This window comes from Variovorax sp. TBS-050B (assembly GCF_029893635.1).
In the GTDB taxonomy this organism is placed as follows: domain Bacteria; phylum Pseudomonadota; class Gammaproteobacteria; order Burkholderiales; family Burkholderiaceae_C; genus Variovorax.
The window spans coordinates 1235188-1291575 of sequence record NZ_JARXYR010000002.1 but is presented as its reverse complement, the minus strand read 5'-3'; the positions used below and the strand labels follow the sequence as shown (position 1 = coordinate 1291575).

Here is a 56388-nt window from a genome sequence, read left to right as displayed (position 1 = left end):
CCTGCCCTCGCGCGACGGGCACCGCTGGCGCGTGGGCATGAGCGTGTGCTACGACCTGCGCTTTCCCGAGCTCTACCGCGCGCTCGCGAAGCAGGGCGCCGAGCTGCTGCTGGTGCCCAGCGCCTTCACGCGCACCACGGGCGCCGCGCACTGGGAGGTGCTGCTGCGTGCCCGCGCGATCGAGAACCTGGCCTGGGTGGTCGCGCCCGCGCAGGGCGGCAGCCACGAGAACGGGCGCCAGACCTGGGGCCAGTCGATGGTGGTCGATCCCTGGGGCACGGTGGTGGCGCAGCAGGCCCGCGAGGAAGGCGTGGTGCTGTTCGACATCGACGCCGGGCAGACCGGGCGCATGCGCGCGCAGTTGCCCGCGCTGTCGCACTGCGTCCTCTAGATGCAGGCCTTGAGCGTCGCGCCGCCGCGCTGGGCGATCTCCGCCTACGTGCGGCTGCGCTCGCTGTGGCAGCGCTGGTTCCTCTGGCTGATCCTCGCGGTGCTGGTGTCGGCGCTGCTGGTCACGGTGGTGTGGCTCGCGGGCCGGCACGAGGTCGAGCAGGTGCAGGCCGCACTCGACCGCGACACCATCGACGCGGTGGCCGACCTGCGCATCGGCCTGCAGCGCAATGCGCAGAGCCTGCGTGCCACGCAGGCCCTCGGCCTCGACCGCACGCACTGGCCCGAGGCCGCCGCCGCGCTGCTGCGCGAGCACCGCGAGTGGCTGCGGCTCGAATGGCGCGATGCCGCGCTCCGGCCGCTGGCGGCGGTCAACACGCCCTACCGCGCGCGGCTGATCGCCGACGACAGCCGCGGTGCCGACCAGTCCGACGTGGCGCTGGCCTGCACCGCCGCACGCAAGCTCGGAGCGCCCGCCTATTCGCCGAGCCACTACGTGCCGGTGCTCGGCGGCGCCGGCATCGAGGTGATGGAGCTCTGCGTGCCGATGGACGCCGGCGGCTTCCTGGTGGCGAGCTATTCGCTGCGCGACACGCTGATCGAGCTCGTCGGCCCCGCGCTCACGCGCGGCCAGGAGGTGGCCTTCACCGAGGCCGACGGCACCCGGCTCGCGGCGCTCGGCACCTCGCGCCGCACCGGCACGCGCGTCTTCACCTCGCAGCAGCTGATCGACCTGCCCGGCAACGCGCTGATGCTGCGCGTGGACGGCTGGCGCGCCGCGCCCGACCTGTTTCCGAACGTGCTCACGGCGCTGGTCACCGCGATCTCGATCGCGCTCGTCTCGGTGCTGGTGCTGCTCGCGCGCGACACGCGCCGGCGCCTGCGCGCCGAGCGCGACCTGGCCGACGCGCTGGCCTTCCGCAAGGCGATGGAGGACTCGGTCATCACCGGCCTGCGCGCGCGCGACCTGCAGGGGCGCATCACCTACGTCAATCCCGCCTTCTGCGAGATGGTCGGCTTCACGCCCGAGGAGCTCATGGCGGGCAGCGGCGCCTCGATCGAGGCGCCCTATTGGCCGACCGAGCTCGCGCACGAATACCAGCAGCGCCAGGCGCGGCGGCTCGCGGGCGGCATGCCGCCGCGCGAGGGCTTCGAGTCGGTCTTCATGCGCAAGGACGGCACGCGCTTTCCGGTGCTGATCTTCGAGGCGCCGCTGATCAATGCGCAGCGCGTGCAGACCGGCTGGATGAGCGCCTTCATCGACATCAGCGAGCAGCGCCGCATCGAGGAACTCTCGCGTGCGAGCCAGGAGCGGCTGCAGGCCAGCGCGCGGCTCGCCACCGTCGGCGAGATGGCGTCGCTGCTGAGCCACGAACTCACGCAGCCGCTGGCCGCGATCGCGAGCTACGCCACCGGCTCGCTCAACATGCTCGGGCCGCAGGCGAGCGGCCCGCAGGCCGAGGTCGCGCATGCGGTGCGCCGCATCGCCGAGCAGGCCGACCGCGCGGGACAGGTGATCCGCAGCGTGCACGACTTCGTGCGACGGCGCGACCGCACGCGCGAGGCCGTGGCGCCGCAGGCGCTGATCGATGCGGTGCTGCCGCTGGTGCGGCTGCAGGCGCGCAAGCTCGGCGTCAACATCCAGGTCGTGCTCGAGGAGCAGCTGCCGCCGGCGATGTGCGACCGCACGCTGGTCGAACAGGTGCTGCTCAACCTGGCGCGCAATGCCATGCAGGCCATGGACACGCCCGAAAGCCATGAGCGCCTGCTGCGGCTGCGCGTGGCGCGCGCCGTGGCCGTGGGCGGTTCGGGCGCGGAAGACGTGCGGCGCTGGCTCGAATTCTCGGTGGCCGATTTCGGCAGCGGCATCAGCGAGGAAGTCGCGGGCCGCCTCTTCACCCCCTTCTTCACCACCCGGGCCGACGGCATGGGGCTGGGCCTCAGCCTGTGCCGCACCGTGGTCGAGCAGCATGGCGGCGTGCTGGTGTTCGAGCCGAACCAGCCCCGCGGCACCGTGTTCCGGTTCACGCTGCCGAGCGCATGAACCGGCGACCACCGTTTCTGGAACGACTATGCAACCGCTGATCGATGGACTGATCTTTATCGTGGACGACGACGCCAGCGTGCGCGAGGCGCTCGCCTGGCTGCTGCGTTCGCGCCGCCTCGAAAGCGAGCACTTCGCGAGCGCCGAAGCCTTCGAGCAGCGCCTTGCCGAGGGCCCGCTGCCCCTGCAGCCGCTGTGCCTGCTGCTCGACGTGCGCATGCCCGGCACCAGCGGGCTGGTGCTGTTCGACCGCCTGGCCGAACGCGGCCTGCTCGAGGCCATGCCGGTGATCTTCCTCACCGGTCATGCCGACGTGCCCACCGCGGTCGATGCGGTGAAGCGCGGCGCCTTCGACTTCTGCGAGAAGCCCTTCTCCGACAACGCGCTGGTCGACCGCATCGAGCAGGCGCTCGGCGCCTCGCTGCGCGCGCTCGAAGTGCAGCGCGTGCGGCGCGGCCTCGCGGAGCGCATCGCCGAGCTGACCGAGCGCGAGCGCGACGTGATGCGGCTCGTGGTCGAGGGGCTGCCGAACAAGCTGATCGCGGATCAGCTCGCGATCAGCGTGCGCACGGTGGAGGTCCACCGCGCGCGCGTGTTCGACAAGATGGAAGTGAAGTCGGCGGTCGAGCTGGCCAACCGCCTCCGGGACCTGCAGTAGCGCGGGTCAGCTCTTCTCGGCGACGAAGATCTCGACGCGGCGGTTCTGGGCGCGTCCCGCGGGCGTCGCGTTGTCGGCCAGGGGCTCGCGCGAGCCGCGGCCGTCGGTCGTCACGGCCGTGGTCGAGACGCCGCGCGCCACCAGGTGGTTGCGCACGCTGTCGGCGCGGCTCACGGACAGGCGCTCGTTGCCTTCCTCGCTGCCGGTGTTGTCGGTGTGGCCCACCACGCGCACGCTGGCGGCCGTGGCGCTGCGCAGGCCCTCGGCCACCTTGTCGAGCACCTGGGCGAGGTTGCGCTTCACGTTGGCGCGGCCCACGTCGAAGGACATTTCGTTGGGAATCACGAGATGGAGCTGGTTGTCCGTGGTCTGCTCGATCACCACGCCCGTGCCCTTGGTCGAGCTCTCGAGCTCGGTCTTGAGCGCTTGCAGGCGCGCGGTCCAGCTGTTGGCCGGTGCGGCCGTGGCGGGCTGCCCGCCTGCCGACGCGGTGCCCTGGTCCGGCGCCGCCGACTGCTGCGAAGCGCAGCCCGCAACGAACAATGCGGCCGCAGCCGCACTCGCAACAACAAACTTCCTCATGAGTTTTCCCTCTGGTGATTGAAACAACGGCAATGGTCGCCGGCCGCTCCCGCACGGCCGGCTTTCTTATTGGAATGACTGCGGTTCTTTTTTCTTCTTCTTGGTAGATCGGTTCGGTCAGCCGCGCGGCGCGCGCTCGCCGACGTAGATCTCGACGCGGCGGTTCTGCGCCCGGCCGGCTTCGCTGTTGTTGTCGGCCACCGGCTCGTGCGAACCGCGGCCCTCGATGCGGAACGCCGCGGCATTCACGCCGCGCGCCACGAGGTAGTCGCGCGTGCTCGCGGCACGGTCGACCGACAGCGGGTTGTTGATCGCGTCCGAGCCGGTGCTGTCGGTGTGGCCGATGATGCGCACCTCGGCGTTCGGGTTGCCGCGCAGACCGCTCGCGAACTGGTCGAGCACCGGCGCGAAGTTCGGCTTGATGTTCGAGCGGCCCACGTCGAAGGACACGTCGCTCGGGATGGCGAGCTTGAGTTCGTTGTTCGCGGTCTGCGTCACGGCGACGCCGGTGCCCTGCGTGGCGGCTTCCATCTGGCGCTTCTGGTTCTCCATGCGCTGCGACCACAGGTAGCCGCCGAGCGCGCCCGCCGCGGCACCCACGACCGCGCCCGTGCCGATGGCGCCGCGGTTGCCGCCCGTGGCGGAACCGATGGCCGCGCCGCCGAGCGCCCCGATGCCGGCGCCGATCCCGGTGTTGCGCTGGGTGTCGGTCATGCCCGCGCATCCGGACAGGACGAGCGCGGCGGCGGAGGTGGCGAGGACGAATTTTTTCATGGCGATCCCTTTCAAGGTTGAATCAGGCGGCCACAGCTTAGCTTCGGCGAGCACGGGATGGTACGGTCTTCCGTCGCCGCGGCAAAGTGTAAATCCTTTGCAAACAGCCCGTCATTGCTCGCCGGATTGCTACGAAAGTAATAGCTATCGAGCCATTCTCCGACATGCCTCGACGGCCTCGGGCTACGGAGGCTTTCACTGTTCGGGCGGGCGCCGGGCTCCGGTGTCGTCGTCGGCGGGTCGGTCCTCGTCGTGCAGTTCGCCCTTGTTCCGGCCCGAGAACATGGTCCACCAGACGATCAGGATGAGCAAAAGCCCGGCCCCGAGGGCTTCGAGCAAAATCAGACCCATGAGAAATGGACTCCAGTGGCTGCTTGGGCTCGTGATCGTAGCAACGATGGCGGGCTGTTCGACCGGCCCGCGCGCACCGGACACGCCCCCCCGCCCCGTCGTCGTCACGCCGCCGCGCGACCTCGGCCCCCTCACCGGCTCGATGGCGCATCCCAAGAGCCGGTGGGTGCCGGTCGGCTGGTCGGAGCTGCCGGGCTTCGGCGACGATCCGCTGCACGAGGCGTGGATCGCGCTGCTCGCCAACTGCGCCCGGCCCAATGCCGCCTTCGCGCCGCTGTGCCGCGACGTGCGCCAGCTCGCCATCGCCACGCCCGAGGAGCAGCGGCAGTGGATGACCGAGCGGCTCCAGCCCTACCGCGTGGAGTCGCTCGCGGGTGCGAGCGAGGGCAAGCTCACGAGCTACTACGAGCCGGTGTACGAGGCCTCGCGCGTCCCCACCGCCACCTTCAACGTGCCGATCTACCAGGCGCCCGACGGCCTGGTGCCGCGCCGGCCCTGGTACACGCGCCAGGAGATCGAGACCCTGCCCGAGGCGCAGGCCGCGCTGCGCGGCCGCGAGATCGCGTGGATGGCCGATCCCATCGATGCGCTGATGCTGCACATCCAGGGCTCCGGCCGCTTGCGCATCACGGAGGCCAACGGCGTGCAGCGCACCGTGCGCGTGGCCTTCTCGGCCACCAACGAGCAGCCCTACCGCAGCGTGCAGCAATGGCTGATCTCGCAGGGCGTGACCAAGGTCGGCCGCTGGCCCGACGACACCAAGGCCTGGGCGGCGCAGAACCCGCAGCGGCTCTCGCAGCTCCTGTGGAGCAATCCGCGCTACGTGTTCTTCCGCGAGGAAGCGCTGAACGAGGTCGATGCCGCCTTCGGCCCGCGCGGCGCGCAGGGCGTGCCGCTGACCGCGGGGCGCTCGATCGCGGTCGACCGCGAGAGCATTCCCTACGGCACGCCGGTGTGGCTGGCCTCCAGCGGCCCCACGGCACAGCTGCAGAAGCTCGTGGTGGCGCAGGACACGGGCAGCGCCATCGTCGGCGCGGTGCGCGCGGACTACTTCGCGGGCACCGGGCCCGAGGCGGGCCGGCTCGCCGCGAGCATGAACCAGCCGCTGCGCCTCTGGGCGCTGTGGCCGAAGCAGTAAGACGAAGGGTGCAATGAAAGGGTGCAGTATTCACGGAAGTGTCATTGGGGCTTTCTAGCATCGGGTGGTCTTTCCTCTACCCCCCCCCACGAGATCCCCCCATGTCAGACCGCAACGATTTCAACGACGAAGATTCCAACCGCTCTCCCAACCCGACGTTCGACAGCGTGCTGACCAGCCGGCTCAATCGGCGTGGTCTGCTGCTGGGCGGCGTAGGGTCTGCCGTGCTGACAGCCTGCGGTGGCGGGGGCGGTGGCGGACCGGCCTTTCCGATCATTCCGCCGGCGCCGACCCCGGCACCCGCGCCCGGACCGGCACCGGCACCCGCACCCGCACCCGCACCGACCGAGAAGCTGCTGGGCTTCGGCGCCGTGCCCAAGAGCCTGGCCGACAGCGTGCTGATTCCCGCCGGTTACAGCGCAACGGTCATTTATGCCCTCGGTGATCCCCTGACCGGCACCACCCCTGCCTATGCCAACGACGGCACCGACGCCGATTTCGAAAACCGAGGCGGCGACCACCACGACGGCATGGAGTGGTTCGGGCTGGGCGCTGACGGCAAGCGCTCCGACGCGAGCATCGACCGCGGCCTGCTGGCGATCAACCATGAGGCGACCACCGACGAGACGCTTTCGTCTTTCTTTCTGCACGCCGACGGCGGCACCAAGACGCTGCCCCGCCCGGCGGCCGAGGTCGACAAGGAGGTTGCCGTGCATGGCATTGCGGTGCTCGAGGTGCGCAAGGACGGTGCCGGCAAGTGGAGCTACGTCCGGAACTCGGCCTTCAACCACCGCGTCACGCCCCTGACCGAGATCGACATCGCCGGACCCGCGAAGGGCGATGCGCTGATGAAGACGAAGTACTCGGCGACCGGGGTCAAGACGCGCGGCACCCTGAACAACTGCGGTACGGGCAAGACGCCATGGGGCACCTTTCTCACCGGAGAAGAGAACTGGGTGAACTACTTCACCCGCGCCGCTGGCGATGACGCCGCACGCGGAAACGACAAAAGCGTGACCTCGCTCAAGCGCTATGGGCGGGCCGCGGGCGCGACGAGCCGCCATGGCTGGGAAACCGCCGGTGCGGACGACAAGTACCAGCGCTGGAACATCAGCAAGACCGGCGCATCGACCGATGGCTCGGACGACTACCGCAATGAGATGAACGGCATGGGCTTCGTCGTCGAGTTCAACCCGTACGACAAGTCCAAGCTGGGTGTGAAGCGTTCCGCCCTGGGCCGTTACGCGCACGAGAGCGTTGCGTTCAGCAAGCCGGTGGCGGGCCAGAAGGTGGCCTGCTACATGGGCGACGACGCGCGCAACGAATACTTCTACAAGTTCGTATCCGACGAGGTCTGGTCCGACGCCGATGCCAATCCGGCCGACCCGCTCGCCACGGGTGCCAAGTACCTCGACAAGGGCACGCTCTACGTGGCGCGCTTCGATGCCGATGGCGCCGGCACCTGGCTGGAATTGTCGATGGCGAATCCGGCTGTGGCGGGCTATGCCGGCTATCCGTTCGCGAACCTCGCCGACGTGGTGGTCAATGCCCGCCTCGCCGCCGACGCTGCAGGTGCCACCAAGATGGACCGCCCCGAATGGTGCGCGACGAATCCGGCCAACGGCGAGGTCTACCTCACGCTGACGAACAACAGCAACCGGCGCATCGAACCGGCCTCGTCGTCGCAACTGGTGCCCGATCCCGCCAACCCGCGCGTCTACACCGACATGAAGGGCGCGACCGCGCAGTCGGGCAACCCGAACGGGCACATCCTGCGCATGGCCGAGAACGGCGGCAATCCCGCGAGCACGGGCTTCCGCTGGGACGTGTACGCCTTCGGCGCCGAGTCCGGCGCGAATGCCGACACGGTGAACCTCTCGAAGCTCACCGGTGATCAGGATTTCTCCAGCCCCGACGGTCTGGTGTTCAGCCGTTCGACCGGCATCTGCTGGATTCAGACCGACGACGGCGCCTATACCGACGTGACCAACTGCATGATGTTGGCCGCGTTGCCCGGCCAGGTCGGCGATGGCGCAAAGAAGACCCTGACCTACCAGCGTGCGGACTCCACGCAGTACACGGTCGACACCATGATCGGCAAACAGCCGACGGCGGACACGCTCAAGCGCTTCCTGGTCGGCCCCTCGGCGTGCGAGATCACCGGCCTCTGCGAAACGCCGGACGGCAAGGCCATCTTCGTCAACATCCAGCACCCCGGCGAAAACACCAAGCATGCCGACATTGCCGATCCCTCGAAGTACACCAGCCAGTGGCCTTCGAATGCGGGCTACGGTGCCGGCAAGCGTCCGCGCTCGGCCACCATCGTCATCACCAAGGACGACGGCGGCCGCATCGGCAGCTGATGCCGTCCAGGGGCCAGCTGTCCCATCGGGAGGGCTGGCCCATGCCTTGAACTAGAACGGCGCTACCGGCAACGGCAGCGCCGTTTTGTATCTGACCTGCTTCAAGGCGAAGCTCGAGCGGATCTTCTCGATCCCCGGAATCGGCGTGAGCTGTTCGAGGATGAACTTCTCGAGCGCCGCCATGTCGGCCACCGCGATGCGGATCAGGTAGTCGCTGTCGCCGGTCATCAGGTAGCACTCCATCACCTCGTCGTGCTCGGCGATGCGCTGCTCGAAGTCGGCCAGCGACTGCTTGCTCTGCGTGGTGAGGCTGATCGAGATGAACACGTTGAGCCCCAGGCCCAGTGCATGGGCGTTGGCGAGCGCCACGTAGCGGTCGATCACGCCGCTGGCTTCGAGCACCTTCACGCGGGCGAGGCAGGGCGAGGGCGACAGGTGCACCCGTCGCGCCAGTTCCACGTTCGAGAGCGCGCCGTCGCGCTGCAGTTCGTCCAGGATGCGCAGGTCGATGGCGTCGAGTTGCATGAAATGCCGCTAACAGCTGAGTTGGCAGAATTTTATGCTGCGAAGGCGGCATGGAATTGCTGCCACCGGTAGCCAATGCTTTGCGCCGCGGCCTAAAGTGCCGGCATGAACGCCCCGATTTCCGCCGACCAGATGCGCGCGCAGCGCATCGATGCGCCGCTCTCGCACGACCCCGACCCGGCCGAGACGGCGGAATGGCGCGAGTCCTTCCTCGCGCTCGCGCAGGTGCACGGGCCCGGGCGCGCGCGGCAGATGCTCGACGAGCTCGCGCGGCTCGCACGCCGGCAGCGCATCGGCTGGCAGCCCGAACTCGCCACGCCCTACGTCAACACGATCGCGGTGGAAGACCAGCCGCCCTTTCCCGGCGACCTGGCGATCGAGGAAAAGCTCGCCTCGCTGATGCGCTGGAATGCGCTCGCGATGGTGGCCAAGGCCAACCAGGCCTACGGCGAACTCGGCGGCCACATCGCGAGCTATGCGAGCGCGGCCGACCTGTTCGAGACCGGCTTCAACCACTTCTTCCATGCGCGCAGCGCCACGCATGGGGGCGACCTCGTATTCTTCCAGCCGCACAGCGCCCCGGGCGTCTATGCGCGCGCCTTCCTCGAAGGCCGCCTCGGTGAAGAGGACCTGAAGCACTACCGCCAGGAACTCACCGCGCCCGCCTTCACCACCGGCAGCGGCGCACGCGGCCTGAGCAGCTATCCGCATCCCTACCTGATGCCGGACTTCTGGCAGTTCCCGACCGGCTCGATGGGCATCGGTCCGATCAGCTCGATCTACCACGCGCGCTTCATGCGCTATCTCACGCACCGCCATCTGCTCGACTGCGGAGGGCGCAAGGTGTGGGGCGTGTTCGGCGACGGCGAGATGGACGAGCCCGAATCGATGAGCGCATTGACCCTGGCCGCGCGCGAGAAGCTCGACAACCTCGTGTGGGTGGTCAACTGCAACCTGCAGCGGCTCGACGGGCCGGTGCGCGGCAACGGCCGCATCATCGACGAGCTCGAGAAGCTGTTCGCCGGCGCCGGCTGGAACGTCATCAAGCTGATCTGGGGCAGCGACTGGGACGGCCTGTTCGCACAGGACGTGAGCGGCGCGCTGGCACGCGTGTTCGCCGACACGGTGGACGGCCAGATGCAGACCTTCGCGGCCAAGGACGGGCGCTTCAACCGCGACAACTTCTTCGGCCAGAACCCCGAGCTCGCACGCCTCGCCGAAGGCATGACCGACGAGCAGATCGACCGCCTCAAGCGCGGCGGCCACGACCTTGTGAAGATCCATGCCGCCTATGCCGCGGCGGCCGCGCACAAGGGCCGGCCCACCGTGATCCTCGCCCACACCAAGAAGGGCTACGGCATGGGCAGCGCCGCGCAGGGCAAGATGACCACGCATTCGCACAAGAAGATGGGCGAGGTCGACCTGCTCGAATTCCGCGACCGCTTCAGCCTGCCGCTGAGCGATGCGCAGGCCATCGCGATGGACTTCTACCGCCCCGCCGAGGACAGCCCCGAGATGCGCTACCTGCGCCAGCGCCGCGAAGCGCTCGGCGGCGCCATGCCGCGCCGCGAGACCGCCTGCGAGGTGGTGCCCAAGCCCGACATCGCGGCCTATGCACAGTTCGCCACCGCCGCGGCCGGCAAGGAGATGAGCACCACCATGGCCTTCGTGCGGCTGCTCGGCAACCTGCTCAAGGACAAGGCGCTCGGCCCGCGCATCGTGCCCATCGTGGCCGACGAGGCGCGCACCCTTCGGCATGGCGAACCTGTTCAAGCAGGTCGGCATCTACTCGAGCGTGGGCCAGCGCTACGCGCCCGAGGACATCGGCTCGGTGCTGAGCTACCGCGAAGCCACCGACGGCCAGATCCTCGAGGAAGGCATCAGCGAGGCCGGCGCCATCGCGAGCTGGACCGCGGCCGCCACCAGCTACAGCGTGCACGGCTTGGCGATGCTGCCGTTCTACATCTACTACTCGATGTTCGGCTTCCAGCGCGTGGGCGATGCCATCTGGGCCGCGGCCGACCAGCGCGCGCGCGGCTTCCTGCTCGGCGCCACCTCGGGCCGCACCACGCTCGGCGGCGAGGGCCTGCAGCACCAGGACGGCAGCAGCCACCTCGTGGCCGCGACCATTCCCAACTGCAAGGCCTACGACCCCGCCTTCGCGGGCGAGATGGCGGTGATCGTCGATGCGGGCATCCGCGAGATGATGGTCGAGCAGCAGGACGTGTTCTATTACGTCACGCTCATGAACGAGAACTACGCGCAGCCCGACGTGCCCGCTGGCGTGGAGGGCGACATCCTGCGCGGCTGCTACCGCTTCGGCACGTATGCGCCGGCGGCGGGCGCGGCGACGGAAAAGAGGGTCACGCTGATGGGCTCGGGCGCGATCCTCACCGAGGTCGTCAAGGCCGCGCAGTTGCTGGCCGCAGAGGGCATCGAGGCCGAGGTGTTCAGCGTCACGAGCTGGAGCGAACTCGCGCGCGACGGCCTCGCCTGCGAGCAGCGCGCGCTCGCGGGCGCGCAGGCGCCGGGCACGCCCTTCATCGCGCAGCAGCTCGGCGCGGGCGGCAGCCAGGCGCCGATCGTCGCCGCCACCGACTACGTGCGCGCCGTGCCCGAGAGCGTGCGGGCCTTCCTGCCCGAGGGGCGGCGCTATCTCACGCTCGGCACCGACGGCTTCGGGCGCAGCGATACGCGCGCGGCGCTGCGCGGGTTCTTCGGGGTGGATGCGGCAAGCATCGCGAGGGCGGCACGCTACGCGTTGGGCTGAGCCAGGCCGCCGGTCGTCGGTGGGCGAGGGCCTGCGTTAGAGTCGCAGGCCCCAGCACGACCGCGCCATGACCGCCCGCTTTCAATCCATCGCACCCGGTGCCCGTCTGGCCGACCAGGTGGCCGACGCCCTGGCCGCCGAGGTGCGCAGCGGCCGCCTGTCCGAAGGCGACCGGCTGCCGACCGAGACCGCGCTTGCCGAGCAGTTCGGCGTGAGCCGCACCGTGGTGCGCGAGGCCGTGTCGCGGCTCAAGTCGCTCGGCCTGCTCGACTCGCGCCAGGGCAGCGGCGTCTACGTGCGTGCCGCGGGGGTCGAGCCGCTGCGCTTCGAGATGCCGCACGTGGCATCGCGCGAAGCCGTGATCCAGATGGTCGAACTGCGCCGCGCGCTCGAAGCCGAGGTGGCCGCGCTGGCGGCCGAGCGCCGCACGCCCGACGACGTGCAGCGCATCCGCGCCGCCATCGAAGCGCTGCACGCCGCGGTGGCAGCCGGCGGCAACGGCGCCGAGGAAGACCTGCGCTTCCACCGCGCGATCGCCGAGGCGGCGCGCAACCCGTTCCTGATCGGCACGCTGCAGTACCTGCGGCAGTTCCTGCACGGCGCGACCCGCGTCACCCGCGCGAACGAGGCCCGTCGCGCCGACTTTGCGCGCGAGGTGGCCGAGGAGCATGCGCACATCGTCCAGGCCATCGAGGCTGGCGACGTGCCTGGTGCGCGCGCGGCCGCCAGGAACCACATGGACAACGCCATCCGCCGCATCGAGCAGGCCGATCCGGCGTTCTGGCAGCAGGAAGGCGAGGCGCTGGCGCGTCCGCTGACGGCGGGCCTACCCGGCCGCTGAGAAAGGGCAATCCCTGATCGCGCCTGACCCGATGATTTGTATGATGACCCGACAAATCTGGAACTCGTCCATGTCCCGCAGACACTTTCTTGCCGCTACCGCCGGCACCTTGGGCGGCCTTTTCGCCAGCACCATCGCCCTGCCGCTTCGCGCCCAATCCGCTTGGCCCACCCGCCCCGTCCGGCTGGTCGTGCCCTTCCCGCCCGGCGGGCTGATCGACAACATGGCGCGGCTGCTCTCGCCCCGGCTCGCGCAGGCGCTCGGGCAGCCGGTGGTGGTCGACAACAAGCCCGGCGCGGGCGGCAACATCGGCGCCGCCGAAGTGGCGCGTGCCGCGCCGGACGGCCACACGCTGCTGATGGCCTCGCCGCCGCTGACCATCAGCCCCGCCCTGTACCGGGCGCTGCCCTACCAGCCGGCGCAGATCGTGCCTATCGCGGTGCTCGGCCGCGTGCCCAACGTGCTGCTGGTCAACCCGGCCGCGGGCATCGACACGGTGGCCGCGCTCACCGCACGTGCCAAGGCGCAGCCGGGCAAGCTCAACTACGCCTCGAACGGCAACGGCACCACGCTGCACCTGAGCGCCGAACTCTTCAAGAGCAGCACCGGCACCTTCCTCACCCACATTCCGTACCGCGGCGCGGCGGCCGCGCTCACGGGGCTGATGGCGGGCGAGGTGGACATGATGTTCGACAACCTTCCCTCGGCCATCGGCCAGATCCAGGCCGGGCGCCTCAAGCCACTGGCCGTCACGACCACCGAGCGCAGCCCCGCGCTGCCGAACGTGCCGACCATGGTGCAGGCCGGCGTGCCCGGATTCAACGTGGGTTCGTGGTTCGGCCTGGCCGCACCGGCCGGCACGCCGGCGCCGGTGCTGGCGCTCCTGGCGCAGCAGCTCGAACGGCTGTCGGGCGATGCCGAGGTGCAGGCCGCGATGCAGCGCCAGGGCGTGGCGCCGGGTTACCTCGATTCGCGTGCCGCCGCGGCCTTCATGGCCACGGACGCGGCGCGCTGGAAGAAGGTGGCGGAGTTCGCGAACATCCGCCTCGACTGAGCACGCGCTTGTGCATCCGGCCGCGGCACTGCGGCGGCCGCGGTTTTTTTGTTTTTCTGAACTTCATTCCACGGATGACCTCATGACCCCCACCATCGGATTGATCGGCCTCGGCGCCATGGGCGCCGGCATGGCGCAGTCGCTGCGCCGCGCAGGCCATGCGCCCCACGTGTTCGACGTGCGCCGCGAAGCGGCCGAAGCCTTCGCGCGCGAAGGCGGCACGGCGAGCCCATCGCTCGAAGCGCTCGGCGCCGCCTGCGACATCGTGATCTCCGTCGTCGTGAATGCGCAGCAGACCGAGGCGGTGCTGTTCGGCGACGGCACCACGCCCGGCTGCGCAGCGTCGATGAAGCCCGGCAGCCTGTTCGTGATGTGCTCCACCGTCGATCCGGACGGGTCGGTGGCGCTCGAGGCGCGCCTCGAAAAGCTCGGCATCCTGTACCTCGACGCACCGATCTCCGGCGGCGCCGCCAAGGCCGCGAGCGGCCAGATGACGATGATGACCGCGGGCACCCCCGCCGCCTACGAACGCGCCGGCACCGTGCTCGATGCGATGGCCGCCAAGGTCTACCGCCTCGGCGACAGGGCCGGCGCCGGCAGCAAGGTGAAGATCATCAACCAGCTGCTGGCCGGCGTGCACATCGCGGTGGCGGCCGAGGCCATGGCGCTGGGCCTGCGCGAAGGCGTGGACCCGGCCGCGCTCTACGAGGTCATCACCCACAGCGCGGGCAACAGCTGGATGTTCGAGAACCGCATGGCGCACGTGCTCGCGGGCGACTACACGCCGCTGTCGGCGGTCGACATCTTCGTGAAGGACCTGGGGCTGGTGCTCGACACGGCGCGCGCCAGCAAGTTTCCGCTGCCCCTGGCCTCCACCGCGCACCAGATGTTCATGCAGGCCTCGACCGCGGGCCATGGGCGGGAGGACGACAGCGCCGTCATCAAGATTTACCCGGGCATCGAGGTGCCGGCGCCGAAGGGGAAGGCGCCGTGAGCGAGCGGACGCTCAAGTTCGTCGACACGCCGCTGCTGCGCATCGGCTACGAGGAACGGAACCCATCGGGCACGGCCACCGCGGTGCTGGTGCACGGCTGGCCAGACAGCCCGCGCTGCTGGCACGGCGTGGCCGCGCGGCTCGCCGAGGCCGGCTGGCGCGTGCTGCTGCCCGCCCTGCGCGGGTTCGCGCCGACGACCTTCCTGCATGCCGATACGCCGCGCAGCGGCCAGCTCTCGGCGCTGGGGCGCGACCTGCTCGATTTCGTCGATGCGCTCGGCCTGCGGCAGCCCGCGCTCGTCGGCCACGACTGGGGTGCGCGCGCCGTGGCCAATGCCTGCGGGCTGCGGCCCGGCGTGGCGAGCGCGCTCGCGCTGCTGTCGGTCGGCTACGGCACCAACGCGCCCGACCAGCCGATGCCGCTCGCGCAGGCGCGCAACTACTGGTACCACTGGTACATGGCCACGCCGCGCGGCGAACGCACCGTGCATGACGACCGCACCGCCTTCACGCGGATGATGTGGGACACCTGGGCGCCGGCCGGCTGGTACGAACCCGCCGAGTTCGATGCCACCGCCGCCGCCTTCGAGGGCGACGACTGGGCGCGCGTGGTGGTGCATTCGTACCGCCATCGCTGGGGCCATGCGCCCGGCGACCCGCACTATGCGGCCGACGATGCCGCGCTCAACCCCGCGCCGGTGCTGTCGGTGCCCACGCTGGTGCTGCACGGCACGGCCGATTTCTGCAATCATCCCGACACCTCGGCGGGCAAGGAACGCTTCTTCGGCGGCCCTTACCGCCGCGAGCTGCTCGAGGGCGTGGGCCACTTCCCGCAGCGCGAGGCGCCCGACGCGGTCGCCGACGCGCTGCTGCGCTTCCTGCCCGCGCTCTAGAACCAATCCGAAAGACAAGCGACCATGAACATCCTCATCACCGGCGGCTGCGGCTTCCTCGGCGCGCGCCTCGCGCGCACGCTGCTCTCGCAGGGCACGCTGGCGCTCGCCGGCGCCGCGCCGCAGCCCATCGAACGCATCGTGCTGGCCGACCGCGTGCCGCCGCCGGCCGACCTGCAGGCCGATGCCCGCGTGCAGTTCGTCCAGGGCGACCTGTACGAGCAGGCCGCGGGCGGCGCATTGCCGCTCGCCGACACGCACGCGCTGTTCCACCTCGCGGCCGCCGTGAGCGGCGAGTGCGAGGCCGACTTCGACCTCGGCATGCGCAGCAACCTCGACACCACGCGCGCGCTGCTCGAAGCCTGCCGCCGCGCGGGCCATGCGCCGGTGTTCGTGTTCTCCAGCTCGGTCGCGGTGTTCGGCGATTCGCCCGAGCAGCGGCTGCCCGCGGTGATCGAGGACACCACGCTGCCCACGCCGCTGAACAGCTACGGCATCCAGAAATTCATCGGCGAGCAGTTGGTGGCCGACTTCACGCGCAAGGGCTTCGTGCAGGGCCGCAACGTGCGGCTGATGACGGTGTCGGTGCGGCCGGGGCGGCCCAACGGCGCGGCGTCGAGCTTCCTGAGCGGCATGCTGCGCGAGCCGCTCGCGGGCGAGCGCGCGCGCTGCCCCGTGGCACCCGAGACGGCGGTGGCGCTCGCCTCGCCCGGCAACACCGTCGCCGGCATCGTGCGCGCGGCCACCGCGAGCGCCGCCGAATGGGGAGCGCGCACCGCGGTCAACCTGCCCGCGCTCACCACCACCGTGCGCGAGATGGCCGATGCGCTCGCGCGCGTGGCCGGCCGCGCCGCCACCGATTTGATCGACTGGGCGCCCGATGCCGCCATCGCGAAGATCGTGACGAGCTGGCCGAGCCGCATCCATGCCGCGCGCGCCGAGGCGCTGGGCCTGAAGGCCGATGCCAGCTTCGACGCGATCCTGCGCGACTACGTGCGCGAGAACCCGCAGGCGGTCAAGCTCGCGGTGGCAGGCGACGGCGCGAAGGACTGAGCCATGGCAAAGCTCCTGCTCGGCTGCATCGCCGACGATTTCACCGGCGCCACCGACCTCGCCAACAACCTCGTGCGCGCGGGCATGCGCGTGGTGCAGGCGATCGGCGTGCCCGCCGGCCCACTCGACAGCGAGGTCGACGCGGGTCGTGGTCGCACTCAAGTCGCGCACCATCGCGCCTGCCGAGGCGGTGGCGCAGTCGCTCGAGGCGCTGCACTGGCTGCAGGCGCAGGGCGCACGGCAGATCTACTTCAAGTACTGCTCCACCTTCGACAGCACGCCGCAGGGCAACATCGGCCCGGTGACCGAAGCGCTGATGGACGCGCTCGGCAGCGACTTCACCATCGCCACGCCGGCCTTTCCCGACAACAAGCGCACCGTGTTCAAGGGCTACCTGTTCGCGGGCGAGGTGCTGCTCAACGAGAGCGGCATGCAGAACCATCCGCTCACGCCGATGACCGATCCCAACCTGGTGCGGGTGCTGCAGGCGCAGTGCCGGCGCAAGGTCGGCCTGATCGACCATGCGGTGGTGGCGCGCGGCGCGGCGGCGATCGCCGAGCGCATCGCGCAGCTCCGGGCCGAGGGCGTGTCGATCGCGATCGTCGATGCGGTGTCGAACGACGACCTGCTGCGCATGGGCCCGGCGCTCGCGCAGATGCCGCTCGTCACCGCGGGCTCCGGCGTGGCGATCGGGCTGCCGGCCAACTTCGGCCTGGCGCCGTCGTCGCAGGCCAGCGCGCTGCCGAAGGCGCAGGGCCGCACGGCCATCGTCTCGGGCAGCTGCTCGCTCGCCACCAACCGGCAGGTGCTCGACTTCATCCAGAAGGGCGGGGCGGCGATGGCCATCGACCCGCTGCGCATCGCGGCCGGCGTCGACGTCGCGGCCGAGGCGCTGGCCTGGGCCGCGCCGCGGATCGACGAGGGCCCGGTGCTGGTCTATTCCACCGCCGAGGCCGGCGCCGTGAAATCCGTGCAGGGCCGCCTCGGCGTCGAGGAGGCCGGCGCGATGGTCGAGCGCACCATCGCCGCGATCGCGCGCGGCCTGGTCGAGCGCGGCGTGGGCCGGCTCGTGGTCGCCGGCGGCGAGACCTCGGGCGCCTGCGTGCAGGCGCTCGGCATCGCGCAGATGCAGATCGGCCCGCAGATCGACCCCGGCGTGCCGTGGTGCCACGCGCGCTCGGAGGCCGCGCCGGCATCGGGGCTGCACATCGCGCTCAAGTCGGGCAACTTCGGGAGCGACGATTTCTTCACCAAGGCGTTTGCGGTGCTGGGATGAAAAGCGGGGGCGTGCGTCCTGCGTGGCGCGACAGCGCCGATGGGGTGCCCTGCTCCGCGAATGTCCCCCGGCCTGCGGCCTCCTCCTTTATTTCGCTGCGCAGGGCACCCCATCGGCGCTATCGTTCAGTGCACTTGGCGATCGGCCGCGCACCAGCCGCGTGGCCTGTGCACGCGCCCTGAACCACAGCGCCAACTTCCGTTCACGCCGTTGAAAAGAGACATGAAAGAAACCCAAGCCAGAGAAGAAATCTGCCGCGTCGGCCGCAGCCTGTTCGAGCGCGGCTACGTGCATGCCACGGCCGGCAACATCAGCGTGCGGCTCGACGACGGCTTTCTCATCACGCCCACCGATGCCTGCCTCGGCTTCCTCGATCCGGCGCGCCTCGCGCGGCTCGATGTGGATGGCCGGCAGACCGGCGGCGACCGCGCGAGCAAGACCATCGCGCTGCACACCCGCATCTATGCGGCCGCGCGCCGCTTCGATGCCGCCACCGCCTGCGTGATCCACACCCACAGCACCCACTGCGTCGCGCTGAGCCTCGGGGCGCCGGGCGACGAGCTGCTGCCCGCGCTCACGCCGTACTTCGTGATGAAGGTCGGCCACGTGCCGCTCATCCCCTACCATCGCCCGGGCGCGCCCGAAGCCGCGGAGCAGGTGGCGCAGGCGATCGAACGCCACGGCGCGGCGGGCACGCCGATCCGCGCCGTGATGCTCGAACGTCTCGGCCCCAACGTCTGGCACGACAGCCCCGCCTCGGCCATGGCCGTGCTCGAGGAGCTCGAAGAGACCGCCAGGCTGCAGATGCTCGCCGGCGCCGCCCGCCCGGCGCCGCTCGCGGACGCACAGATCGAAGAACTGCGCCGCACCTTCGGTGCGCGCTGGTAGGAGTAAAAACAAGCCATGCCCCAATTCGCCGCCAACCTCTCGATGCTCTATCCGGAGCTCGATTTCCTCGACCGCTTCGAAGCTGCCGCGAAGGACGGCTTCCAGGCGGTCGAATACCTCTTCCCCTACCCCTACGAACGCCGCGAACTCGCCGCCCGGCTCGAAGCCCACGGCCTGCGCCAGGTGCTGTTCAACGGCCCGCCCGGCGACTGGGACCGCGGCGAGCGCGGCCTCGCCTGCCTGCCCGGGCGCGACGCCGAGTTCCGCGAAGGCATCGCGAAAGCCATCGACTATGCGGTGGCGCTCGACTGCCCGCGCATCCACGTGATGGCCGGCCTGGTGCCCGAAGGCCTGGAGCGCGAGGCGGTGCAGCCGGTGTACGTCGACAACCTGCGCTGGGCGGCCGCCGAAGCGGCCAAGGCCGGGCGCGACCTGCTGATCGAGCCGATCAACACGCGCGACATTCCGCGCTTCTTCCTCAACCGCCAGGACCATGCGCACGAGATCCTCGACCTCGTCGGCGCGTCCAACCTCAAGGTGCAGATGGACCTCTACCACTGCCAGATCGTCGAGGGCGACGTGGCGATGAAGCTGCGCAAGTACCTGCCGACGGGGCGCGTGGGCCACCTCCAGATCGCGGGCGTGCCCGAGCGCCACGAGCCCGACATCGGCGAGCAGAACTACGGCTACCTGTTCGACCTGATCGACGAACTCGCCGCGCAGAGCGGCTGGCAGGGCTGGGTGGGCTGCGAATACCGGCCGAGCCGCGGCAGCGCGCCGGGCGGCACTTCGGCCGGGCTCGGCTGGCTGCGCGCGCGCCTGCAGCAGCAGCAACAACAGCAGCGGGCATGAAGCTCGAATCGCTGCGCATCCCGCCGCGGCTGCGTGGCTTCGGGGCGGACGAGCAGGCGCAGCTCTTCGACCTGACGCTGGCCGGCGACCGCGTCGCGGCCATCGTGCCGAGCGCTTCGCAGGCGCATCCGCGCGGCACGCTCCTGAGCGCGCTGGTCGAGGCGCATGCGCACATCGACAAGAACTACACCGTGCAGGACGTCGGCGCGGCCGAGGGCGACCTGTTCGCGGCCATCGCGCGCATGGACCGGCACCGCGCGGGCTGGACCGGCGACGGGCTGCGCGCGCGCATGGAGCGTGCGCTGCACGACGCCTGGCGTTCGGGCACGCGCGCACTGCGCACGCACATCGACTGGGTGCAGGCCGATGCACCCGCCGCCCTGGCGGTGTTCGAGGCCCTGCGCAGCGAATGGCGCGACCGCATCGAATTGCAGTTCGTCTCGCTCACGCCGCTCGATCTGTTCGCCGACCTCGAAGCCGGCGAGCGCATTGCCCGGCAGGTGAAGCGCGCGGGCGGCACGCTCGGCGCCTTCGTCTACCGCAACGAGGGGCTGCTGCACAAGCTCGGCCGCGTGTTCGACCTGGCCGAGACGCACGGACTCGGGCTCGACTTCCACGTCGACGAAGGCCTCGACGCCGACGCCAGCGGCCTGCGCAGCATCGCGCAGCTGATGCGGGCGCGCGAGTTCCGCCGCGGCGTGGTCTGCGGCCACTGCTGCTCGCTCGCGATGCAGGACGACGCGGTGGCGCAGGAGACGCTCGCGCTGTGCGCGGGCGCCGGCATCCACATCGTCGCGCTGCCGACCACCAACCTCTACCTGCAGGGCGCCTGGGACCGCACGCCGGTGCCGCGCGGCATCACGCGCATCCGCGAGGCGGCGGCACGGGGCTTGCGTGCGAGCCTGGCCACCGACAACGTGCAGGACGCCTTCTACCCCTATGGCAGCTACGACCTTCTGGAAACCTTCGGCCTCGGCGTGCAGATGGCGCACCTCGCGCCGGCCGAGGACTGGCTCGACGCGATCACCGTCGCGCCCGCGCGCGCACTCGGGCTCGGGTGGGACGGGCGCATCGCGCCGGGCTGTCCGGCCGACCTGGTGCTGCTCGCGGCCACGGGCGAACACGAACTCATCGGGCCGCGCGGGCGCGAACGCACCGTGATCCGCGCCGGCCGCATCCTGGAGCAAACACCATGAGCATGGGCAGGCCAATGGCCAACTACGCCGCCGCCAAGCGCGTCGGCGACTTCGTCTTCCTGAGCGGCGTGGTCGCGGTCGATCCCGCCACGCGGCGCGCGGTCGCGGGCTACGACGCGATCCCGGAACAGGCGCGCACCGCGCTGCAGGGCCTGGGTTATGCCACGGGCCAGATGTCGGTCGACGTCTTCGAGGCGCCGATCGTCGCGCAGAGCTGGTTCGTGCTCGAACGCATCCGCGAGATCGCGGCCGAGCACGGCGGCACGATGGAAGACGTGGTCAAGCTGGTGCAGTACTTCCGCCACCTGCCGCACTACGCCTTCTACAACCGCGTGCGCGGTCTGTTCTACCCGGGCGAGCCGCCGGTGAGCACGGTGGTGGAGGTGTCGCGCTTCCTGCCGGGCGACGAGGTGCTGGTGGAAGTCGAAGCCACCATGTACCTGCCGCAGCAGGTCCGCGCCCAGCCTATTTGACGCCGGCGCCCTTGAGCAGGAACCCGGTCACCTGCTCGATCAGGTAGCGCCGGTCCTTGTCGTCGCCCTGTTGCGCCACGTCGCGGAAGTACGCGGCCTGGGTCGCATGGTCGGCGTAGAACTGCGTCACGGCCCAGATGTGGAACAGCACCAGCATCGGGTCGGCCTCGTCCATCAGGCCCTGGTTCATCCAGTTGCGGATCACGGCCGCGGCCTGGTCGGTGCGCTGCTTGCTCGTGTCCATCATGCCGTTGAGCACCGGCGCGCCGCGCATCATCTCGGCCGTGAAGATGCGCGAGCGCAGCGGATGCTCGAACGAGAACACCATCTTGCGGCGGATCAGGTCGCCGAGCACCTTGCGCGGGCCGAAGGCCTCGTCGGCGAAGCCGAACACCACGATCCAGTCGTTGAGGATGTCCTGCAGGATCTGGCGGTAGAGCGCTTCCTTGCTCTCGATGTAGTAGTGCAGCTGCGCCTTCGAGAGGCCGGCCCTGTCGGCGATCGCCTGGGTCGACGCGCCCGCGAGCCCTTCGCTCGCGAACACCTCGATCGCCGCCTGGTGGATGAGGCCGAGCACCTGCGTGTACTTGCGCGAACGGCCGCGCGTGGCAGGGGCGTCGGCCTCGCCCGCCTCGGCGGCGGCGTCGTCCGGGCGATCGCTCACAGCTGCAGTTCCAGTTCGGCGCCGCGCGCGCGCGAGCAGCACAGCGCGATCCTGTGCTGCCGCTCGCTGCCGGTGAGGCAGAAGTCGCGGTGCTCCGCCGCGGCGCCGTCGCCCTCGACCACGCAGGTGCCGCACAGGCCCTGCTGGCACGAGACCGGAATGTCGATGCCCACGTCGTGCAGGGCATCGACGGCGGTCTGGTCGGCCGCCACCGGCACGCGGATGCCGCGGCGCGCGAGCGTCAGCGTGAAGGGCAGGCCGGCGGCGCTGCCTGCATCGGTGGGCGCGGCGAAGTATTCGGCATGCAGCGCGTCCTCGGGCCAGTGCGATGCCGCCTCGCGCACCGCCTGCATGAAGCCGCCCGGACCGCAGACGTAGAGCTGCGCGCCGGGGCTGCGCTCGGCGAGCAGCGCGCGCAGGTCGATGCGCCGGGATGCATCGCCCTGGTCGAGGTGGAGGCGCAGGTGCGGCGCGAGCGCGGGGTCGCGCAGCGCGTCGGCGAAGGCGATGTGTTCCTCGCTGCGCGCGAACACGCAGAAGGTGAACGAGGCGCCGCGCGCCGCGAGCGCCTGGGCCATCGCGAGCAGCGGCGTCATGCCGATGCCGCCCGCGAGCAGCAGGTGGTGCGCGGCCTCGGCGCAGAGCGGAAAGGTGTTGCGCGGCGCGCTGATCGCGATCAGGTCGCCCTCGCGCACGCGCTCGTGCATCGAGGCCGAGCCGCCGCGGCTCCCAGCCTCGCGCTTCACGCCGATCAGGTAGGCGCCCCCCTGCGAGGGCGCGCGCGCGAGCGAGTACTGGCGCGAGAAGCCGCCGGGCATGTGCACGTCGATGTGCGCGCCGGCCTCGTAGCCCGGCAAGGGCCGGCCCCACGGGTGGGCCAGCTCGAAGGAAAGGATCTCGGGCGTCTGGCGCGCGATGCGTTCGACGCGGACGGTGAGCGTGCGTTCGAGGCTCATGGCTTGGGTGTCTCCCGGGTCAGATGTTCTGCAGCTTGCGCGCGACGCGCTCGATGAAGTGCGTGCGGTCGCGCGCCGTGACGGCGTTCATGTCGTGCAGCTGCAGCCACGTCACCTTGCAGCGCCAGGCGAACAGCGCCCGCAGCGCGCGCGTGAAGAGCCGCCGCCCCGGGTCGCCGATCAGCATCACGAACCAGCGCGGCGAGCCGCCCGTGGTCACCACCGTGAGGCGCCGGATGTGGCGCATGCCCGACTTCGCGATCTGCCCCTTGCGCTCGGCCGGCAGGAAGGCCACGCCGGGCAGCCAGACCCGTTCGAGCCAGCCCTTGAGCATCGAGGGCGGCCCGTGGAACCAGGTGGGATAGACGAAGACCAGGTGCTCGGCCCAGAGCAGCGCATCGACGTGGGGTTTCACGCGTTCGCGGATCAGGCCGGGGTTGTCGAGGTAGGCGATGCGCTCCTCGCGCGTGAGGGTCGGATCGAAGCCCTCGGCGTACAGGTCGATGGCCCGGACCTGGTGGCGGGGTTCGAGGGCGGCGAGCGCCGTGCGGTAGAGCGCGTGGTTGAAGCTGTCAGGATTCGGATGGCAATGAACGACGAGCGTTTTCATGAGAGGAGGGCCGGTTCGCCTGTCGGCGAGACGGGGTCAGAGCCCAGGAACGAAGAGCCGCGCGTGCCTTATGGCAACCCAGGCGCCGGCATCTGACCCCGGCGCAAGCCCCGCGCGGCCCGCGGGATAACGGAAAGATCGAAAGAGCGCTTATTTGCCCGTGAGCTTCTTGCGCACGTCCAGGCCCACGCCCTTGTTGACGAACTGGGTGGTCACGACCTTCGAGAGGTCGATCTCGCCGGGCTTGTAGAGGCCGGCCTTGACCATCTTGTCGTAGAAGTCCTTCACGCGCGCCTCGTCCATGGCGCCGATGCCCTTGGTGAGCGATTCGCCGCTGTCGACGATACCCATCTTCTTGATCAGCTCGATCGAGCCCTGCAGGGCGCCGACGGGCGAGTCGGGGTTGAGCTTGGCGATCATCTCGTTGGCGGCCTTGTTGTCGCCGTAGAGGTAGTTGTTCCAGCCGATGATCGAAGCCTCGATGAACTTGCGCACGGTCTCGGGCTTGGTCTTGACGAGGTCGGCGCGGGTCTCGATGGTGGTCGAGTAGGTCGAGAAGCCGTTGTCGGCCAGCAGCTGCACCACCGGGTCGAAGCCGGCCTGCGCCTTGATCGACAGCGGCTCGGAGATGGCGTAGCCCTGCTGGATCGACTTCTTGTCGGCGAGGAAGGGGCCGACGTTGAAGGTGTAGGGCTTGAGCTGCGAATCCTTGAAACCGTGCTCGGACTTCATCCACTGCCAGAAGCTGAACTGGCCGTCCTTGCCGATGAAGGCCACGGGCGCCTTCGCCATGTCCTTGAAGCTGTCGAAGCCCTGGCCGGGATGCGCGAACATGGCCTGTGGGTCCTTCTGGAAGAAGGCCGCGACGACGACGGTGGGCACGCCGTTCTTCACGTTGTCGAAGGACTGCAGCAGGTTGCCGGTCATGAGAAAGTCGACCTTGCCGGCCGGCAGCATGGGCCGGTTGTTGACCATCGGGCCGCCCTGCTGGATGTCGACGTCGAGGCCGTACTTCTTGTAGGTGCCGTCGACCAGCGCCTGGTAGAAGCCGCCGTGGCCGGCCTGGGCCTTCCAGTTGGTGGCGAAGACCACTTTTTCCTGCGCCTGAACGGCGAAGGCGGCGGCCGCGAGAGCGAGGCCGAGGGCAAGCGGGCGGATGGTCAGAGCGGGAACGCGCATGGCAGTGGACTCCTGTTTTGAATGGCGACGAAGTATTTTCATGTCAGCCGAGCTTGGCTTGGATCGAGGGCGGCTGATGTTGCGGCGCTGCTGTTCGGAGCGTGTGCGCAGGGCACCGGGTACTTCCCTCCGCGAATGTCCCCCGGCCTGCGGCCTCCTCCTTTATTTCGCTGCGGGAAGCACCCGATGCCCTGCGCACGGGACACGGGGCTGGTGAACAGCCGCTCCACTGGTGCTCTGTGGCGATCCCGCCGATGGGGTGCCTTGCGCAGCGAAATAAAGGAGGAGGGGCGAAGCCCCGGGGGACATTCGCGGAGCAAGGTACCCCATCGGCGGGATCGCGCCCTGAATGCCCCTTGCGGACACGAACGGAAGCACAGCGTTTCATGCCCGACGACCGACGGCCATGTCCGAAGTCCACCCGCGCGTCTTGCCGGGGTTCATGAGCCCCATCGGATCGCTGCGCTTCTTGAATTCGATCTGCTGCGTGTCGATGGTCTTCATGCCGCCGTCCTCGATCGTGACCACGTGCGGATTGAAGATGGTGCAGCCGCCCTGCGACTCGAGCTCGCGGATCACTTCGTACTGGTGCGCCTCGCCCTTCCAGCGCACGAGCAGGATGCCGAAGGTGCCGCACTGGCCGCCGGCGCGCGCGAAGTCCTGGTGCTGCAGCACGTCGTCGCCGAAGATCGCGAGATGGCGCTCGACCACGGCCGGGTCGAAGGGCTGGGCGTAGGCCACCTGCAGGTAGGTCCAGCCGCGGTCGGCCTTGAGCGCCTGCAGGGTCGTGTGGTTGAACGCGCATTCGTAGGCCGGCGGCAGGCCCTGGGCGAGCAGCTCGGCCTCGGTGCCTGCGACGGAGATCGCGCCGGCGTGCGCCGCGGCGAGTGCGCGGAACGCGTCCATCGAATCGGGCGAGACCATCGCGAACACCGCATGCCGGTCGGGCGGGAAGCGGTCGCGCATCGCGGTGTAGTAGGGCGAGAAGCGCGCCTCCACCGTCGAGAGCAGGAAGATGTCGAACGCGGGCGCCTCGGCCGCAACGGCGAAGTCCAGCGCGCCGCGATAGGTTTCGAACAGCACCGTGCAGTGCACCCATTCGACGGCGGGGCTCAGCGCGACCTCGACGTCGAGGATCACGCCGTTGGTGCCGTAGGCATGGTGCACCTGCTGGATCTCGTCGCCGACGAGTTCGATCACGCGCGGCGTGCGCTCCAGCGTCATCACGCGCGCGCGCAGCAGGTTGCCGGGGTCGCGCAGGATGCCGTGGCGGAACGAGCCGATGCCGCCGAAGCCGCCGGCGATGAAGCCGCCGATCGAGGCCACGTGCCAGGTCGAGGGCCACATGCGCAGCGCCTGACCCGTCTCGCGCGCGGCCAGGTCGATGTCGTGCATGCGCGCGCCGGCCTCCACGCGGATGCGGCCGGGCTGGATGTCGAGCACGCGGCACATCTGCGTCACGTCGAGCACGATGCCGCCCTCGAGCGGCACGCACTGCCCGTAGTTGCCGGTGCCGCCCGCGCGCACCGTGACCGGCAACTGCCACTTCGCGGCCACGGCCGCGGCCTGGCGCACGTCGTCCTCGGTGCTGACCTTCACCACCAGGTCGGCCACGCAGCCCGCGAGCTGCGCCGTGAGGATCGGGCTGTACCAGTAGAAGTCCTTCGACAGCTGCTTGCGCTGCGCGGGCGCGGTGACGAGGTTGAGGCCGTGCAGGTCCGCGCGCACCGCGTTCCAGTCGATGCTTCTCGGGGAAGGGCGTTCGGAATTCATCGAGGCTCTGTCCAGAGGAACTCTTCGCCAGCGAACACCGCGGAACCGGCTTTGCCGGGCCGCAGGTGTTGCCCCCGGTAGGGGGTTGGCGAAGCGACACGAAGTGCGCGCAGCCTGGGGGCGAGCAACTTACCTTTCACGGCGCATCTCGCTTTCGTGCCAGTGGCCGAGGACGAGCCGTGAGAGCGCCGCGAACACGATGAAGATCGCGATGCCCAGCAGCGACACCAGCAGCAGCGCCGCGAACATCATCGGTATCTCGGTGCGGAAGCTCGATTCGAGGATGCGCGAGGCGAGCCCGGTCTCCTTGCCGGCGGTGCCCGCGGTGAACTCGGCCACCACCGCGCCGATCAGGCTCAGGCCGCCCGCGATCTTCAGGCCCGCCATGAAGTAGGGCAGCGCGCTCGGCGCGAGCAGGTAGCGGAAGGTCTGCCACGGCGAGGCCTTGTAGAGCTGGAACAGGTCGCGCAGGTTGCTGTCGGCGCTCTTCAGGCCGATGACGGTGTTCGACAGGATCGGAAAGAAGGCCACGATCCATGCGCACAGCAGCAGCGCGGCGGTGGTGCTCGAGACGTAGATCAGGATCAGCGGCGCGATCGCGATGATCGGCGTGACCTGCAGGATCACCGCGATCGGGAACAGGCCGATCTCCACCCATTTGAAGAGCGCGAAGGCGATCGCCAGCAGCACGCCGCCCACGATGGCCGCCGCGAGCGCGAGCAGCGTGAGCCGTACGGTGAACCACAGCGCGCTCGAGAGCGTGCCCCAGTTGTCGAACAGCGTCCGGAGGATCAGCGAGGGCGCGGGCAGGATGTAGTGCGGAATGTCGTTGGCGCGCACCGTCCATTCCCACAGCAGCAGCAGCGCGGCGATGACCACCGCGGGCACCGCGATGCGCAGCATCGATTCGCGCCGCCGCAGGCGGTCCTCGCGCGCGCGCAGGGCCTCGGCGGAGGGCGGGGCGACGTCCGCGAGGGCGCCGTCGGCCAGGGGGCGCTCAGTGATCGACGTCATGCAGGGCTCCATGCAGCGAGCGCGACACGGCGGTGCAGTGCGCGTTGTAGCGGGTCGAGGTGCGGAAGTCCTCGCCGCGCGGATAGGGCTCGTCGATGCGGATCTCGTCGATCACGCGGCCCGGGCGCGCGGCCATCACCACGATGCGGTTCGAGAGGTAGACCGACTCGTAGACGCTGTGCGTGACGAACACGACCGAGAAGCGGTGCTCGCGCCAGATCGCGAGCAGGTCGTTGTTGAGCTTTATGCGCGTCATCTCGTCGAGCGCGGCGAAGGGCTCGTCCATCAGCAGCAGGCGCGGATGCGTGACCAGCGCGCGCGCGATCGACACCCGCATCTTCATGCCGCCCGAGAGCTCGCGCGGGTACACGCCCGCGAAGCGCGACAGGCCCACCATCTCGAGCGCCTGCTCGACCACTGGCGCCGCGGCGTCGCGGCCGGTGCCGGCGAGCTTGAGCGGCAGCCACACGTTGTCGAACACCTTGGCCCAGGGCATCAGCGTGGGCTCCTGGAACACGAAGCCCAGGTCGCGGTCGCTGCGCGTCTGGCCGTCGCTGGCGCCCGACCAGTGCATCTCGCCCGCGCTCGGCCGCGTGAGCCCGGCGATCAGCCGCAGCGCGGTGCTCTTGCCGCAGCCCGAAGGGCCGAGGAAGCTGATGAAGTCGTGCTCGCCGATGTCGAGCGTCATGTCCTGCAGCGCCAGCGTGCCGTTGCCGAAGCGCTTGCCGACCTGCCGCAGGCTGACCAGCGGGGCGGCGGTGGTGGTGTCGGATGCGGTCATTTCCAGGCGGGCTCGTTGGCAAGCCGCGAGAGCGGGAAGCGGTCCACCTCCTGCAGCAGTTCGACGAAGCGCCGGCCCACGTGGTCGAGCACCGCGGCGCCCTTCTCCGCCGTGGCGCGCGTCGCGTCGCCGGCCGCGCCCAGGGGGTTGATGTCGTGCATCTGCCAGCCGAGCTTGCCGCTGGGCGTGATCGAGAGGAATTTGTTCTCGGCCGCGAGGTCCTCGGTCATCGAATGGAAGTTCTGGAACCGGTCGGCGCGCACGTGGTCGGGCGCGAGGTGCAGCATGACCGAGCTTTCGAGATCGCCCGCATGGATGCCGTGCCGGCCCTCATGCGCGGTGAACAGGCCTTCGGGCAGGCCCAGCGTGTACCAGTTGGCGGCCACCACCATCATGCCGTGCGCCTCGCGCAGGTCGCGCGCGACGATGTCCATCACGCTCATCTGGCCGCCGTGGCTGTTGAAGAGCACCAGCTTGCGCACGCCGGCGCGCGCCACGCAGGCGCCGATGTCGGTCCACATCGCGATCAGCGTGGCGGCCGAGACGGTCAGCGTGCCGGGATAGCGCGAATGCTCGTTGCTCTTGCCGTAGGCCACGGTCGGCAGGAAGAGCACCGGCAGGTCGTCCGGCAGATGGGGCAGCGTGGCGCGCACCATGCCGTCGATGGTGGCCGTGTCGGTCGACATCGGCAGGTGCGGGCCGTGCTGCTCGGTCGCGCCCACGGGCAGCACGGCGATGAGTCGCTCGCGATCGAGGCGGGAGAACGCTTCGCTGGTCAGGTCCGACCAGAAGCGGCTGGGTGGGGGATTCATCGGCGTACCTCGCGGGATCAACGGGCGCGATGATGATCTAAATCAACCAATCGGTCAAAAAAAGATGGTAGGTGATAACCCAGGCCCGCCATCTTCCGGTGCAAATCGGACCGGATGGTCAAAATTTCAGCGCCGGACCACGTAGCGCGTGACCGCGGGCGGCGCTTCGCCGACGTGGAACGCGAGCCGCCGTTCGCGCAGCGCCATGTCGGCGGCGGTGGCGCGGGTGAAGCGGCGCAGGTGGTCGGTCCAGCTCTCGTCGACGATCTGCTCCACGTAGCGGCCCGGCTCGGCGATGTCGTGCAGCAGCTCCCAGCCGATCGCGCCCTGGCCCAGCCGCGCGCGGCGGGTCTGCTGCATGACGAGGTGGAAGGCGGCGGCGCGGGCGGGGTCGATCATGTACTCGATGGTGATGACCACGCGGCCGTTCTCCTCGGGCGTTTCGGCCGGCGGCCCGGCGGCCCAGCCGGCGCGCGCGGGGCTCATGTCGGCCTCCTCGCCCGAGACGTCCGTGACCCAGCGCAGCGCGGCCAGCATCAGCAGCGTGCCGCTCGCGGCAGCGATCTCCAGGCTGGTGCGCAGGTCGGTCACGGTCGCCACCTGGCCCCAGAGCGCCGCGCCGATCGCGCTCGCGCCCATGATCGCCATCTGGTAGGTCGACATGCCGCGCGCGCGCACCCAGTCGGGCAATGCGAGCTGCGCCGACACCGACAGCGAATTGGCCACCGTGATCCACGCCATGCCGCCGAAGAACATCGCCGGCACCGCCACCCAGGCGTTGGGCGCGAAGGCCATCACCGCGGTGGCCGCCGATTGCAGCACCGTGCCGCGCAGCACCAGCTGGTCGCGCCCGAGCGCCTGGCGCAGCCGCGGCAGGAACAGCACCGCGATGATCGCGCCCGCGCCCATCGCGGCCAGCAGCAGCGTGAAGGTGCCGGCATCGCCGCCCTTGAGCTTGCGCGCCAGCAGCGGCAGCAGCGCGAGCAGCGCCGTCGAATGGAAGAAGAAGATGGTGATGCGCGTGAGCACCGCGCGCATGCGCTGCGATTGCCAGACGAACTGCACGCCCACGCGCATCGCGCTGATCAGCCGCTCGCGGCCCAGCGGATTCGGTGTGTGCTCGCGCCGCCAGCGCAGCACCACGAAACCCGAGGCCACCGACAGCACCGCGTTGAGCGCGAACACCCAGACGCTGCCCGCGCTCGCGATCAGCATGCCGGCCGTGAGGGGGCCGATGATGCGCGAGGCGTTCATCGCGATGCCGTTCAGGCCCAGCGCCGCGGGCAGTTGCGGCCGCGGCACCAGCTCCGGGACGATGGCCGAGAACACCGGCCAGCGCAGCGCCAGGCCGATGCCGTTGGCAAAGGTCAGCGCCAGCAGCAGCGGCGCGGTCATCAGGTCGAGCGCGATCGCCGCGCACAGCACGATCGCCGTGCCCGCGAGCCAGAACTGCGTGGCCACCAGCCAGCGCCGGCGGTCGAGGATGTCGGCCAGCGCCCCGCTCGGCAGGCCGAGCAGGAACACCGGCAGCGTGGAGGCCGACTGCACCAGTGCGACCCAGATCGGCGAGGTGGTCAGCGAGGTCATGAGCCAGGCCGCCGCCACGTCGTTCATCCACATGCAGACGTTGGCGATGAGCCAGGTGCTCCACAGCATGCGGAACACGGGCAGCCTGAGCGGCTCGAGCGCCGCGAATTTCGGCGGCTGCGGCCGGGCGGGAGGGACGGGTGTTTCTTCGGGGGAAATCGGCGGCATGTGGGCCGATTGTGCCTAGCCGCCCGCGCCTAGCCCCGGTCGCTGCGCGCGAGCCGGTGCTCGAGCCGCCGCAGCAGCGTGGTGAGCGCCAGCGTCATGAACCAGTAGATCACCGAGATCGCGAGGTAGGGCTCCCAGTAGCGCGCATAGGCGCCGGCCACGGTGCGCGCGGCATAGGCGAGCTCGGCCAGGCCGATGGCGGAGACCAGCGAGGTGTCCTTCAGCAGCGCGATCGCGTTGTTGCCCAGCGGCGGCAGCATGCGGCGGAAGGCCTGCGGCAGCACCACGTAGCGCATCACCTGCGCGGGCGTGAAGCCGATCGAGCGGCCGGCATCGAACTGCCCGCGCGAGATCGACTGGATGCCGGCGCGGAACACCTCCGAGATGTAGGCCGCCGAATTGAGCGTGAGCGCGACCACGCCCGAGATCAATGCGCCGTGCTCCTGCTTCAGCGTGCGCGCGAAGTCGCCGTCGATCAGCAGGCCGGTGGAAGGATGGATGAACACCGGCATCACCGCGAAGTGGATCAACAGGATCTGCACGAACAGCGGCGTGCCGCGGAAGAAGCTCACGTACACCGTGGCCGGCCAGCGCAGCAGGAAGCGCGCCACCCAGGTCCAGGGCGCATGGCGCGGCCGGGCGAGGCGCGCGAGCGCGAGGCACAGGCCCCAGCTCGCGCCCAGCAGCACGCAGACCACCGTCATGCGTAGCGTCATCCAGGCGCCCTGCCAGAACAGGTCCTTGTATTCGACCAGGATGTCCCAGCGGAACCACCCGAAGAGCAAGACCGGCTGTTCCATCACGTCAGCGCGCGTTCGGGTCCTTGTTGAACCACTTCCTGTAGATGGTGGCGTAGCTGCCGTCGGCGCGGATCGCGGCCAGGCCGGCCGTGAGCTTGTCGAGCAGCGCCTTGTCGCCCTTCTTCACCACGATGCCGAAGCCTTCCTCGGGGAAGGACTTGTCGTCGAGCGTCTTGAGCTCGGGGTTCTGCGCCACGCGGTAGGCGATCACGCCGTTGTCGCCCATCGCGGCATCGACGCCGCCGCCCGCGAGTTCCGAGATGATCAGCGGCGTGCTCTCGAAGCGGCGGATGTTGGGGCTGGTCTTGCCGAACTCGCGCGAGGCGATGTCGTCGGCCGTGGAGGCGCTGACCACCGCGATCTTCTTGCCCGCGAGGTCCTTGAGCGAGGCCACCGTGCTGTTCTTCGGCAGCGCGATCAGCTGGCGCGCCGCGAAGTAGGGCGGCGTGAAGTCGTAGCTCTGCTTGCGCTTCTCGTTGATGGTGACGCCGGAGATCACCAGGTCCACGTCGCCGTTGTTGAGCGCGCCGAAGATGCCGGTGAAGGGCGTGTTCACCACCTTGATCTTCAGCCCCTGCTGCTTCGCGATGGCGTGGATGATGTCGATGTCGAAGCCGACGATCTGCTTGTCCTTGTTCTCGAACGCGAAGGGCGCGTAGGTGGCGCTCGATGCGACCACGAGTTCGCGGTTCTGGGCCTGGGCGCCGAAGGCGAGCGTGGCGGCGGCGAGGCCGAGCGCCAGGGCGCGGCGGATGGGGTTCATGGGGTTCTTCCTCCTCTGTGGGACCGGCCGGGCCGGATGCGTGCAAGGGAGGGAATTCTAGGTGGCGCGCGTGCGCGCCCTCAGCGCGCCAGGTGCCCGAGCGGCCAGGCGCTGCTGGCCTTGACCTCGCCGAGCGAGAAGCTGGTGTGCAGGTCCTTCACGTTGGGCAGGTTCATCAGGTGCTGGCGTGCGAAGGCCGAGAAGCTGTCGAGGTCCTGCGCCACCACCTGCAGCTCGAAGGTGCCGGTGCCGCTGATGTAGTGGCAGGCGACCACCTCGGGCATGCGGCGGATCGCCTCCTCGAGCCGGCGCGTGGCCTCGTGGGTGACGCGCTCGGTGTCCACGCGCACGAAAGCGAGCACGCCGAGCCCGATCTTGTGCCGGTCGATCTCGGCGTGGTAGCCGCGGATGATGCCGGCCTCCTCGAGCGCGCGCACCCGGCGCCAGCACGGCGCGGCCGAGAGGCCCACGCGCTGCGCAAGCTCGGCGTTCGTGAGGCGGCCGTCGGCCTGCAGTTCTTGCAGAATTGCAAGGTCGAACTTGTCGATGCTTTCCATGATTGGCGATTTTAGGAAAGAATCTTTCTGAAACCCCGTTTTTGGCGGCGCAGAACGCAAACACCTGTCGCAAACCCCGGCATACACTTTGCGTGATCATGGGCTCGCGCCCTACCGGGCACAGACCCACACCATCAGCCAGGCTCACGAAGCCCCGCCATACGGAGACAGACACCTATGAACGCCCCGCTGCCCGAACACATTCGCAAGGCGCTAGAGACGGTCACGCTCGACGACAAGTACAGCCTCGACTACGGCCGCGCCTTCATGAGCGGCGTGCAGGCGCTGGTCAAGCTGCCGATGCTGCAGCGCCTGCGCGACAAGCAGGCCGGCAAGAACACCGCCGGCTTCATCAGCGGCTACCGCGGCTCGCCGCTCGGCGGCTACGACCAGGCGCTGTGGAAGGCCAGCAAGTTCCTGAAGGAACAGAACATCGTCTTCCAGCCCGGCGTGAACGAGGAACTCGCCGCCACGGCGCTCTGGGGCACGCAGCAGCTGGGCTTCTCGCCTGCGGGCACCAACAAGTTCGACGGCGTGTTCGGCATCTGGTACGGCAAGGGCCCGGGCGTGGACCGCTGCTCCGACGTGTTCAAGCACGCCAACATGGCGGGCACCACCGAATGGGGCGGCGTGATCGCGGTCGCGGGCGACGACCACATCTCCAAGAGCAGCACCGCGGCGCACCAGAGCGACCACATCTTCAAGGCCTGCGGCACGCCGGTGTTCTTCCCGGCCAACGTGCAGGAAATCCTCGACCTCGGCATCCATGCCTTCGCGATGAGCCGCTTCTCGGGCGTGTGGTCGGGCATGAAGACGATCCAGGAGATCGTCGAGTCGAGCGCCACGGCCATGATCGATCCGGACCGGGTCGAGATCGTCATCCCCACCGACTTCCAGATGCCGCCCGGCGGCCTGCACATCCGCTGGCCCGACCATGCGCTCGAGCAGGAAGCACGGCTGATGCACTACAAGTGGTATGCCGCGCTCGCCTACGTGCGCGCCAACCGGCTCAACCACAACGTGATCGAGGGCCCGAACGACCGCTTCGGCATCATGGCGAGCGGCAAGGCCTACAACGACACCCGCCAGGCCCTGATCGACCTCGGCCTCGACGACGCCACCTGCCGCCAGCTCGGCATCCGGCTGCACAAGGTGGCGGTGGTGTGGCCGCTCGAGGCGCAGCTCACGCGCGAGTTCGCCACCGGCCTGCAGGAGATCCTGGTGGTCGAGGAGAAGCGCCAGGTCATCGAGTACCAGCTCAAGGAAGAGCTCTACAACTGGCGCTCCGACGTGCGCCCGAACGTGCTGGGCAAGTTCAACGAGCTCGACGGCGATTTCTCCGGCGGCGAATGGGCCATGCCCAACCCCACGGCCAACACGCTGCTGCGCGCCAATGCCGACCTGAACCCGGCGCTGATCGCCAAGGCGATCGCCCAGCGGCTGCACAAGCTCGGCATCCTGGCGCACGCCGGTGCCGACATGCGCGCGCGCATCGACGCGCAGATGGCGATCCTCGAGGCCAAGGAGCGCTCGATGGAAGCGCTCAAGGTCGGCGGCGTGCAGGGCGCGGACCGCCAGCCGTGGTTCTGCTCGGGCTGCCCGCACAACACCAGCACCGTGGTGCCCGAGGGCTCGCGCGCCATGGCCGGCATCGGCTGCCACTTCATGGCGACCTGGATGGACCGCTCCACCATCGGCTTCACGCAGATGGGCGGCGAGGGCGTGCCGTGGGTCGGCCAGCAGCCCTTCACGACCGACCAGCACATCTTCGCCAACCTCGGCGACGGCACCTACTTCCACAGCGGCCTGCTCGCGATCCGCCAGAGCATCGCCGCGGGCGTGAACATCACCTACAAGATCCTCTACAACGACGCGGTCGCCATGACCGGCGGCCAGCAGGTCGGCGAGCGGCCCGAGGGCCACTCGGTGCTGCAGATCGCCGAGAGCCTGCATGCCGAGGGCACCAAGAAGGTCGTGGTCGTGACCGACGAACCCGAGAAGTACGAGGGCATCACCATCCCGGGCGAGAACGTGGCGGTGCGCCACCGCGACCAGCTCGACGAGATCCAGCGCGAGTTCCGCCTGATTCCGGGCACCACGGCCATCATCTACGACCAGACCTGCGCCACCGAGAAGCGCCGCCGCCGCAAGCGCGGCACCGCGGTCGATCCGGCCAAGCGCGTGGTCATCAACGACCTGGTCTGCGAAGGCTGCGGCGACTGCAGCGTGCAGAGCAACTGCCTCTCGGTGGAGCCGCTCGAGACCGAGTTCGGCCGCAAGCGCGCCATCAACCAGAGCACCTGCAACAAGGACATGAGCTGCCTCAAGGGCTTCTGCCCGAGCTTCGTCACCGTCGAGGGCGGCCAGCTCAAGAAGAAGGCGAAGAGCGGCAAGGCCGAGTCGCCGCTGGACCTCGGCGCGCTGCCCGAACCGGCCGTGCCCGCACTCGCGCGCGACCAGGTCTGGGGCATCGTGGTGGCCGGCGTGGGCGGCACCGGCGTGATCACCATCGGCCAGCTGCTCGGCATGGCGGCGCATATCGAGGGCAAGGGCATCGTCACACAGGACGCGGCCGGCCTCGCGCAGAAGGGCGGCGCCACCTGGAGCCATGCGCTGATCGGCGATTCGCAGGAGGCGATCCGCACCACGCGCGTGGGCACCGCGGCGGCCGACCTGATCCTCGCGGCCGACCCGCTGGTGGCCGTCAACCCCGAGACGCTGGCGCGCATGCGCGAGGGCCGCACCCATGTGGCGCTCAATGCGCACGGCACGCCGACCGCGGCCTTCGTGCGCAACGCCAACTGGGTCAACCCGCAGGACGCCTGCGCGAGCGACATCGCCAAGGTGGTGGGCGCCGAGGCGGTCGGCGCCTTCGATGCCGACGCCGCGGCGACCACGCTGATGGGCGACAGCCTTTACGCCAACCCGATGCTGCTGGGCTACGCCTGGCAGAAGGGCTGGGTGCCGCTCGCACTCGAATCGCTGATGCGCGCGATCGAGCTCAACGCGGTGGCGGTCGAGAACAACAAGACCGCCTTCGCCTGGGGCCGCCAGGCCGCGGCCAACCCGGCCGAGCTGCAGAAGCGCGTGCGCCCCGGCCAGGTCATCGAGTTCAAGAAGCGCGAGACCGTCGAAAGCCTGGTGGCGCGCCGGGCCGAGTTCCTCACCGGCTACCAGAACGCCGCCTACGCCGACCAGTACCGCCAGTTCGTGGCCCGGGTCACGCAGGCGGAGTCGGTGCTCGGCAAGAGCGCATTGAGCGAGGCGGTGGCACGCCAGCTGTTCAAGCTCATGGCCTACAAGGACGAGTACGAGGTGGCGCGCCTGCACACCGACCGCGCCTTCCTGGCGCGGGTCGAGGGCATGTTCGAGGGCGAGATGGGCAAGGACTTCAAGCTCAACTACCACCTCGCGCCGCCGATCATCGCGAAGAAGAACGCCAAGGGCGAGCTGCAGAAGCAGAAGTTCGGCCCCTGGATGCTCTCGGGCTTCAGGGTGCTCGCGCGCCTCAAGGGCCTGCGCGGCACGGCGCTCGACATCTTCGGGCGCACCGAGGAACGCCGCACCGAACGCGCGCTCATCGGCGAATACCGCGCAAGCATCGAGGAAGTGATCGCCGGCCTGCGTGCCGACAACCATGCGCTCGCCCTCGAGATCGCGAGCCTGCCGGAGCAGATCCGCGGCTACGGCCACGTGAAGGAGCGCAACCTCGCCGCGGCCCGCATCCGCTGGAACGAACTGATGGCGAAGTGGCGCGGTCCGCAGCAGCCCGCGCAGCGCGCGGCCGCCTGAAACCTGCGCGCGCGGCCTTCCGCCGAAGGCCGCCCTGCCCGCGCCTGCTATCCAAAACATAGCAGAAAGGCACGTCAAAGCCCTGTCCCCCGCGCCGGTTAGCGCGCGGCGCGGGGCTTTGCCACGAATACAATGCCCGCTGCTGTGCGCGGCCGATGCCGCCTCAGGCTTCTGATCGCGGCCTTCATCTCGGGGCCGCGGAACCGCGGACCCGGTCCGCGCTTCTGACGCATTCCTCATACACATCTCTCTGCTGGAGACTCTCTTGTTCATTTCCTCTGCTTTCGCCCAAACCGCGCCCGCTGCCTCCGGCGGCGGCGACATGATGTCTTCGCTGGGCAGCATGCTGCCGCTGGTGCTGATGTTCGTGGTGCTGTACTTCGTGATGATCCGCCCGCAGATGAAGCGCCAGAAGGAAGCCCGCGCCATGATCGAAGCGCTCGCCAAGGGCGACGAAGTGGCGACGGCCGGCGGCGTGCTCGGCAAGATCACCTCGCTCGGCGACCAGTACCTGGGCCTCGAAGTCGCCAACGGCGTCGAGATCAAGATCCAGCGCACGGCCGTCGTGCAGGTGCTGCCCAAGGGCGCCGTCAAGCAGTAATCCACCAACGCGTGGCACCGGGGCCTTGCGCTTGCCGCGCGCGGCCCCCAAGTCACGCCGTGTTCCGTTTCTGAAAAGCGCTTTCTCATGAACCGATATCCGGTCTGGAAGTACGCGATCATCGTGATCGTGCTGCTGGTGGGGTTGATCTATTCCCTGCCGAATTTCTTCGGCGAGGCGCCTGCGGTGCAGGTGTCCGCGGCCAAGTCGACGGCCAAGGTCGACGCGGCCACCCAGACCCGGGTCGAGGAGGCGCTGAAGGCGGCGGGGCTCGCGCCCGACCTGCTGACGCTCGAGGGCGGCTCGCTGCGCGCGCGCTTCGCCACGCCCGACGAGCAGCTCAAGGCGCGCGACGCGCTGCAGCGCGCGCTGGTGCCCGATCCGGCCGATCCGGCCTACGTGGTGGCGCTGAACCTGGTCTCGCGTTCGCCGGCCTGGCTCACGGCGCTGCATGCGTTCCCGATGTACCTCGGCCTCGACCTGCGCGGCGGCGTCGACTTCCTGCTGCAGGTCGACATGAAGGGCGCCATCGACAAGAAGGCCGAGTCCTTCGCGAGCGACCTGCGCACCACCTTCCGCGACAAGGGCATCCGCGGCACCTCGGTGAGCCGCAACGGCCAGGCGATCGAGATCGCCTTCCGCGATGCCGCGGCGCTCCAGGCCGCCAGGCAGCTGATCCAGGACCAGTTCCAGGACCTCACCGCCACCGAAAGCCCCGAGGGCGGCAACCTGCGCCTCGTGGCCACCATCAAGCCCGAGGCCGCGCGCCGGCTGCAGGACGCGGCGCTGAAGCAGAACATCACCACGCTGCACAACCGGATCAACGAACTCGGCGTGGCCGAACCCGTGATCCAGCAGCAGGGCCTCGACCGCATCGTGGTGCAGCTGCCCGGCGTGCAGGACACGGCCAAGGCCAAGGACATCCTGGGCCGCACCGCCACGCTCGAGATGCGCCTCGTCGACGAAAGCGCCGAAGGCCGAGCGGCCGAACTGAGCGGCGGGCCCGTGCCCTTCGGCTCCGAGAAGTTCTTCGAGCGCAACGGCCGTCCGGTCATCGTGAAGAAGCAGGTGCTCGTCACCGGCGAGAACCTCACCGACGCGCAGCCCGGCTTCGACTCGCAGACCCAGCAGCCCAAGGTCGACCTGACCATGGACGCCAAGGGCGGTCGCATCATGCGCGACGTGAGCCGCGAGAACTACAAGAAGCGCATGGCCATGCTGATTTTCGAGAAGGGCAAGGGCGAAGTGCTCACCGCCCCGTCGATCAACGGCGAGCTCGGCACCCGGTTCCAGATCTCGGGCTCGATGAACGTGACCGAGGCCAACGACCTCGCGCTGCTGCTGCGCGCCGGCTCGCTGGCCGCGCCGATGGAGATCATCCAGGAGCGCACGATCGGCCCGAGCCTGGGCGCCGACAACATCGAGAAGGGCTTCAAGAGCGTGATGTACGGCTTCCTGGCGATCATGGTCTTCATGTGCGCCTACTACGCCCTGTTCGGCCTGTTCTCGTCGATCGCGCTGGCCGTCAACCTGCTGCTGCTGGTGGCGATCCTGTCGATGCTGCAGGCCACGCTCACGCTGCCGGGCATCGCGGCCATGGCGCTCGCCATCGGCGTGGCCATCGACTCGAACGTGCTGATCAACGAGCGCGTGCGCGAGGAGCTGCGCAACGGCGCCTCGCCGCAGGCGGCCATCCACGCCGGCTACGACCGCGCCTGGGGCACCATCCTGGACTCCAACGTGACCACGCTGATCGCGGGCATCGCGCTGCTGGCCTTCGGCTCGGGCCCGGTGCGCGGCTTCGCGGTGGTGCACTGCATCGGCATCGTCACCTCGATGTTCTCGGCCGTGTTCTTCTCGCGCGGCCTCGTGAACTTCTGGTACGGCCAGAAGAAGAAGCTCAAGACGGTGTCGATCGGCACGGTCTGGCGCCCCAAGACCGACGGCGCGGCCGTCGCCGAAGGCAAGTAAAGGGCCGAGGACAAGCGCCATGGAATTCTTCCGCATCCACAAGACCATCCCGTTCATGCGCCATGCCCTGGTGCTGAACATCATCTCCTTCGTCACCTTTGCGCTGGCGGTGTTCTTCCTGTTCCACCGCGGGCTGCACCTGTCGGTCGAATTCACGGGCGGCACGGTGATGGAGGTCGCCTACCAGCAGTCCGCCGACATCGGCAAGGTGCGCGAGGCGATCGCCAAGCTCGGCTACCCCGACGTGCAGGTGCAGAGCTACGGCACCTCGCGCGACGTGCAGATCCGCCTGCCCGCGCAGAAGGGCATGAGCTCCGACCAGCAGAGCGCGCAGGTGATGCAGGCGCTGAAGTCGGTCGATCCCTCGGCCACGCAGCGCGGCATCGAGGTCGTCGGGCCGCAGGTGGGCGAGGAACTCACCACCAACGGCCTCAAGGCGCTCGGCATGGTGGTGGTCGGCATCATGATCTACCTGGCGATCCGCTTCGAGTGGAAGTTCGCCGTGGCGACCGTGCTCGCCAACCTGCACGACGTGGTCATCATCCTCGGCTTCTTCGCCTTCTTCCAGTGGGAGTTCTCGCTCGCGGTGCTCGCGGCGGTGCTGGCGGTGCTGGGCTATTCGGTCAACGAGTCGGTCGTGATCTTCGACCGGGTGCGCGAGAACTTCCGGCGCTACCGCAAGATGAGCACGACCGAGATCATCGACAACGCGATCACCTCGACCATCAGCCGCACGATCATCACGCACGGCTCGACGCAGCTCGTGGTGCTGTCGATGTTCTTCTTCGGCGGACCGACGCTGCACTACTTCGCGCTGGCGCTGACGATCGGCATCTGCTTCGGCATCTATTCGTCGGCCTTCGTGGCGGCGGCCATCGCCATGTGGCTCGGCGTCAAGCGCGAGGACCTCGTCAAGGGCAGCGTCAAGAAGGACGGCGGCTCGGAAGACGACCCGAACGCCGGCGCGGTGGTCTGAGGACCGCGCCGCACCGGAACGAATCGAGGCACGAAGGCGCGCGGGGGAAGCGATTCACACTTGTGCTGTGGCGTTTCCCGATGCAAGCTCCGGCTTGTCGACGACATAGAGCGCCCCACTGCCTTCTCCATCTTCAATGAGCACCGCGCGGTCCGCCACTTCCCTGCAGCTCGCACGCGAGACGCGCGAACGCTTCGTGCTCGCGACCGGGGGCGTGATCGCCCCGCTGGCGCAGGCGATCCGGGACCGGCTCACGCAGCAGGCCTCGGAAGTCGGCAGCGCGCGGCTGATGCAGGAGCGGCGCGACGACTTCGTGGCGTTCCAGGCCCAGGCTTCGCAATGGGTGTCGCTCGCGCAGGCGGGCTGGCGCAGGTCGGCGGGGGCGCCCGCAGCGGCGGCAACCGGCGCGCCCGCGGCGCCGAAACTGCGGCTCGAACTCATCGACGACGACGCCATGGAGAGCAACATCCTCTCCTCGCGGCTGGCGCAGATGATCCAGGACAAGGCGAGCTTCGAGCTCAGCGACCTGCGGCTGCGCATCCAGTACCTCGAAGGCAGCGGCGAACTCGACGCGCACGACGTGCTCCGGCCCGAGACCCTGGCCCGGCTGCTGGTGGACCAGTGGCTCGCGGCGGGCCTGAGCCGCACGCTCTGGTCGCGCGTGCAGGACACGGTGCAGCAGCAGCTGGTCGGCGTGGTCGTCAAGGCCTACGAGGACGCCAACGCCTTCCTGATCTCCAAGGGCGTGATGCCCGAGATCGACCTGAAGAGCTTCGTCCGGCGCACCGGTGTTCCGGGCGGTGGCGGGGGTGGTGGGGGCGGGCCGTCGACGATGTCCGGCACGCCGCACACGGGCACCGGCCACGCGACGGCCGCAGGCGGCGTGCCGCGGGCGGGCGCCGGCACGGCCGCTTCTTCGTCATCGCCCGCTTCGCAGCCGCGCGGTTTCGCACCCCACCAGACAACCGGCGGCTCGCCGCTGATGCTCGCCCGCCAGCGCGCGCAGACCGCGCTGCTGAGCCTCAAGCGCTTCGTCGCCGCACGCATCGGCACCGACCTTTCCGCCCCGCGGCCGATGCAGACGACCGCCGGCGTCGGCGCGGCCACCGCCGGCGGCGCGAGCAGCCCCGGCGTCTCCGAGACCTTCGCCGCCATGATCGCGGAGGCCGAGGCCGCCTACCGCGTCGCGGCCACGCAGTACGTGCAGGCGGCCGCGGAGCATCAGGCCACGGTCATCCAGCAGACCGCGGTCGATCTGCGGCGCCGCAGCAACGAACTCAAGCAGCGGGCGCCCACCACGGCCGACAAGGCCACGGTCGAGATCGTGGCGCTGATGTTCCAGGCCATCCTCTCGGAGGAGCGCATTCCCTTCTCCGCGCGCGTGTGGTTCGCGCGCCTGCAGATGCCGGTGCTGCGCGTGGCGATCGCCGAGCCGGAGTTCTTCGGCACGCTGCAGCATCCCGCGCGCATGCTGATCGACCGCATGGGCTCCTGCGTGATGGGCTTCGATGCGGCCGCCATCTCCGGCAGCGCGCTCGAAGGCGAGATCCGGCGCGTGGTGCAGGTGATCGAGCAGTACCCGGAGACCGGCCAGCGCGTCTTCAAGCTGGTGTTCGACGAGTTCGTGGCCTTCCTGAACCGCTATCTCACCCAGAGCGACACCACGCAGCGCGTGATGAGCGTGGCGCAGCAGGTGGAGCAGAAGGAGACGATGGCGATCCAGTACACCATCGAGCTGCGCAAGATGCTCAACGACATGCCGGTGCGCGACGAGATCCGCGAGTTCCTCTTCAAGGTCTGGGCCGAGGTGCTGGCCATCGCCGCGCTGCGCTACGGGCCGCAGGGCGAGCAGACCGTGATGCTCAAGCGCGTGGCCTCCGAGCTGGTGTGGGCCGCGAGCGCCAAGCCCAACCGCGCCGACCGCGCGCGCGTGATCCAGGATCTGCCGCAGCTCTTGCAGCGCCTGCGCCTGGGCATGAACCTGCTCGGCATCATCGACGAGCCGCAGGAAACCCACATCAAGACCATCGGCGCGACCCTGTCCGATGCCTTCCTGTCGAAGACCGAGGTCATTCCGGCCGCCAAGATCGAGGCCATGGCCGCGCGCCTCGCGCGCCTGGAGGATTTCGTGAAGGACGACGGCAGCGCCTCGCACCTGCCGGTCGACGCCCACAGCATCGAGCTGCTGCTCGGCATGGACGCGGCCTCGATCGAAGTCGTGGCCGACGCCGCGGGCGGCACGCCGGCCGAGGACATGCTGGCATGGGCGCACGAGCTGCAGGTCGGCAACTGGTTCATGCTCGACCACAACAACCGCGTGAGCCAGGTGCAGTTCGTCTGGCGCAGCGACCGCAAGCAGCTGCACCTGTTCGCGACCGCCGACGGCCGCAGCTTCCTGATCCAGATCGGCCGCCTCGCCAACTACCTGCAGGCGGGCCTGCTCGTGCCGGCCGAGGAAGAGACGCTCACCGCGCGCGCCACGCGCGAAGCGCTCGCGAAGCTCGACGCCAATCCCGAGCGCCTGCTGAGCTGAGCCGCGCGCGGGCGCCGGCTCCTAGTGCGAGGTCTGGACACCGCGCGTGTCGCAGAGCTCGTCGAGCACCAGTGCATCGGGTTCGATGCCGGTGCTCCAGTGGACCATCAGCACGATGATCTTCAGGTCGTCGAGCGCCACCGGCGCACCCGGCGCGGCCATCGCGCGGTCGACGACGATCTCGCGCAGCCCGCAGGGCAGCACGTTCGAGAGTTCGAGAAAGCGGATGAAGCCGAGGCATTCGGCGCCCAGGTGCTCCTGCTCGGCCTGGGAGTAGACGCGCATCGCGTGGGGGGACTGCGGCAACGCCGCCTCGGGCGCGGCACGCGGGGCGATCGTGGCGACCGCCTCGTCGTCTTCGTCGGTGCCGCGTTCGATCTGCAGGCCCTGCGTGGCCAGGGTCAGGCCGTCGAGCCATTGCAGCGCATCGCGGATCTCCTCGGGATCGAAGCCGTGGGCGCTGAGCTTGCGGCCCAGTTGTCGGGGTTCGGGGCAGGCATCGCCGCGCCAGTAGTTTTCGTAGACGAACACGAGCACTTCGAACATGAGCCCAATATAGCCGAGGAACCGTGGCTCGCCCCCAGGCTTCGTGCACTTCGTGTCATTTCGCCCGTTCCGCGGTGTTTCACGAAGAAGCGGGCGCGTGCCCGGGCGTCAGCCGATGGCTGCCCGCTGGAACAGGCCGCCGGGCAGGCGCGCGACGTGGCCGTCGAGCTCGAGTTCGAGCAGCCTGGCCTGCAGCGCGGCGGCGCCCCATCCGGTGCGCGCGCTCAGCGCGTCCAGGCTCACGGGGTCGAAGCCGAGTGCGTCCAGCAAGGGCTCTTCGCGCGCGGCGGGCACAGCGCCGGCATCGCCGTTGGTGGCCGTGGGTGCCGCCGCGCCGCCCGCGCTCAGCGCGGGCAGTTCCTCGAGGATGTCGGCCACCGATTCGACCAGCTTCGCGCCCTGGCGGATCAGCGCATGGCAGCCGCGCGACTGCGGCGAATGGATCGAGCCGGGGATCGCGAACACTTCCTTGCCCTGCTCCGAAGTGAGCCGCGCCGTGATCAGCGAGCCCGACTGCAGCGCGGCCTCCACCACCAGCGTGCCGCGTGCGAGGCCGGCGATCAGCCGGTTGCGCTTCGGGAAGTTCTGCGTGAGCGGCGGCGTGCCGAGCGGGAACTCGCTCACGATCAGGCCCTGCCGCGCCACGCGCTGCGCCAGTTCGCGGTGCCGCGCCGGATACACGCGGTCGAGCCCGGTGCCGACGACCGCGACCGTGGCGAGCCGCGGCGCATCGCCGGCCGCTTCGAGCGCGCCCTGGTGCGCGGCGCCGTCCACGCCGAGCGCGAGCCCCGACACCACCGGCAGCCCGGCCTCGCCCAGCGCGCGCGCGAACGCACGGGCGTTGGCCGCGCCCTGCGGCGTGGGATTGCGGCTGCCCACCACCGCGATGCTGTGGCCGAGCTGGGTCAGGTCGAAGGTATCGGCGCCGAGCACGTAGAGCATCAGCGGCGGATCGGCCATCTCGAGCAGCGAGGCCGGGTAGCCCGCATCGCCGAGCGTGACCAGGCGGCGCGTGACGCCGTCCTCGGGCGCCGGCTGCAGCCATTGCCAGGTCTGGTCGATCTGGGCCTGCAGCCCCTGGGGCGGCTGCTGCAGCGCTTCGGCCTGCGCGGCCGTCACGACCTGCCGCAGCGCGTCGTGGGTCTGCGCGAACACGTTCTCGGGCAGGCCGAAGGCGGCCAGCAGCCGGCGCGCGGCACCGTCGCCGATGCCCGTCGTCAGCGAAAGCCGAAGCCAGCCTGCGAGTTCTGCGCGGTCCAAGCGGAAGAGGAAGCGGAAAGCCTCAGGGATTGACGAGGAAGTCGCCGGCCTTCGGGGTGTCGGTGATCTCGAGCACCAGCGCGTACGAGACCCGCTCGAACGGCCGGAACACCATCAGCAGGCCGATCCGCTCGTTCGGGAGCTTGAGCGTTTCCTTCTTGCCGCCGGTGCGGTCGACGATGGTCTCGCCGTTCTTCAGGATCGCGAGCACATGGCCGCTGTCGATGCCGTCGCGCGTGCCCTTGTTGATCGCCACCACCTGGTTCTGGGCCGCGAACTGCACCGCGTTGCCGTAGACCGAGACGATGCGGCCCTCGACCTGGGTCGAGGGCGCGCGCGGCGCGTAGCTCAGCAGCTGGCGCGGCGGTTCGGGCAGCAGCCGGTCGCCGGCGCGGATCTCCTCGCGCGAGGCGATGATGTCGATGCTGGCCGGCACCACCGTGATGACGTCCTTGTCCTTCTCGGTCTCGACCGTGGTCGATTCGCCGCGCTTGAGCTGCGCCTTGCCCAGGTACTGCGCCTCGTAGCCGAGGATCTCGCCGGTGCCCGGGTCCTTGAGCGGCGTGGCGTTGCGGAACACGCGGAAGTTCTGCAGCGGGCCCGGCACCTCGACCAGCGGCGTGTCGGGGTTGCCGCGCGCATAGGCGCGGTCGCCGCGCGACAGCAGCACGCGGCTGTCGTTGCCCGCGACGATGCGCGGCGCGCTCTGCAGCGTGTCGGCGTCGACCACGATCGGTTCGCTCAGGAAGGGCTCGATCACGCTCGGATTGAGCGTGGGCAGCGCCATGCCGGCGAGCGAGTCGAAGCGGGTGCGCGGCGAGAGCTTGATGGTGCCGCCGTCGCCGCTGCCGCCCGCGCCGCGGCGCAGGGTCAGCCGCGCGCGACCGCCGGTCTTGTCGAGGTACAGCACCTGGCCCGGATAGATGCGGTGCGGGTTGGCGATCTCGTTGATGTTCATGCCCCAGAGCTCCGGCCAGCGCCAGGGGCGCAGCAGGTACAGGCGCGAGATGGCCCAGAGCGTGTCGCCCGACTTGACGGTGTATTCGTCGGGCGCGTTGGGCGCGAGTTCGGACAGCGGCACGCCGGTCTGGGCGGTCTGCTGCGCGGTGGCGCGCTGCTGCGGCGTGATGGGGTAGTTCTGCGCCCAGGCCGTGCTGCCGCCGCTGATCACCGCAAGGGCAGCCAACGTGGCGAGGAGGTGCGGACGCTGGCGGACGGGGATTCGGAACTTTTTCATGTCTGGATGGGTGAGCGCCCGACGTATCGAGGCGCATACGAATCTCACAATTTGCTACGAATTCTGCGCTCGAAGACCTTCGGAGGGCAACGTTTTCAGGCTATCCGGCCGCGCCGCGTCGCGGAATTGGCGAAAATAGCGACAACTTCTCCCCTTTTTCATGGCCAAACGAATCATTCTGAGTTACCCGGACAAGCGGCTGCATACGGTCGCCAAATCCGTGCAGGGCGTGGACGCGCGCATCAAGACGCTGGTGGCCGACATGCTCGAAACCATGTACGACGCCAATGGTATCGGTCTGGCCGCCACCCAGATCGACGTGCACGAGCGCCTGGTCGTCATCGACGTGTCCGAGGAGCGCAACCAGCCGCTGGTGCTCATCAACCCCGAGATTGTGTGGGCCAGCGACGAAAAGGTGGTGAACGAGGAAGGCTGCCTCTCGGTGCCCGGCATCTACGACGGCGTGGAGCGTTCCACCTCGGTCAAGGTGCAGGCGCTCGACGCCGAGGGCGAGATGCGCACCATCGAGGCCGAGGGCCTGCTCGCGGTGTGCATCCAGCACGAACTCGACCATCTGCTGGGCAAGGTGTTCGTCGAATACCTCTCGCCGCTGAAGCGCAACCGCATCAAGAGCAAGATGCTCAAGCAACAGCGCGAAGAGGCCCGGGAGGGCCGCGCCTGATGCGCATGCCCGCGCTGCGTTCGGCCAGTGCGCTGCTGCTCGCGGCGGGGCTCGGGTTCCTCGCCGGCTGCGCGAGCGAGCCCACCCGCATCGCGCCGGGCACCAGCGCGGCCGAGACGCTGCAGCGCCTGGGGCCGCCCACCGGCCGCTATCCGCTCACCGGCGGCGGCGAGCGCCTGCAGTACTCGCGCATGCCGGCCGGTTTCGAGGTCGTCGACATCGACCTCGACGCGTCGGGCAGGGTGGTCTCGGTGACCCAGGTGCTCAACGAAGCCCGCTTCGGCCACGACATCAAGGTCGACCAGTGGCGGCAGAACGACGTGCTCGCGTTCTACGGCCGCCCGTTCGAGATCAGCCGCGTCAGTTCCTTCGACGGCGCCGTCTGGACCTGGCGTTACAAGGCGGTGAACGAGCGCCGCATGCTCTACATCTACATCGATCCCACCGGCGTGGTGCGCCGCTATCACACGGGGGATGACCTCGAATTCGATCGGATCCGGGATTGAACCCGCTGAAGGTCGTTTTCGCGGGCACGCCCGAGTTCGCGCGCGTCGCGCTCGACGCCATCGCCGCGGCGGGCCATGAGATCGTGCTGGTGCTGAGCCAGCCCGACCGTCCCGCCGGCCGCGGCATGAAGCTGCAGCCCTCGCCCGTCAAGCAATGCGCCGTCGCCCACGGCTGGCCGGTGGCGCAGCCGCGCAGCCTGCGGCTCGACGGCAAATACCCCGAGGACGCCGCGGCCGCGCGCGACGCGCTGCACGCCGCCGACCCCGACGTGATGGTGGTCGCGGCCTACGGGCTGATCCTGCCGCAGTGGGTGCTCGACCTGCCGCGGCACGGCTGCCTCAACATCCACGCCAGCCTGCTGCCGCGCTGGCGCGGCGCGGCGCCGATCCATCGCGCCATCGAGGCCGGCGACGCGCAGACCGGCATCACCATCATGCAGATGGATGCCGGCCTCGACACCGGCGACATGCTGCTGCGCGAGGCGGTCGACATCGGCAGCGACAACACGGCGCGGCTGCACGACCGGCTCGCCGCGCTCGGCGGCCGCCTGATCGTGCAGGCGCTGGCGGGCCTCGGCGGCCTCGTGCGCACGCCGCAGCCGGCCGAAGGCGTGAGCTACGCGAACAAGGTCGAGAAGCACGAGGCGCAGATCGACTGGAACCAGCCGGCCGAGGCCATCGTGCGGCGCATCCGCGCCTTCGATCCCTTTCCGGGCGCCAACAGCCCGCTCGACGGCGAGATCCTCAAGCTCTGGACCGCCCATGCGGTGCCGGCCGCCGAGGCGACGGCGCCGCCCGGCACCCTCCTCGCGGTGAGCGACGAAGGCATCGCCGTGGCGGCGCGACCAGGGGCGGTGGTGAAGGTCACTGAACTCCAGCGTCCGGGCGGCAAGCGCCTCGGCGTGGCCGATTTCCTGCGCGGCTTCGATGTGAAGGCCGGGCAGCGCTTCGGCTGATGTTCCTCTCCGCCGCCATCCGCCGCCGCCCCGAATTCCGCCTGGGCATCCGCCACATGTCCTCGGCCGCGCTCGGCATCGGCGCCTGGGGCCTGATGACCGGCGTGGCCATGGTCAAGTCGAACATGAGCGTGGTCGAGGCGGTGGCGATGACGCTGCTGGTCTACGCCGGCAGCTCGCAGCTCGCGGCCATTCCGCTGCTGGTGGCGGGCGCGCCGGCCTGGGTGATCCTCGCGACCGGCTTCTGCGTGAACCTGCGCTTCGTGGTCTTCAGCCTGCATCTGCGCCCCTATCTCATGCACATGCCGCGCTGGCGCCGCATGACGCACGGCTACCTCACGGCCGACCTCAGCTATGCGCTCTTCACGCGGCATTACCCGGCGCCGCCCGCGGGCCTGGCCGAGCAGCAGGCGCAGGAGGCCTACCTCACCGGCAACTACTTCGTGACCTGGTGTTCGTGGATGGGCATGAGCCTGCTCGGCATCGCGCTCGCCAACTTCATCCCGCAGAGCTGGGGCCTGGGCTTCGCGGGGGTGCTGAGCCTGGTGGCGATCGTCTGCTCGATGGCGACCACGCGGCTGCGCGTGCTGGCGGCGCTGGTCGCGAGCGCCACCGCGGTGGCGGCCTATGCGCTGCCGCTCAAGCTCAACATCGTCGCGGCCATCGGCGTGGCGGTGCTGCTGTGCTTCTGGCTCGAGAAGCGCGGCGGTCGCGACGCCGAGGCGGAGGACGACCAGTGAGCGCCGACCGCGCCACCGACTTCTGGACGCTCGCCGTGATCGTCGGCCTCGCGGGCGTGACGGTGCTGGCGCGCTGCTTCTTCTTCATCCTCGACCGGCCCTGGGGCCTGCCCGAGTGGGCGCACCGCGCGCTGCACTATGCGCCGGTCGCCGCGCTCGCGGGCGTGATCGCGCCCGAGATCGTGATGACCCAGGGCCAGCTGATCGGCACGCTGCACGATGCGCGCCTGTATGCCACGGTGGTCGGCGCCGCCTACTATTTCTGGCGCCGCGGCGTGCTCGGCACGATGCTCGCGGGCATGGCGGTCTACCTGCCGCTGCACCTCGGGCTCGGCTGGTAGGCGGCCGGCGCGTTCGCCGCCTCTCAGTCCAGCTTCACGTTCGCGGCGGCGATGATGCGGCCCCAGCGCTCGCTCTCCGCACGCGAGAGCCTGTAGAACTCCTGCGGCGTGCCCGGCAGCGGCTCGAAGCCGAATTCGGAGAACAGCTTCACCACCCTGGGCGCGCCCATCGCCTTGCGCAGTTCGGCGTTGATCCGCGCCACCGCCTCGGCCGGCATGCCGGCCGGCCCGATCAGCCCATGGAAGGCGTAGGCGTTGACGTCGCTGAAGCCCGCTTCGGAGAAGGTCGGCACCTCGGGCAGCGCACCCGCGCGCTGCGGCAGCGCGATCGCGAGCACCCGCACCTTGCCGGCCTTGATGATCGGCAGGCCCGAGGCCAGGTCGAGCATCATGGTCGGCACCTGCCCGCCCATCACGTCGGTCATGGCGGGCGCGGCGCCCTTGTACGGCACGTGCGTGAGCTGGATGCCGGCCTTCTGCTTGAAGAGCTCCATCGCCATGTGGTGCGGCGAGCCGTTGCCGGGCGAGGCGTAGTTCACCTTGTCGGGATGGGCCTTCACGTGGCGCACGAACTCGGCCACGTTCCTGGCGGGAAAGTCCGGGTGCACGACCAGCGCGACCGGAAAGCGCCCGATGGTGCCGATGTAGGTGAAGTCGCTCGCGGGCTTGTACGGCAGCTTGGCGAACATGTGCTCGTTGAAGAGCAGCGCCGCGTTCTCGGCCTGCATGATCGTGTAGCCGTCGGGCCTGGACTGCATCAGCACCGACACGCCGATGTTGGTGGAGGCGCCGGGCCGGTTGTCGATGATCAGCGGCTGGCCGAGCGAGGGCTGCATCGCCTCGGCCAGGGCGCGCGCGAGGTTGTCGGTGCCGCCGCCGGCCACGTAGGGCACGATCCATTTGATCGGCTGGCTCGGGTAGGCGGCGGGCTGCGCCGACGCGAGGGATGCGGCGGCCAGCGCCAGTGCCGCGGCCAGCAGGGGAAGGAATCGTCGTTTCATCGTCTGTTGTCTCCGTTGCCTTGTTGAAGAATCGGTCGGTTCATCCGGCGCGGAGCGTCTGCCAGAGCTCGCGGTCGCGCTCGGCGGTCCACACCACGGGGTGCTCGATGCCGCGCAGCTCGTCGAAGGCGCGCGAGACGTCGAAGGGCAGCACGTGCTGGAACACCGGCCAGTCGCCGAAGCGCGGCGTCATGGCCGCCTGTGCGCGGGCGAAACAGCCCTTGAGCGTCTCGCCGGCCGCGATGCCCGCGCGCACGCTTTCGAGCAGCGTCGAGAGAAAGGCCTGTGTGAGCGCAACCGCCTCGGCGCAGGCCGCCTCCCCGTCGAGCACCGCGCCGCGGCCCGGCACCAGCACGCGCGGCTTCAGCGCCGCCACCGCATCGAGCGTGCCGGCCCAGTCGCCGATGTAGGCATCGCCCGCGTAGACGCCGCAGCGGTTCTCGACCACGTCGCCCGAGAACAGCACGCCGCAGTCGGGCAGCCATGCCACCGTGTCGCCGCTCGAATGGCCGCGACCCAGCGCCAGCAGCCGCAGCGCGCGGCCGGCGCCGAGCCAGAGGCTCATCTCGCGTTCGAAGCTCAGCGTCGGCAGGGTCAGGCCGGGGACCTCCTCGAAGCCCGCGAACAGGCGGGGGAAGCGGCCGACCTCCGATTCGAAGTCGGCCTGCCCGCGCGTGCGGATCCAGTCGAGCGTGCCGTCGCTCGCGACGATGTGCTCGACCTCCTCGAAGGCGCTCGCGCCCATCACGCGCACGGCGTGGTAGTGCGTCAGCACGATGCACTTGACCGGCTTGTCGGTCACCGTGCGGATCGCGGCCAGGAAGTCGCGCGCCATGCGCGGCGTGGGCCGGGTGTCGATGAGCACGACATGGTCGTCGCCGACGACGAAGCCGCAGTTCGGATCGAAGTCGCTGATGTAGCCGTACACGCCGGGCGCGAGCTCGCGCAGCCGCGGTTTCTGCTCGCGGGTGTCGGCGGCCGAGGCGAAGGAGATGGGTGTGTTCATGGGGCGGCGGGTTGTTCTTCGGCCGCAGCGCGGATGCAGTCGAGCAGCACGGCCTGGTCGCCGCACCGGCTGGCCAGCAGCAGCACCAGCCGGGCATGGAAGTCGGCGCTCTGCGCTTCGGTCTTGCCCTCGTGCGCGGCGAGCAGCGCCGCATAGAAGCCGTCCGGGTCGGGAATGCCGGGTTCGGTGGTGTTCATCGGGTGTCCTCGTCCGACCGCGCCAACGCCACGCCCAGGGCGGCGGCGATGGCATCGGGCGTGGCCTGCGGCAGCGCGGCGGCCAGGTAGGCATCGGGGCGGACCAGCGCGAAGCGGCCGGCCTCGTGCAAGCCCAGATGCGCCAGCAGGGCCTCGTCGGGCGCCAGCGTGGGCAGGCCGCTCTCGCCGCCGACCGCCACCAGGCGCAGCGGCAGCGCGGCCGTCGCCGCCAGCGCCGCGGCGGCGTCGCCGGGCGAGGGCGCGCGCCAGAGTCCGAGGCAGCGCGTGCCTTCCGCCAGCAGCTGCATCAGCGTGGTCCCGGCACCGCCGGTCCATTGCAGCGGCAGGTTCTGCACGCTGCGCGCGCCCTCGGGCAGCAGGGGCGCGGGCGGATAGTCGTTGGCCACCGACATGCGCCCGGTGTTGACCAGCGCCCGCGCGAACGGATGCCGCGCCGCCAGCGCGACGACGGCGCGCCGCAGCATGTGTTCGGCCGGCGAGCGCGGCGCGAGAAAGCGCGCCGAGCGGCTCGTGACCTTCAGGTTCTCCGCCGCGGCCGGGCGGCGCTCGGCGTCGTAGCTGTCGAGCAGCGCCTCGCCGGCCGTGCCGCGCGCGGCCAGTGCGAGCTTCCAGCCGAGGTTCGCCGCGTCCTGGATGCCCGAGTTGCCGCCGCGCGCGCCGAAGGGGCTCACCACGTGCGCCGCGTCGCCGATGAAGAACACCGGGCCGTGGCGGAAGCGGTCGAGCAGGTGGTCGCGGTAGCCGTAGGGGCCGATCCAGACGAACTCGAACTCCACGCCCGGCCCGAGCTGTTCGCGCAGCCGCGCGCCCGCGACCTCGGGCTTGCTGATGTGGGCGGTGTCGCAGTCCTCGGGCATCTGGTAGTCGATGCGCCAGACGCCGTCGGCCATCAGGTGCTGCCACACGCCGCGGCCTTCGTTGAAGGGCGCATCGACCCAGGTCCAGCGCTCGGTCGGCAGCGGCTTCCTGAAGCGCACGTCGCTGATGCACCAGCGGTCGGTGCTGCGCGACGCGTGCGCCTCGATGCCGAGCTGGGTGCGGATGGCGCTGTTGGCGCCGGTCGCGTCGATGAGCCGGTCGGCCTCGATCACGTAGCGGCCCGCAGGCGTCTCCACCGCGAGGCGCACGCCGTCGGCCAGGCGCTCGACGCCCGTCACGCGGTTCTTCCAGCGCAGGTCGGTCAGGCCGAGCTCGAGGATGCGCTCGACCAGGAACCACTCGACGTAGAACTGCTGCAGGTTGATGAACGGCGGCTGCTTCGAGACGCTCGCCGCCTGCAGGTTGAAGCTGTAGACCTCCTGCTCGCCCGAGAAGGTGCGGCCCAGCGACCAGGTGATGCCCTTGGCGGCGATGCGCTCGTAGATGCCGAGGCGCTCGAAGATCTCCAGGCTCTTCTGCGCATAGCAGATGCCGCGCGACGAAGCGCCGCGCACGCCCACGGTGTCGTCCTCGTCGAGCAGCAGCGCAGGGACGCCGCGGCATGCGAGGTCGCAGGCCAGCGTGAGGCCCGAGGGGCCGGCGCCGACGATCACGATCGGATGCCGCACCACCTGCGGGCTGTGCAGCTCGGGCGGGGGCTCGAAGGGCCAGCTCGGCAGTTCATAGGCCGGCGCGAAGCCGTAGGTCTCCTGCGTCATCGCCGTCTACAGCGCGTGTGCGAACTCGGCGATCGCGTCGGCGGCCTTCGGCACCAGCGCCGGCTGGCCCGCGAGATAGTGGTTGCCGCCGACGATGTCCACGTTGCGGATGCGCGCGCCGCCAGCGGCCAGCCACGCATCGCGCGTGCTCGGGAAGGTCGACTGGTCGCCGGTGTAGGTCAGCAGCAGCGTCGGCACCGTGGTGCGCGCGAGGTTCGTCGGCCCGTCGGCCTGCGAGCGTGACGACCATTGCGACAGAAAGGCGGTCAGCGAGGTGGTGCGGCCCATGGCGTTGGCCGAATAGTTGACCTGCCGCGCATCGCCCCAGACGCTGCCGGGCAGCCGGTCGTTGGCGTCGAGCGAGAGGTCGACGCAGCGCGGGTCGGCATGGGTGCGGTAGACCACGAAGGCCTGGTCGCGCGGCGCACCGGGCGTGCTGCGCAGCATGGCGAGGCGATCCACGCACCACTGCTCGATGCGCTCGAGCCGCGCCTGCTGCGCCGCCGAGAAGCGCGCGAGGAAATCGCGCGCGTAGGGCAGGCGGTGGCGCGGGTCGTACATGTCGAGTTCGGGATCGACCGAGAGCGGATCGTGCTCGTCGGTCACCGAGGGATCGATCCAGTCGCGCATCAGCCGCGTGCGGCCGAGGTGTGCGGCGCACAGCGCGATGCCGTCCACCGGCGGCAGGTCGGACGGATGCAGGTGGGTCGGGTCGCCGTCGGGGAAATGCGTGGCGGTGAGCTGCTCGGCCTGCGCCTGGTAGAAGCTCGCGAGCGCCGCGCCGCCCGAGTTGCCGACCAGCAGCACCTTCTCGTAGCCGGCCGCACGCAGGTACTGCACGCCGGCGCCCAGGTCCTGGATCGCGCGCTCCATCAGCAGCACCGTGTCGTTGCCCACGTAGCGCGAGTTCAGGCCCATGCAGCAGATGCCGCGCTCGGCGAGCGGCGCGATCAGGTAGTGGCCCATGAAGTTGCTGGTCGGATGCATCACGATGGCCGCGACCTTCTTCGGTCCCGGCGGCGCACGGAAGGCGCCGTAGATGCGCGGGCGCAGCATCTGCAGGCCCGACTGGCTCTCGAGTGCCGCGCCGGGCTTCACGTCGATGACGGCGAGTTGCAGCTCAGGCATCGGCCGTGCCTTTCGCGCTGCGCCGCTTCGCCTTGCGCGCGGTCCATGCATCGAGCGATGCACGGGCGCTGCGCGCATGCGCGTCCATCTCCGACTGCGGCACCGTCGGCGTGGTCAGCTCGATGCGGATGCCGTTCGGATCGAAGAAGTAGATCGATTCGATGATGTGGTGGTCGGTCACGCCCAGCACCGCCACGCCCGCGGCCTCGAGCCGCGCCTTGGCGGCCAGCAGGTCGGCCACCGAATCGACGCGCAGCGCGATGTGGTTCACCCACGCGGGCGTGTTGGGCGAGGGCAGCGCCGCGGTGTCGTCGCCGAGGTCGAAGAAGGCGATGTACGCGCCGTCGCGCATCCGGAAGAAGATGTGCACGTAGGGGCAGTACTCGCCGGTGCTCGGCACGTGGTCGCTCTCGATGACGTGGGCGAGCGGCAGGCCCAGCAGGTCTTCGTAGAAGCGGCGCGTCTCCTCGCTGTCGCGGCAGCGCCAGGCGAAGTGGTGCAGGCCGCGCACCGGCGGTGCGGGCGGTGTCGGCGCCGCGGGGGCGTTCGTCGGCATGGTCGTGTCTCCGGTCAAGCCGGTATTGGGCGATGCCGCGTCTTATGATGCAATCGAAATTAATTCATCGATTGATGAAATAAACCCATGAATCTGACCCTGCGCCAGTTGCGCGCCTTCGCCGCCGTGGCAGGGGCCGGCAGCTTCACCGCCGCTGCGCAGCAGCTGCACCTCACGCAGTCGGCGCTCAGCGTGCTGGTGCGCGAACTCGAACGCGAAATGGGCGTGCAACTGCTCGACCGCCACACGCGGCGCGTGCAGCTTTCCGAAGCGGGCCGCGAGTTCCTGCCGTCGGTGCATCGCCTGCTCGGCGATCTCGCGGGCGCGGTCGCCAGCGTCACGGATTTGCGTGACAAGAAGAAAGGGCTGTTGCGGCTTGCAGCGCCGCAGCTCATGGCCTGCACGCTGATGCCGCGCGTGATCGCGGCCTACCGCGAGGCTTTTCCGGACGTCGACGTGCGGCTCGCCGACACGCTGCCCGAGCATCTGCTCGCCGGCGTCGTGGCCGGTGACGTGGAACTCGCGGTGGGGCAGGACGTGGCGGTCGACGCGGCCATCGAACGCCGCGTGCTGTTCCGCGACAGGCACTGGCTGATCTGCCCGCCCGACCATGCGTTCGCCAGGCGCCGCAAGGTGCGCTGGCACGAGCTCGAACCGTACGTCTTCATCGCGCCCACGCGCGACTTCCGCCAGCGGGTGCTGCCCGAACTGGGCCCGGCGGAGCGCGCCTACATGCTGCGCCCGGGCACGCAGGAGGTGTCGTACATGACCACGGCGCTCGGCATGGTGGCCTCCGGACTGGGGCTCACCGTGTGCCCCACCTACTCGGCGCCGCTCGTGCGCGCCCACGGGCTGCAGATGGTGCGGCTCGAAGCGCCCGACTTCCATCGCGAGGTCTGCGTCTACAGCGCCGCGCGGCGCTCGCTCTCGCCGGCGGCCGCGAGCTTCGTCGGCATCCTCGAGCGCTTCGCCAAGGGGCATCCCAGGGGCTGAGCGCGCGGCGGGCGGCGCCGGGGGCAAACCTACAATGCCAACCGACCCCGTTTTCCATCTCATCCAGACCATGAACGTCATCCGATTCACTGACCTCTGCGCGCAGGGCAAGGCCGCCGGCCAGCGCGTCTTCATCCGTGCCGACCTCAACGTGCCGCAGGACGATGCAGGCCGCATCACCGAAGACACGCGCATCCGCGCCTCCGTCCCCTGCATCCAGCTCGCGCTCGACGCCGGCGCCGCCGTGATGGTCACCTCGCACCTCGGCCGCCCGACCGAGGGCGAGTTCAAGCCCGAGGATTCGCTCGCCCCGGTCGCCAAGCGTCTCGGCGAGCTGCTGGGCCGCGAGGTGCCGCTGGTCGCCAACTGGGTCGACGGCGTCGACGTGAAGCCCGGCCAGGTCGTTCTGCTCGAGAACTGCCGCGTCAACAAGGGCGAGAAGAAGAACGACGAGGCGCTGGCTCGCAAGCTCGCCGCGCTGACCGACATCTACGTGAACGACGCCTTCGGCACCGCGCACCGGGCCGAGGCCACCACCTACGGCATCGCCCAGTTCGCCAAGGTGGCGGCCGCCGGCCCGCTGCTCGCGGCCGAGCTCGATGCCATTTCGAAGGCGCTGGCGCTGCCCAAGCGGCCGCTGGTGGCCATCGTCGCGGGGTCGAAGGTGAGCACCAAGCTCACCATCCTCAAGAGCCTGTCGGCCAACGTCGACCAGCTGATCGTCGGCGGCGGCATCGCCAACACCTTCATGCTCGCGGCCGGCCTGAAGATCGGCAAGTCGCTGGCGGAACCCGACCTCGTGGACCAGGCCCGGGCGGTGATCGACGCGATGCGTGCGCGCGGCGCGGACGTGCCGATTCCGGTCGACGTGGTCACGGCCAAGACCTTCGCGGCCGATGCGCCCGCCACCGTCAAGGACGCGAGCGACG

At 69.9% G+C, this 56388-nt stretch carries 51 protein-coding genes and 2 pseudogenes (2 of these 53 cut by a window edge); 28 read left to right on the top strand and 25 right to left on the bottom strand.

The window, feature by feature from the left end; translation table 11 throughout:
- The 3 genes in view from M2165_RS09180 to M2165_RS09170 are tightly spaced (at most 28 nt apart) and all read left to right on the top strand, a layout consistent with a single transcriptional unit that may run on beyond the window.
- Positions 1-391: the end of a carbon-nitrogen hydrolase family protein gene (locus M2165_RS09180; RefSeq protein WP_280814342.1), read on the top strand. Its footprint begins 425 nt before the window's first position; 391 of the gene's 816 nt are visible here — the last part of the coding sequence; its start codon lies off the left edge, out of view; the stop codon is at positions 389-391.
- The gene (locus tag M2165_RS09175) at positions 392-2434 is read left to right on the top strand and encodes an ATP-binding protein (RefSeq protein WP_280814341.1); all 2043 of its coding nucleotides are present in this window, start codon (positions 392-394) and stop codon (positions 2432-2434) included. It begins immediately after the preceding gene.
- Between the two features lie 28 nt (positions 2435-2462).
- Positions 2463-3092, top strand: a complete 630-nt coding sequence (locus M2165_RS09170; RefSeq protein ID WP_280814340.1) for a response regulator — start codon at positions 2463-2465, stop codon at positions 3090-3092.
- Positions 3093-3098: 6 nt separating this feature from the next.
- Here M2165_RS09170 and M2165_RS09165 read toward each other — a convergent pair whose 3' ends face one another.
- From M2165_RS09165 to M2165_RS09155, 3 genes are all read right to left on the bottom strand, one after another.
- Entirely contained in the window at positions 3099-3674 is a 576-nt protein-coding gene (locus tag M2165_RS09165; protein ID WP_280814339.1) for an OmpA family protein, read from the bottom strand.
- Between the two features lie 117 nt (positions 3675-3791).
- Complete coding sequence (locus M2165_RS09160) at positions 3792-4448, bottom strand: OmpA family protein (protein ID WP_280814338.1); 657 nt, start codon at positions 4446-4448, stop codon at positions 3792-3794.
- A gap of 195 nt (positions 4449-4643) precedes the next feature.
- On the bottom strand, positions 4644-4799 hold the full coding sequence (locus tag M2165_RS09155; protein WP_280814337.1) for a hypothetical protein: 156 nt from the start codon (positions 4797-4799) through the stop codon (positions 4644-4646).
- Between M2165_RS09155 and M2165_RS09150 the strand changes: the two genes are divergently transcribed.
- Positions 4798-5937, top strand: coding sequence for an MltA domain-containing protein (locus tag M2165_RS09150; RefSeq protein ID WP_280814336.1), 1140 nt, complete (start codon positions 4798-4800; stop codon positions 5935-5937). The genes M2165_RS09155 and M2165_RS09150 overlap by 2 nt on opposite strands.
- Before the next feature lie 101 nt (positions 5938-6038).
- The gene (locus tag M2165_RS09145; RefSeq protein ID WP_280814335.1) at positions 6039-8300 is read left to right on the top strand and encodes an alkaline phosphatase PhoX; all 2262 of its coding nucleotides are present in this window, start codon (positions 6039-6041) and stop codon (positions 8298-8300) included.
- A gap of 51 nt (positions 8301-8351) precedes the next feature.
- Here the strand turns inward: M2165_RS09145 and M2165_RS09140 are convergent, their stop codons facing one another.
- A complete protein-coding gene (locus M2165_RS09140) occupies positions 8352-8825 on the bottom strand; it encodes an Lrp/AsnC family transcriptional regulator (RefSeq protein WP_280814334.1) in 474 nt (157 codons plus the stop codon).
- A gap of 105 nt (positions 8826-8930) precedes the next feature.
- Between M2165_RS09140 and mdeB the strand changes: the two are divergent.
- From mdeB to M2165_RS09085, 11 genes and pseudogenes are all read left to right on the top strand, one after another.
- Positions 8931-11595, top strand: a pseudogene (mdeB, locus tag M2165_RS09135) (alpha-ketoglutarate dehydrogenase).
- Positions 11596-11662: 67 nt separating this feature from the next.
- A complete protein-coding gene (locus M2165_RS09130) occupies positions 11663-12436 on the top strand; it encodes a FadR/GntR family transcriptional regulator (protein WP_280814333.1) in 774 nt (257 codons plus the stop codon).
- 109 nt (positions 12437-12545) lie between these two features.
- Positions 12546-13490 (top strand): tripartite tricarboxylate transporter substrate binding protein, encoded by a 945-nt coding sequence (locus M2165_RS09125; protein WP_280814332.1) that lies wholly within the window; start codon positions 12546-12548, stop codon positions 13488-13490.
- Positions 13411-14484, top strand: coding sequence for an L-threonate dehydrogenase (ltnD, locus tag M2165_RS09120; protein ID WP_348541047.1), 1074 nt, complete (start codon positions 13411-13413; stop codon positions 14482-14484). The genes M2165_RS09125 and ltnD overlap by 80 nt, the downstream gene beginning before the upstream one ends.
- Positions 14481-15377 carry an alpha/beta hydrolase gene (locus M2165_RS09115; protein ID WP_280814330.1) on the top strand — a complete coding sequence of 299 codons (897 nt, stop codon included), beginning with the start codon at positions 14481-14483 and terminating at the stop codon, positions 15375-15377. The genes ltnD and M2165_RS09115 overlap by 4 nt, the downstream gene beginning before the upstream one ends.
- A gap of 24 nt (positions 15378-15401) precedes the next feature.
- Complete coding sequence (gene denD / locus M2165_RS09110; protein ID WP_280814329.1) at positions 15402-16430, top strand: D-erythronate dehydrogenase; 1029 nt, start codon at positions 15402-15404, stop codon at positions 16428-16430.
- A gap of 3 nt (positions 16431-16433) precedes the next feature.
- Positions 16434-17706 (top strand): annotated as a pseudogene (gene otnK / locus M2165_RS09105) (3-oxo-tetronate kinase).
- Positions 17707-17928: 222 nt separating this feature from the next.
- Positions 17929-18594: an aldolase gene (locus tag M2165_RS09100; RefSeq protein WP_280814328.1), complete on the top strand. Its 666-nt coding sequence runs from the start codon at positions 17929-17931 to the stop codon at positions 18592-18594.
- A gap of 15 nt (positions 18595-18609) precedes the next feature.
- On the top strand, positions 18610-19446 hold the full coding sequence (otnI, locus tag M2165_RS09095) for a 2-oxo-tetronate isomerase (protein WP_280814327.1): 837 nt from the start codon (positions 18610-18612) through the stop codon (positions 19444-19446).
- Positions 19443-20642: an amidohydrolase family protein gene (locus M2165_RS09090; RefSeq protein ID WP_280814326.1), complete on the top strand. Its 1200-nt coding sequence runs from the start codon at positions 19443-19445 to the stop codon at positions 20640-20642. Before otnI ends, M2165_RS09090 begins: the two co-directional genes overlap by 4 nt.
- Positions 20639-21115, top strand: coding sequence for a RidA family protein (locus M2165_RS09085; RefSeq protein ID WP_280814325.1), 477 nt, complete (start codon positions 20639-20641; stop codon positions 21113-21115). Before M2165_RS09090 ends, M2165_RS09085 begins: the two co-directional genes overlap by 4 nt.
- On the opposite strand, the gene M2165_RS09080 is transcribed toward M2165_RS09085, so the two are convergent.
- From M2165_RS09080 to M2165_RS09025, 12 genes are all read right to left on the bottom strand, one after another.
- Positions 21108-21779: a TetR family transcriptional regulator C-terminal domain-containing protein gene (locus tag M2165_RS09080; RefSeq protein ID WP_280814324.1), complete on the bottom strand. Its 672-nt coding sequence runs from the start codon at positions 21777-21779 to the stop codon at positions 21108-21110. The two genes, M2165_RS09085 and M2165_RS09080, sit on opposite strands and share 8 nt — an antisense overlap.
- Positions 21776-22735 (bottom strand): PDR/VanB family oxidoreductase, encoded by a 960-nt coding sequence (locus M2165_RS09075; RefSeq protein WP_280814323.1) that lies wholly within the window; start codon positions 22733-22735, stop codon positions 21776-21778. Before M2165_RS09075 ends, M2165_RS09080 begins: the two co-directional genes overlap by 4 nt.
- Before the next feature lie 19 nt (positions 22736-22754).
- Complete coding sequence (locus tag M2165_RS09070) at positions 22755-23345, bottom strand: NAD(P)H-dependent oxidoreductase (RefSeq protein ID WP_280814322.1); 591 nt, start codon at positions 23343-23345, stop codon at positions 22755-22757.
- Positions 23346-23495: 150 nt separating this feature from the next.
- The gene (locus M2165_RS09065) at positions 23496-24524 is read right to left on the bottom strand and encodes an ABC transporter substrate-binding protein (protein WP_280814321.1); all 1029 of its coding nucleotides are present in this window, start codon (positions 24522-24524) and stop codon (positions 23496-23498) included.
- Between the two features lie 384 nt (positions 24525-24908).
- Positions 24909-26297 (bottom strand): FAD-binding oxidoreductase, encoded by a 1389-nt coding sequence (locus M2165_RS09060; RefSeq protein WP_280814320.1) that lies wholly within the window; start codon positions 26295-26297, stop codon positions 24909-24911.
- 129 nt (positions 26298-26426) lie between these two features.
- Positions 26427-27311, bottom strand: a complete 885-nt coding sequence (locus M2165_RS09055; protein ID WP_280814319.1) for an ABC transporter permease — start codon at positions 27309-27311, stop codon at positions 26427-26429.
- A complete protein-coding gene (locus M2165_RS09050) occupies positions 27295-28092 on the bottom strand; it encodes an ABC transporter ATP-binding protein (protein WP_280814318.1) in 798 nt (265 codons plus the stop codon). Before M2165_RS09050 ends, M2165_RS09055 begins: the two co-directional genes overlap by 17 nt.
- The gene (locus M2165_RS09045; protein WP_280814317.1) at positions 28089-28904 is read right to left on the bottom strand and encodes a creatininase family protein; all 816 of its coding nucleotides are present in this window, start codon (positions 28902-28904) and stop codon (positions 28089-28091) included. The genes M2165_RS09050 and M2165_RS09045 overlap by 4 nt, the downstream gene beginning before the upstream one ends.
- A 126-nt stretch (positions 28905-29030) precedes the next feature.
- Positions 29031-30659: an MFS transporter gene (locus tag M2165_RS09040; protein WP_280814316.1), complete on the bottom strand. Its 1629-nt coding sequence runs from the start codon at positions 30657-30659 to the stop codon at positions 29031-29033.
- Positions 30660-30688: 29 nt separating this feature from the next.
- Positions 30689-31459, bottom strand: coding sequence for an amino acid ABC transporter permease (locus tag M2165_RS09035; RefSeq protein ID WP_280814315.1), 771 nt, complete (start codon positions 31457-31459; stop codon positions 30689-30691).
- Between the two features lie 4 nt (positions 31460-31463).
- A complete protein-coding gene (locus M2165_RS09030) occupies positions 31464-32222 on the bottom strand; it encodes a basic amino acid ABC transporter substrate-binding protein (protein WP_280814314.1) in 759 nt (252 codons plus the stop codon).
- 80 nt (positions 32223-32302) lie between these two features.
- The gene (locus M2165_RS09025) at positions 32303-32779 is read right to left on the bottom strand and encodes an Lrp/AsnC family transcriptional regulator (protein WP_280814313.1); all 477 of its coding nucleotides are present in this window, start codon (positions 32777-32779) and stop codon (positions 32303-32305) included.
- Between the two features lie 177 nt (positions 32780-32956).
- Between M2165_RS09025 and M2165_RS09020 the strand changes: the two genes are divergently transcribed.
- The 5 genes from M2165_RS09020 (at position 32957) to M2165_RS09000 (ending at position 42652) form a co-directional block, all read left to right on the top strand.
- Positions 32957-36571: an indolepyruvate ferredoxin oxidoreductase family protein gene (locus tag M2165_RS09020; RefSeq protein ID WP_280814312.1), complete on the top strand. Its 3615-nt coding sequence runs from the start codon at positions 32957-32959 to the stop codon at positions 36569-36571.
- 265 nt (positions 36572-36836) lie between these two features.
- The gene (gene yajC / locus M2165_RS09015) at positions 36837-37172 is read left to right on the top strand and encodes a preprotein translocase subunit YajC (RefSeq protein WP_280814311.1); all 336 of its coding nucleotides are present in this window, start codon (positions 36837-36839) and stop codon (positions 37170-37172) included.
- An 87-nt stretch (positions 37173-37259) separates the two neighbouring features.
- Complete coding sequence (gene secD / locus M2165_RS09010) at positions 37260-39143, top strand: protein translocase subunit SecD (RefSeq protein WP_280814310.1); 1884 nt, start codon at positions 37260-37262, stop codon at positions 39141-39143.
- Between the two features lie 19 nt (positions 39144-39162).
- Positions 39163-40119: a protein translocase subunit SecF gene (gene secF / locus M2165_RS09005; protein ID WP_280814309.1), complete on the top strand. Its 957-nt coding sequence runs from the start codon at positions 39163-39165 to the stop codon at positions 40117-40119.
- Positions 40120-40255: 136 nt separating this feature from the next.
- Positions 40256-42652 carry a DUF1631 family protein gene (locus tag M2165_RS09000; RefSeq protein WP_280814308.1) on the top strand — a complete coding sequence of 799 codons (2397 nt, stop codon included), beginning with the start codon at positions 40256-40258 and terminating at the stop codon, positions 42650-42652.
- 21 nt (positions 42653-42673) lie between these two features.
- Here M2165_RS09000 and M2165_RS08995 read toward each other — a convergent pair whose 3' ends face one another.
- The 3 genes from M2165_RS08995 to M2165_RS08985 form a co-directional block, all read right to left on the bottom strand.
- The gene (locus M2165_RS08995) at positions 42674-43198 is read right to left on the bottom strand and encodes a DUF494 domain-containing protein (RefSeq protein ID WP_280814307.1); all 525 of its coding nucleotides are present in this window, start codon (positions 43196-43198) and stop codon (positions 42674-42676) included.
- Between the two features lie 108 nt (positions 43199-43306).
- Positions 43307-44458: a DNA-processing protein DprA gene (gene dprA / locus M2165_RS08990; RefSeq protein WP_280814306.1), complete on the bottom strand. Its 1152-nt coding sequence runs from the start codon at positions 44456-44458 to the stop codon at positions 43307-43309.
- A 22-nt stretch (positions 44459-44480) separates the two neighbouring features.
- Positions 44481-45695: a LysM domain-containing protein gene (locus tag M2165_RS08985; RefSeq protein ID WP_280814305.1), complete on the bottom strand. Its 1215-nt coding sequence runs from the start codon at positions 45693-45695 to the stop codon at positions 44481-44483.
- A 160-nt stretch (positions 45696-45855) separates the two neighbouring features.
- Here M2165_RS08985 and def point away from each other — a divergent pair, with 160 nt between their 5' ends.
- Genes def through M2165_RS08960 form a run of 5 tightly spaced genes read left to right on the top strand, consistent with a single transcriptional unit; the run spans position 45856 to position 48920 of the window.
- Complete coding sequence (gene def, locus M2165_RS08980) at positions 45856-46377, top strand: peptide deformylase (protein WP_280814304.1); 522 nt, start codon at positions 45856-45858, stop codon at positions 46375-46377.
- Positions 46377-46883 carry a hypothetical protein gene (locus M2165_RS08975; RefSeq protein ID WP_280814303.1) on the top strand — a complete coding sequence of 169 codons (507 nt, stop codon included), beginning with the start codon at positions 46377-46379 and terminating at the stop codon, positions 46881-46883. Before def ends, M2165_RS08975 begins: the two co-directional genes overlap by 1 nt.
- Positions 46880-47839 carry a methionyl-tRNA formyltransferase gene (fmt, locus tag M2165_RS08970; protein ID WP_280814302.1) on the top strand — a complete coding sequence of 320 codons (960 nt, stop codon included), beginning with the start codon at positions 46880-46882 and terminating at the stop codon, positions 47837-47839. The genes M2165_RS08975 and fmt overlap by 4 nt, the downstream gene beginning before the upstream one ends.
- Positions 47839-48579 (top strand): AzlC family ABC transporter permease, encoded by a 741-nt coding sequence (locus M2165_RS08965; protein WP_280814301.1) that lies wholly within the window; start codon positions 47839-47841, stop codon positions 48577-48579. The genes fmt and M2165_RS08965 overlap by 1 nt, the downstream gene beginning before the upstream one ends.
- On the top strand, positions 48576-48920 hold the full coding sequence (locus tag M2165_RS08960; protein ID WP_280814300.1) for an AzlD domain-containing protein: 345 nt from the start codon (positions 48576-48578) through the stop codon (positions 48918-48920). The genes M2165_RS08965 and M2165_RS08960 overlap by 4 nt, the downstream gene beginning before the upstream one ends.
- Before the next feature lie 23 nt (positions 48921-48943).
- Here the strand turns inward: M2165_RS08960 and M2165_RS08955 are convergent, their stop codons facing one another.
- Genes M2165_RS08955 through M2165_RS08930 form a run of 6 tightly spaced genes read right to left on the bottom strand, consistent with a single transcriptional unit; the run spans position 48944 to position 54466 of the window.
- Positions 48944-49921, bottom strand: a complete 978-nt coding sequence (locus M2165_RS08955) for a tripartite tricarboxylate transporter substrate binding protein (RefSeq protein WP_280814299.1) — start codon at positions 49919-49921, stop codon at positions 48944-48946.
- Between the two features lie 40 nt (positions 49922-49961).
- Positions 49962-50927, bottom strand: a complete 966-nt coding sequence (locus M2165_RS08950; protein WP_280814298.1) for an MBL fold metallo-hydrolase — start codon at positions 50925-50927, stop codon at positions 49962-49964.
- The gene (locus M2165_RS08945) at positions 50924-51124 is read right to left on the bottom strand and encodes a DUF2783 domain-containing protein (protein WP_280814297.1); all 201 of its coding nucleotides are present in this window, start codon (positions 51122-51124) and stop codon (positions 50924-50926) included. The genes M2165_RS08950 and M2165_RS08945 overlap by 4 nt, the downstream gene beginning before the upstream one ends.
- Positions 51121-52782 carry an FAD-dependent monooxygenase gene (locus M2165_RS08940; RefSeq protein WP_280814296.1) on the bottom strand — a complete coding sequence of 554 codons (1662 nt, stop codon included), beginning with the start codon at positions 52780-52782 and terminating at the stop codon, positions 51121-51123. The genes M2165_RS08945 and M2165_RS08940 overlap by 4 nt, the downstream gene beginning before the upstream one ends.
- Before the next feature lie 6 nt (positions 52783-52788).
- Positions 52789-53910 (bottom strand): alpha/beta hydrolase, encoded by a 1122-nt coding sequence (locus M2165_RS08935; protein WP_280814295.1) that lies wholly within the window; start codon positions 53908-53910, stop codon positions 52789-52791.
- A complete protein-coding gene (locus M2165_RS08930) occupies positions 53903-54466 on the bottom strand; it encodes a VOC family protein (protein ID WP_280814294.1) in 564 nt (187 codons plus the stop codon). The genes M2165_RS08935 and M2165_RS08930 overlap by 8 nt, the downstream gene beginning before the upstream one ends.
- A gap of 87 nt (positions 54467-54553) precedes the next feature.
- Here M2165_RS08930 and M2165_RS08925 point away from each other — a divergent pair, with 87 nt between their 5' ends.
- Positions 54554-55459, top strand: coding sequence for a LysR family transcriptional regulator (locus M2165_RS08925; protein WP_280814293.1), 906 nt, complete (start codon positions 54554-54556; stop codon positions 55457-55459).
- Positions 55460-55529: 70 nt separating this feature from the next.
- A protein-coding gene (locus M2165_RS08920) for a phosphoglycerate kinase (protein ID WP_280814292.1) crosses the window boundary here: on the top strand, positions 55530-56388 show its 5' portion. Its footprint extends 335 nt past the window's final position; the window shows 859 of its 1194 coding nt (coding positions 1-859); the start codon lies at positions 55530-55532; its stop codon lies off the right edge, out of view.

Excerpts from the sequence above, each read along its gene's own strand:
- M2165_RS09175 (WP_280814341.1), top strand. The coding sequence starts at position 392 with ATGCAGGCCTTGAGCGTCGCGCCGCCGCGCTGGGCGATCTCCGCCTAC.
- M2165_RS09170 (WP_280814340.1), top strand. The coding sequence starts at position 2,463 with ATGCAACCGCTGATCGATGGACTGATCTTTATCGTGGACGACGACGCC.
- M2165_RS09165 (WP_280814339.1), bottom strand. The coding sequence starts at position 3,674 with ATGAGGAAGTTTGTTGTTGCGAGTGCGGCTGCGGCCGCATTGTTCGTT.
- M2165_RS09160 (WP_280814338.1), bottom strand. The coding sequence starts at position 4,448 with ATGAAAAAATTCGTCCTCGCCACCTCCGCCGCCGCGCTCGTCCTGTCC.
- M2165_RS09150 (WP_280814336.1), top strand. The coding sequence starts at position 4,798 with ATGAGAAATGGACTCCAGTGGCTGCTTGGGCTCGTGATCGTAGCAACG.
- M2165_RS09155 (WP_280814337.1), bottom strand. The coding sequence starts at position 4,799 with ATGGGTCTGATTTTGCTCGAAGCCCTCGGGGCCGGGCTTTTGCTCATC.
- M2165_RS09145 (WP_280814335.1), top strand. The coding sequence starts at position 6,039 with ATGTCAGACCGCAACGATTTCAACGACGAAGATTCCAACCGCTCTCCC.
- M2165_RS09140 (WP_280814334.1), bottom strand. The coding sequence starts at position 8,825 with ATGCAACTCGACGCCATCGACCTGCGCATCCTGGACGAACTGCAGCGC.
- M2165_RS09130 (WP_280814333.1), top strand. The coding sequence starts at position 11,663 with ATGACCGCCCGCTTTCAATCCATCGCACCCGGTGCCCGTCTGGCCGAC.
- denD (WP_280814329.1), top strand. The coding sequence starts at position 15,402 with ATGAACATCCTCATCACCGGCGGCTGCGGCTTCCTCGGCGCGCGCCTC.
- M2165_RS09100 (WP_280814328.1), top strand. The coding sequence starts at position 17,929 with ATGAAAGAAACCCAAGCCAGAGAAGAAATCTGCCGCGTCGGCCGCAGC.
- otnI (WP_280814327.1), top strand. The coding sequence starts at position 18,610 with ATGCCCCAATTCGCCGCCAACCTCTCGATGCTCTATCCGGAGCTCGAT.
- M2165_RS09090 (WP_280814326.1), top strand. The coding sequence starts at position 19,443 with ATGAAGCTCGAATCGCTGCGCATCCCGCCGCGGCTGCGTGGCTTCGGG.
- M2165_RS09085 (WP_280814325.1), top strand. The coding sequence starts at position 20,639 with ATGAGCATGGGCAGGCCAATGGCCAACTACGCCGCCGCCAAGCGCGTC.
- M2165_RS09075 (WP_280814323.1), bottom strand. The coding sequence starts at position 22,735 with ATGAGCCTCGAACGCACGCTCACCGTCCGCGTCGAACGCATCGCGCGC.
- M2165_RS09070 (WP_280814322.1), bottom strand. The coding sequence starts at position 23,345 with ATGAAAACGCTCGTCGTTCATTGCCATCCGAATCCTGACAGCTTCAAC.
- M2165_RS09065 (WP_280814321.1), bottom strand. The coding sequence starts at position 24,524 with ATGCGCGTTCCCGCTCTGACCATCCGCCCGCTTGCCCTCGGCCTCGCT.
- M2165_RS09060 (WP_280814320.1), bottom strand. The coding sequence starts at position 26,297 with ATGAATTCCGAACGCCCTTCCCCGAGAAGCATCGACTGGAACGCGGTG.
- M2165_RS09055 (WP_280814319.1), bottom strand. The coding sequence starts at position 27,311 with ATGACGTCGATCACTGAGCGCCCCCTGGCCGACGGCGCCCTCGCGGAC.
- M2165_RS09050 (WP_280814318.1), bottom strand. The coding sequence starts at position 28,092 with ATGACCGCATCCGACACCACCACCGCCGCCCCGCTGGTCAGCCTGCGG.
- M2165_RS09045 (WP_280814317.1), bottom strand. The coding sequence starts at position 28,904 with ATGAATCCCCCACCCAGCCGCTTCTGGTCGGACCTGACCAGCGAAGCG.
- M2165_RS09040 (WP_280814316.1), bottom strand. The coding sequence starts at position 30,659 with ATGCCGCCGATTTCCCCCGAAGAAACACCCGTCCCTCCCGCCCGGCCG.
- M2165_RS09035 (WP_280814315.1), bottom strand. The coding sequence starts at position 31,459 with ATGGAACAGCCGGTCTTGCTCTTCGGGTGGTTCCGCTGGGACATCCTG.
- M2165_RS09030 (WP_280814314.1), bottom strand. The coding sequence starts at position 32,222 with ATGAACCCCATCCGCCGCGCCCTGGCGCTCGGCCTCGCCGCCGCCACG.
- M2165_RS09025 (WP_280814313.1), bottom strand. The coding sequence starts at position 32,779 with ATGGAAAGCATCGACAAGTTCGACCTTGCAATTCTGCAAGAACTGCAG.
- M2165_RS09020 (WP_280814312.1), top strand. The coding sequence starts at position 32,957 with ATGAACGCCCCGCTGCCCGAACACATTCGCAAGGCGCTAGAGACGGTC.
- secD (WP_280814310.1), top strand. The coding sequence starts at position 37,260 with ATGAACCGATATCCGGTCTGGAAGTACGCGATCATCGTGATCGTGCTG.
- secF (WP_280814309.1), top strand. The coding sequence starts at position 39,163 with ATGGAATTCTTCCGCATCCACAAGACCATCCCGTTCATGCGCCATGCC.
- M2165_RS09000 (WP_280814308.1), top strand. The coding sequence starts at position 40,256 with ATGAGCACCGCGCGGTCCGCCACTTCCCTGCAGCTCGCACGCGAGACG.
- M2165_RS08995 (WP_280814307.1), bottom strand. The coding sequence starts at position 43,198 with ATGTTCGAAGTGCTCGTGTTCGTCTACGAAAACTACTGGCGCGGCGAT.
- M2165_RS08985 (WP_280814305.1), bottom strand. The coding sequence starts at position 45,695 with ATGAAAAAGTTCCGAATCCCCGTCCGCCAGCGTCCGCACCTCCTCGCC.
- def (WP_280814304.1), top strand. The coding sequence starts at position 45,856 with ATGGCCAAACGAATCATTCTGAGTTACCCGGACAAGCGGCTGCATACG.
- M2165_RS08975 (WP_280814303.1), top strand. The coding sequence starts at position 46,377 with ATGCGCATGCCCGCGCTGCGTTCGGCCAGTGCGCTGCTGCTCGCGGCG.
- M2165_RS08965 (WP_280814301.1), top strand. The coding sequence starts at position 47,839 with ATGTTCCTCTCCGCCGCCATCCGCCGCCGCCCCGAATTCCGCCTGGGC.
- M2165_RS08955 (WP_280814299.1), bottom strand. The coding sequence starts at position 49,921 with ATGAAACGACGATTCCTTCCCCTGCTGGCCGCGGCACTGGCGCTGGCC.
- M2165_RS08950 (WP_280814298.1), bottom strand. The coding sequence starts at position 50,927 with ATGAACACACCCATCTCCTTCGCCTCGGCCGCCGACACCCGCGAGCAG.
- M2165_RS08945 (WP_280814297.1), bottom strand. The coding sequence starts at position 51,124 with ATGAACACCACCGAACCCGGCATTCCCGACCCGGACGGCTTCTATGCG.
- M2165_RS08940 (WP_280814296.1), bottom strand. The coding sequence starts at position 52,782 with ATGACGCAGGAGACCTACGGCTTCGCGCCGGCCTATGAACTGCCGAGC.
- M2165_RS08935 (WP_280814295.1), bottom strand. The coding sequence starts at position 53,910 with ATGCCTGAGCTGCAACTCGCCGTCATCGACGTGAAGCCCGGCGCGGCA.
- M2165_RS08930 (WP_280814294.1), bottom strand. The coding sequence starts at position 54,466 with ATGCCGACGAACGCCCCCGCGGCGCCGACACCGCCCGCACCGCCGGTG.
- M2165_RS08925 (WP_280814293.1), top strand. The coding sequence starts at position 54,554 with ATGAATCTGACCCTGCGCCAGTTGCGCGCCTTCGCCGCCGTGGCAGGG.